At 62.1% G+C, this 56,224-nt stretch carries 53 protein-coding genes, 3 tRNA genes and 1 pseudogene (1 of these 57 cut by a window edge); 45 read left to right on the top strand and 12 right to left on the bottom strand.

Annotated features, from left to right (window positions below):
- Nucleotides 1–542: the 5' portion of an enoyl-CoA hydratase gene (locus tag JQ597_RS07425; RefSeq protein ID WP_212263571.1), read on the bottom strand. Its footprint begins 283 nt before the window's first position; only the first 542 of its 825 coding nucleotides appear in the window; the start codon lies at nt 540–542; its stop codon lies beyond the left edge, outside the window.
- Between the two features lie 96 nt (nt 543–638).
- Between JQ597_RS07425 and JQ597_RS07420 the strand changes: the two genes are divergently transcribed.
- The 6 genes from JQ597_RS07420 to JQ597_RS07395 all read left to right on the top strand — a co-directional run bounded on the left by JQ597_RS07420 (nt 639) and on the right by JQ597_RS07395 (nt 4,539).
- On the top strand, nt 639–1,067 hold the full coding sequence (locus JQ597_RS07420; protein WP_212263570.1) for a PaaI family thioesterase: 429 nt from the start codon (nt 639–641) through the stop codon (nt 1,065–1,067).
- 154 nt (nt 1,068–1,221) lie between these two features.
- On the top strand, nt 1,222–1,686 hold the full coding sequence (rplM, locus tag JQ597_RS07415; protein WP_212263569.1) for a 50S ribosomal protein L13: 465 nt from the start codon (nt 1,222–1,224) through the stop codon (nt 1,684–1,686).
- A gap of 1 nt (nt 1,687) precedes the next feature.
- Nucleotides 1,688–2,164, top strand: coding sequence for a 30S ribosomal protein S9 (gene rpsI / locus JQ597_RS07410; RefSeq protein WP_212263568.1), 477 nt, complete (start codon nt 1,688–1,690; stop codon nt 2,162–2,164).
- A gap of 237 nt (nt 2,165–2,401) precedes the next feature.
- The gene (locus JQ597_RS07405) at nt 2,402–3,619 is read left to right on the top strand and encodes a GGDEF domain-containing protein (protein ID WP_212263567.1); all 1,218 of its coding nucleotides are present in this window, start codon (nt 2,402–2,404) and stop codon (nt 3,617–3,619) included.
- A gap of 178 nt (nt 3,620–3,797) precedes the next feature.
- The gene (locus tag JQ597_RS07400; RefSeq protein ID WP_192733479.1) at nt 3,798–4,034 is read left to right on the top strand and encodes a hypothetical protein; all 237 of its coding nucleotides are present in this window, start codon (nt 3,798–3,800) and stop codon (nt 4,032–4,034) included.
- Between the two features lie 202 nt (nt 4,035–4,236).
- The gene (locus JQ597_RS07395; RefSeq protein ID WP_192733478.1) at nt 4,237–4,539 is read left to right on the top strand and encodes an antibiotic biosynthesis monooxygenase family protein; all 303 of its coding nucleotides are present in this window, start codon (nt 4,237–4,239) and stop codon (nt 4,537–4,539) included.
- Between the two features lie 132 nt (nt 4,540–4,671).
- Here the strand turns inward: JQ597_RS07395 and JQ597_RS07390 are convergent, their stop codons facing one another.
- Nucleotides 4,672–5,778 (bottom strand): AI-2E family transporter, encoded by a 1,107-nt coding sequence (locus JQ597_RS07390; RefSeq protein WP_212263566.1) that lies wholly within the window; start codon nt 5,776–5,778, stop codon nt 4,672–4,674.
- A gap of 253 nt (nt 5,779–6,031) precedes the next feature.
- On the opposite strand from JQ597_RS07390, the gene JQ597_RS07385 reads away from it, so the two are divergent.
- The 5 genes from JQ597_RS07385 (at nt 6,032) to JQ597_RS07365 (ending at nt 13,343) form a co-directional block, all read left to right on the top strand.
- Complete coding sequence (locus JQ597_RS07385; protein ID WP_212263565.1) at nt 6,032–6,733, top strand: hypothetical protein; 702 nt, start codon at nt 6,032–6,034, stop codon at nt 6,731–6,733.
- Nucleotides 6,734–6,971: 238 nt separating this feature from the next.
- Nucleotides 6,972–7,742 carry a gamma-glutamyl-gamma-aminobutyrate hydrolase family protein gene (locus JQ597_RS07380; RefSeq protein ID WP_212263564.1) on the top strand — a complete coding sequence of 257 codons (771 nt, stop codon included), beginning with the start codon at nt 6,972–6,974 and terminating at the stop codon, nt 7,740–7,742.
- Between the two features lie 61 nt (nt 7,743–7,803).
- A complete protein-coding gene (locus JQ597_RS07375; protein WP_212263563.1) occupies nt 7,804–8,871 on the top strand; it encodes an extracellular solute-binding protein in 1,068 nt (355 codons plus the stop codon).
- Between the two features lie 225 nt (nt 8,872–9,096).
- Nucleotides 9,097–11,403: a hybrid sensor histidine kinase/response regulator gene (locus JQ597_RS07370; RefSeq protein WP_249135843.1), complete on the top strand. Its 2,307-nt coding sequence runs from the start codon at nt 9,097–9,099 to the stop codon at nt 11,401–11,403.
- A gap of 176 nt (nt 11,404–11,579) precedes the next feature.
- Nucleotides 11,580–13,343, top strand: coding sequence for a caspase family protein (locus tag JQ597_RS07365; RefSeq protein WP_212263562.1), 1,764 nt, complete (start codon nt 11,580–11,582; stop codon nt 13,341–13,343).
- Between the two features lie 114 nt (nt 13,344–13,457).
- Here JQ597_RS07365 and glnA read toward each other — a convergent pair whose 3' ends face one another.
- Nucleotides 13,458–14,867 (bottom strand): type I glutamate--ammonia ligase, encoded by a 1,410-nt coding sequence (gene glnA / locus JQ597_RS07360; protein ID WP_212263561.1) that lies wholly within the window; start codon nt 14,865–14,867, stop codon nt 13,458–13,460.
- A gap of 156 nt (nt 14,868–15,023) precedes the next feature.
- Nucleotides 15,024–15,362, bottom strand: a complete 339-nt coding sequence (locus tag JQ597_RS07355) for a P-II family nitrogen regulator (protein WP_027537227.1) — start codon at nt 15,360–15,362, stop codon at nt 15,024–15,026.
- A 365-nt stretch (nt 15,363–15,727) separates the two neighbouring features.
- On the opposite strand from JQ597_RS07355, the gene JQ597_RS07350 reads away from it, so the two are divergent.
- Entirely contained in the window at nt 15,728–17,227 is a 1,500-nt protein-coding gene (locus tag JQ597_RS07350) for an NAD(P)H-hydrate dehydratase (protein WP_212263560.1), read from the top strand.
- Between the two features lie 517 nt (nt 17,228–17,744).
- On the opposite strand, the gene JQ597_RS07345 is transcribed toward JQ597_RS07350, so the two are convergent.
- Both JQ597_RS07345 and JQ597_RS07340 read right to left on the bottom strand, forming a co-directional pair.
- Entirely contained in the window at nt 17,745–18,830 is a 1,086-nt protein-coding gene (locus JQ597_RS07345) for an enolase C-terminal domain-like protein (RefSeq protein ID WP_212263559.1), read from the bottom strand.
- Nucleotides 18,831–18,840: 10 nt separating this feature from the next.
- Nucleotides 18,841–20,169 carry a multicopper oxidase family protein gene (locus JQ597_RS07340; RefSeq protein WP_212263558.1) on the bottom strand — a complete coding sequence of 443 codons (1,329 nt, stop codon included), beginning with the start codon at nt 20,167–20,169 and terminating at the stop codon, nt 18,841–18,843.
- 137 nt (nt 20,170–20,306) lie between these two features.
- Here JQ597_RS07340 and JQ597_RS07335 point away from each other — a divergent pair.
- The 7 genes from JQ597_RS07335 (at nt 20,307) to JQ597_RS07305 (ending at nt 28,429) form a co-directional block, all read left to right on the top strand.
- Nucleotides 20,307–20,391, top strand: a tRNA-Leu gene (locus JQ597_RS07335).
- Between the two features lie 164 nt (nt 20,392–20,555).
- Nucleotides 20,556–21,917, top strand: a complete 1,362-nt coding sequence (tig, locus tag JQ597_RS07330; RefSeq protein ID WP_212263557.1) for a trigger factor — start codon at nt 20,556–20,558, stop codon at nt 21,915–21,917.
- A 248-nt stretch (nt 21,918–22,165) separates the two neighbouring features.
- The gene (locus JQ597_RS07325) at nt 22,166–22,801 is read left to right on the top strand and encodes an ATP-dependent Clp protease proteolytic subunit (RefSeq protein WP_192733466.1); all 636 of its coding nucleotides are present in this window, start codon (nt 22,166–22,168) and stop codon (nt 22,799–22,801) included.
- Nucleotides 22,802–23,230: 429 nt separating this feature from the next.
- Nucleotides 23,231–24,505: an ATP-dependent Clp protease ATP-binding subunit ClpX gene (gene clpX / locus JQ597_RS07320; RefSeq protein WP_027537232.1), complete on the top strand. Its 1,275-nt coding sequence runs from the start codon at nt 23,231–23,233 to the stop codon at nt 24,503–24,505.
- A 323-nt stretch (nt 24,506–24,828) separates the two neighbouring features.
- On the top strand, nt 24,829–27,255 hold the full coding sequence (lon, locus tag JQ597_RS07315) for an endopeptidase La (protein ID WP_212263556.1): 2,427 nt from the start codon (nt 24,829–24,831) through the stop codon (nt 27,253–27,255).
- 107 nt (nt 27,256–27,362) lie between these two features.
- Nucleotides 27,363–27,438 (top strand) — tRNA-Val (locus JQ597_RS07310).
- A 130-nt stretch (nt 27,439–27,568) separates the two neighbouring features.
- Complete coding sequence (locus tag JQ597_RS07305) at nt 27,569–28,429, top strand: class I SAM-dependent methyltransferase (protein ID WP_212263555.1); 861 nt, start codon at nt 27,569–27,571, stop codon at nt 28,427–28,429.
- 98 nt (nt 28,430–28,527) lie between these two features.
- On the opposite strand, the gene JQ597_RS07300 is transcribed toward JQ597_RS07305, so the two are convergent.
- The 4 genes from JQ597_RS07300 to JQ597_RS07285 form a co-directional block, all read right to left on the bottom strand.
- On the bottom strand, nt 28,528–29,313 hold the full coding sequence (locus JQ597_RS07300; RefSeq protein WP_212263554.1) for a cobaltochelatase CobT-related protein: 786 nt from the start codon (nt 29,311–29,313) through the stop codon (nt 28,528–28,530).
- A gap of 183 nt (nt 29,314–29,496) precedes the next feature.
- A complete protein-coding gene (locus tag JQ597_RS07295) occupies nt 29,497–29,664 on the bottom strand; it encodes a hypothetical protein (RefSeq protein ID WP_212263553.1) in 168 nt (55 codons plus the stop codon).
- Between the two features lie 111 nt (nt 29,665–29,775).
- Nucleotides 29,776–31,032 (bottom strand): peptidase T, encoded by a 1,257-nt coding sequence (pepT, locus tag JQ597_RS07290; protein ID WP_212263552.1) that lies wholly within the window; start codon nt 31,030–31,032, stop codon nt 29,776–29,778.
- Between the two features lie 104 nt (nt 31,033–31,136).
- On the bottom strand, nt 31,137–31,436 hold the full coding sequence (locus JQ597_RS07285; RefSeq protein ID WP_212263551.1) for an HU family DNA-binding protein: 300 nt from the start codon (nt 31,434–31,436) through the stop codon (nt 31,137–31,139).
- A 227-nt stretch (nt 31,437–31,663) separates the two neighbouring features.
- Here JQ597_RS07285 and JQ597_RS07280 point away from each other — a divergent pair.
- Nucleotides 31,664–31,740 (top strand) — tRNA-Asp (locus JQ597_RS07280).
- Nucleotides 31,741–31,900: 160 nt separating this feature from the next.
- Here the strand turns inward: JQ597_RS07280 and JQ597_RS07275 are convergent.
- On the bottom strand, nt 31,901–32,101 hold the full coding sequence (locus JQ597_RS07275) for a hypothetical protein (protein WP_212263550.1): 201 nt from the start codon (nt 32,099–32,101) through the stop codon (nt 31,901–31,903).
- A gap of 272 nt (nt 32,102–32,373) precedes the next feature.
- Between JQ597_RS07275 and JQ597_RS07270 the strand changes: the two genes are divergently transcribed.
- The 25 genes from JQ597_RS07270 to JQ597_RS07150 all read left to right on the top strand — a co-directional run bounded on the left by JQ597_RS07270 (nt 32,374) and on the right by JQ597_RS07150 (nt 56,030).
- Nucleotides 32,374–32,769 carry a hypothetical protein gene (locus tag JQ597_RS07270; protein WP_212263549.1) on the top strand — a complete coding sequence of 132 codons (396 nt, stop codon included), beginning with the start codon at nt 32,374–32,376 and terminating at the stop codon, nt 32,767–32,769.
- 138 nt (nt 32,770–32,907) lie between these two features.
- Entirely contained in the window at nt 32,908–33,273 is a 366-nt protein-coding gene (locus JQ597_RS07265; RefSeq protein WP_212263548.1) for an NADH-quinone oxidoreductase subunit A, read from the top strand.
- Nucleotides 33,264–33,860, top strand: coding sequence for a NuoB/complex I 20 kDa subunit family protein (locus JQ597_RS07260; protein ID WP_192733457.1), 597 nt, complete (start codon nt 33,264–33,266; stop codon nt 33,858–33,860). Before JQ597_RS07265 ends, JQ597_RS07260 begins: the two co-directional genes overlap by 10 nt.
- Before the next feature lie 12 nt (nt 33,861–33,872).
- Nucleotides 33,873–34,484, top strand: a complete 612-nt coding sequence (locus JQ597_RS07255) for an NADH-quinone oxidoreductase subunit C (protein ID WP_212263547.1) — start codon at nt 33,873–33,875, stop codon at nt 34,482–34,484.
- 2 nt (nt 34,485–34,486) lie between these two features.
- The gene (locus tag JQ597_RS07250; protein ID WP_212263546.1) at nt 34,487–35,677 is read left to right on the top strand and encodes an NADH-quinone oxidoreductase subunit D; all 1,191 of its coding nucleotides are present in this window, start codon (nt 34,487–34,489) and stop codon (nt 35,675–35,677) included.
- Nucleotides 35,677–36,645: an FkbM family methyltransferase gene (locus tag JQ597_RS07245; protein ID WP_212263545.1), complete on the top strand. Its 969-nt coding sequence runs from the start codon at nt 35,677–35,679 to the stop codon at nt 36,643–36,645. Before JQ597_RS07250 ends, JQ597_RS07245 begins: the two co-directional genes overlap by 1 nt.
- A 3-nt stretch (nt 36,646–36,648) precedes the next feature.
- The gene (gene nuoE, locus JQ597_RS07240; protein ID WP_212263544.1) at nt 36,649–37,260 is read left to right on the top strand and encodes an NADH-quinone oxidoreductase subunit NuoE; all 612 of its coding nucleotides are present in this window, start codon (nt 36,649–36,651) and stop codon (nt 37,258–37,260) included.
- Nucleotides 37,257–37,472, top strand: a complete 216-nt coding sequence (locus JQ597_RS07235; RefSeq protein WP_212263543.1) for a hypothetical protein — start codon at nt 37,257–37,259, stop codon at nt 37,470–37,472. Before nuoE ends, JQ597_RS07235 begins: the two co-directional genes overlap by 4 nt.
- Before the next feature lie 18 nt (nt 37,473–37,490).
- Entirely contained in the window at nt 37,491–38,816 is a 1,326-nt protein-coding gene (gene nuoF, locus JQ597_RS07230; protein ID WP_212032190.1) for an NADH-quinone oxidoreductase subunit NuoF, read from the top strand.
- Nucleotides 38,817–38,821: 5 nt separating this feature from the next.
- Nucleotides 38,822–39,310, top strand: a complete 489-nt coding sequence (locus tag JQ597_RS07225; protein WP_212263542.1) for a hypothetical protein — start codon at nt 38,822–38,824, stop codon at nt 39,308–39,310.
- A 7-nt stretch (nt 39,311–39,317) separates the two neighbouring features.
- Nucleotides 39,318–41,393: an NADH-quinone oxidoreductase subunit NuoG gene (gene nuoG / locus JQ597_RS07220; protein ID WP_212263541.1), complete on the top strand. Its 2,076-nt coding sequence runs from the start codon at nt 39,318–39,320 to the stop codon at nt 41,391–41,393.
- A gap of 10 nt (nt 41,394–41,403) precedes the next feature.
- Nucleotides 41,404–42,444: an NADH-quinone oxidoreductase subunit NuoH gene (gene nuoH, locus JQ597_RS07215; RefSeq protein ID WP_192733448.1), complete on the top strand. Its 1,041-nt coding sequence runs from the start codon at nt 41,404–41,406 to the stop codon at nt 42,442–42,444.
- Nucleotides 42,445–42,457: 13 nt separating this feature from the next.
- A complete protein-coding gene (gene nuoI, locus JQ597_RS07210; protein ID WP_212263767.1) occupies nt 42,458–42,946 on the top strand; it encodes an NADH-quinone oxidoreductase subunit NuoI in 489 nt (162 codons plus the stop codon).
- Nucleotides 42,947–42,955: 9 nt separating this feature from the next.
- On the top strand, nt 42,956–43,594 hold the full coding sequence (locus tag JQ597_RS07205) for an NADH-quinone oxidoreductase subunit J (RefSeq protein WP_212263540.1): 639 nt from the start codon (nt 42,956–42,958) through the stop codon (nt 43,592–43,594).
- Complete coding sequence (nuoK, locus tag JQ597_RS07200) at nt 43,591–43,899, top strand: NADH-quinone oxidoreductase subunit NuoK (protein ID WP_028162793.1); 309 nt, start codon at nt 43,591–43,593, stop codon at nt 43,897–43,899. Before JQ597_RS07205 ends, nuoK begins: the two co-directional genes overlap by 4 nt.
- 65 nt (nt 43,900–43,964) lie before the next feature.
- A complete protein-coding gene (nuoL, locus tag JQ597_RS07195; RefSeq protein ID WP_212263539.1) occupies nt 43,965–46,046 on the top strand; it encodes an NADH-quinone oxidoreductase subunit L in 2,082 nt (693 codons plus the stop codon).
- Nucleotides 46,046–47,554 (top strand): NADH-quinone oxidoreductase subunit M, encoded by a 1,509-nt coding sequence (locus JQ597_RS07190; protein WP_212263538.1) that lies wholly within the window; start codon nt 46,046–46,048, stop codon nt 47,552–47,554. Before nuoL ends, JQ597_RS07190 begins: the two co-directional genes overlap by 1 nt.
- 10 nt (nt 47,555–47,564) lie before the next feature.
- Nucleotides 47,565–49,004: an NADH-quinone oxidoreductase subunit NuoN gene (gene nuoN / locus JQ597_RS07185; RefSeq protein ID WP_212263537.1), complete on the top strand. Its 1,440-nt coding sequence runs from the start codon at nt 47,565–47,567 to the stop codon at nt 49,002–49,004.
- On the top strand, nt 49,005–49,817 hold the full coding sequence (locus tag JQ597_RS07180) for a biotin--[acetyl-CoA-carboxylase] ligase (RefSeq protein ID WP_212263536.1): 813 nt from the start codon (nt 49,005–49,007) through the stop codon (nt 49,815–49,817).
- Nucleotides 49,817–51,487 carry a ribonuclease J gene (locus JQ597_RS07175; RefSeq protein WP_212263535.1) on the top strand — a complete coding sequence of 557 codons (1,671 nt, stop codon included), beginning with the start codon at nt 49,817–49,819 and terminating at the stop codon, nt 51,485–51,487. The genes JQ597_RS07180 and JQ597_RS07175 overlap by 1 nt, the downstream gene beginning before the upstream one ends.
- A 40-nt stretch (nt 51,488–51,527) precedes the next feature.
- Nucleotides 51,528–51,932: a methylmalonyl-CoA epimerase gene (gene mce / locus JQ597_RS07170; RefSeq protein WP_212263534.1), complete on the top strand. Its 405-nt coding sequence runs from the start codon at nt 51,528–51,530 to the stop codon at nt 51,930–51,932.
- 6 nt (nt 51,933–51,938) lie between these two features.
- Nucleotides 51,939–52,214 carry a DUF1467 family protein gene (locus tag JQ597_RS07165; protein ID WP_212263533.1) on the top strand — a complete coding sequence of 92 codons (276 nt, stop codon included), beginning with the start codon at nt 51,939–51,941 and terminating at the stop codon, nt 52,212–52,214.
- Between the two features lie 168 nt (nt 52,215–52,382).
- Nucleotides 52,383–52,730, top strand: coding sequence for a hypothetical protein (locus tag JQ597_RS07160; RefSeq protein WP_212263532.1), 348 nt, complete (start codon nt 52,383–52,385; stop codon nt 52,728–52,730).
- A 39-nt stretch (nt 52,731–52,769) separates the two neighbouring features.
- Nucleotides 52,770–54,080, top strand: a complete 1,311-nt coding sequence (mtnK, locus tag JQ597_RS07155) for an S-methyl-5-thioribose kinase (protein ID WP_212263531.1) — start codon at nt 52,770–52,772, stop codon at nt 54,078–54,080.
- 198 nt (nt 54,081–54,278) lie between these two features.
- Entirely contained in the window at nt 54,279–56,030 is a 1,752-nt protein-coding gene (locus JQ597_RS07150) for an adenylate/guanylate cyclase domain-containing protein (RefSeq protein WP_212263530.1), read from the top strand.
- A gap of 90 nt (nt 56,031–56,120) precedes the next feature.
- Here the strand turns inward: JQ597_RS07150 and JQ597_RS37570 are convergent.
- Nucleotides 56,121–56,224: pseudogene (locus JQ597_RS37570) on the bottom strand (ABC transporter permease); the annotation flags it as partial.

Here is a 56,224-nt window from a genome sequence, read left to right as displayed (position 1 = left end):
GGCTCGCCGGTGAGCAGCATTTCCATCGCCTGCTTGCGCGGCACGTTGCGCGACAGCGCCACCATCGGCGTCGAACAGAACAGCCCGATGTCGACGCCGGGCGTGGCGAAGCTTGCGGCTTCGGAGGCGACCGCCAGATCGCAGCTCGCGACCAGCTGGCAACCGGCGGCGGTGGCGACGCCCTGAACCGCGGCGACCACCGGCTTCGGCAATTGCACGATCGCCTGCATCATCGCGCTGCAGGCATTCATGATCTCTGCGAAATAGGCGCGGCCGCTATCGGCGTCGCTTCGGCGCGCGGTCAGTTCCTTCATGTCGTGGCCGGCCGAAAACGCCGGGCCGTTGGCGGCGATGACGAGTGCGCGCACATTCTTGTCGCCGTGAATGTCCTTCAGCGCCGCATGCAGTTCGGCGATCAAGCCCTCCGACAGGCTGTTGCGCGCCGCGGGCCGGTTCAAGGTAAGCACGGCGACGCTGCCGACCCGCTCGCGCAGCAGGATCGGCGATTGAGGGGCGGGCGCGCGGGCGGTCTGGGGCGACATCTCAAAAATTTCCGCTCAATGGTTTTCTTGGGTTTTGTTTGGGCTTTGATGACAACTTAATGTAACAGGCGATCTGAAGCGAGGGCAGGGGTCAGCATGGCGGCAGCGAAAATGAGCGTGGCTGAACTGGAGAAGTTCCTCCACGAGGAATTCCCGCAGGCGTTCAAAGGCGGCGATATCACCATCGAAAGCGCGGATGGCGAAACCTGCCTGCTGCGCCAGCGCTACAACGAGAACATGCTCCGCCCGGGCGGCACGGTGTCGGGCCCGACGCTGATGGCGATGGCCGATTTCGCAATGTATGTGGTGCTGCTGTCGGCGATCGGACCGGTTGGGCTCGCGGTGACCACCAATCTCAACATCAATTTCCTGCGCAAGGGCCAGCCTGGACAGGACGTGCTGGCCGCAGCGCGGCTGTTGAAGCTCGGCAAGCGGCTGGCGGTGGGGGAGGTCAATCTGCTGTCGGGCACGTCACCCGATCCGATCGCGCACGTGACGTCGACCTATTCCATTCCAAACAAATAGTCTTTTATACGGTAATATAACACCATATTTATAAGTGATTGTTTTTGCTATTATAATTCTTATCGTTTGGCATTGACGCACCGCGCGCGGTTCTCTAGAAACCGCGCAGTTCGGCGCAGCCTGCGCCGCAGTCCCCTTTCACGGATTTCCTCACATGAAAACCTTTTCGGCTAAGCCCGCCGAGGTGACGAAGAAGTGGGTGCTGATCGACGCCAAAGGTCTGGTGGTCGGACGGCTCGCTACCCTGGTCGCCATGCGTCTGCGCGGCAAACACCTGCCTACCTACACGCCCCACGTCGATTGCGGCGATTACGTCGTCATCATCAATGCGGCGCATGTCGTTCTGACCGGTCGCAAGCGCGACCAGAAGGTCTACTACAAGCACACCGGCTTCATCGGTGGCATCAAGGAACGCACCGCGAAGTCGATCCTCGAGGGTCGCTTCCCCGAGCGCGTCGTCGAGAAGGCCATCGAGCGCATGATCCCCCGCGGACCGCTCGGCCGCGTGCAGATGGGCAATCTGCGCGTTTACGCCGGCGCCGAACATCCGCATGAAGCCCAGCAGCCCGAGACGGTTGATATCGCTTCGATGAACCGCAAGAACATGAGGGCCGCATAAGATGTCCGATACCATGCAGTCGCTCGACCAGTTGTCGTCCCTGAAGACGGCTTCGCCCGACGCGCCGAAATACGTCAAGAAGGTCGACAAGTTCGGCCGAGCCTACGCCACCGGCAAGCGCAAGGACGCGGTCGCCCGCGTCTGGATCAAGCCGGGCGCCGGCAAGATCGTGGTCAATACCCGCGAAGTCGAAGTCTATTTCGCGCGTCCCGTTCTGCGCATGCTGATCCAGCAGCCGCTGGTCGCAGCTGCCCGTGCCGGCCAGTACGATGTCATCTGCACGGTCGCCGGCGGCGGTCTGTCGGGCCAGGCGGGTGCCGTGCGTCACGGCATCTCCAAGGCGCTGACCTGCTTCGAGCCGGATCTGCGCGGCGTGTTGAAGAAGGGCGGCTTCCTGACCCGCGACTCCCGTACCGTGGAGCGCAAGAAGTACGGCCGCGCCAAGGCGCGCAAGTCGTTCCAGTTCTCGAAGCGCTAATTGCTTCGCTAAAATTTGCAGCGATTGCTGCATTCAAAAACGAAGAAAAAGGGCGCTTTTCAGCGCCCTTTTTGTTGTGAGTTTAGAGATGAATTAACGCAGATTTTCACGAAAACTTTCGTGCGCGTACACACGAAATTGGAACCCGAGCGGCCTAGCGTGCCAGGACTGCGGGGGCGCAGCATCACATTTCCAAATACGCTCCCAGCATTGCATCACACTTTTACGGTGGGGCTCATGTCGTTCGATACGTCCACGCTATATCTGTTCGCAACCATGGTTGCGGGCATGCTCGGGGCCATGCTCATTTTCTTCGGCAAGCAGGAAAATGTCCCGGCGTTGAAGTGGTGGGGCACGGCCTATCTGCTCGGTGCGGCCTCGGTCGCGATCTGGACCGTCGGCGGCGCCGCACTTGGCGGACCGCTGACGCTGGCGTTGAACGCGGTCGGCTTCATCGCCTGCGGCATGGTCTGGAATGCCGCCCGTGTATTCCTCGGCCGCAAGCCCAATCTGCCGGGACTGGTGTTCGGCGCGATCGCCTGGGTCGGTGTATCCGTGGGCTTGCCGTGGCTGGATCCGGCGATGCGCCTGACCGCCGGTGCGGCCATCGTTGCGATCTACGCGGCGCTGACGGCCTCCGAATTGTGGAGCGAGCGGCGGCGCAGCATGCAGAAGCGCTGGCCGACCATTGCGGTGCCTGTCATGCACGGCTGCGTGCTGATGCTGCCGATCCTGCTCGGCGATCTGCTGCGTCCACACGACGAAACCTTCTACAGCAGCATCTGGGTGACGGCGTTTTCGATCGAGCTCGTGCTTTATGCGATCGGCACCGTGTTCGTCATCTTCATGCTGGTGTCGGATCGTGCCGTGACCGTGCACAAGACGGCAGCGTCGATCGATCCCTTGAGCGGCATGTTCAACCGCCGTGGCTTTGCCGAGGCCTGTGCGCGGGTGATCGAACGCGAGGCCAACGCCGGCCGGCCGGTGACGGTGATGATCTTCGACATCGACCATTTCAAGGGCATCAACGACCGTTTCGGTCATCCGGCGGGTGATGAAATCCTCAAACTGTTTGCCACCGTCGTGGTCAATAATCTGCGCATCAGCGATCTGTCAGGCCGCATCGGCGGCGAGGAGTTCGCCGCGCTGTTGCCGTGTGCGCTGGAAGAGGGCGTGCTGGTGGCCGAGCGCGTGCGTGAAGCGTTCGAGGCGTCCGGAATCGTGTGCGAGGAAGGGCCGGTCGATACCACCGTCAGCATCGGCGTGGCCGGCGGGCCGGCGGGCACCGAACTCGAGGTGCTGCTGGCGGCGGCCGACACCGCGCTCTATCAGGCCAAACGCAGCGGCCGCAATCGCGTCGAGGCCGCGGAAGAGCTGCCGCTGTCGCTCGAACACTGGCGGCGCAAGACTGCAGGCCTTCCGGCGCCGGCTCGTGCGCAGGTTGCTGCGACCTAGAGCAGATCGGTTTTGATTTGATCAGAACCGAAGCTCCAGACTCTTGTTTGACGCGTTTTCTTGACGCGAACCGGTAGCCATCCCGCATCAAGTGCGGGACAGGCTTTCGCTTGAAAACGCGCTGCAGGAAAACGCGGCGGTAACCTCGCGTTTACCATTCTGTCCATATTATTTACTTATGGAGTCGATACGCTCGCGAAACCCCCAAGCTGCCCTGATGTCGCTCGAAGCGGCCGCAGTCTCCGCCCGTGGCGGCTTCGCCTGCATGTTCTCCAGCTCGGAAGAATTCGAGACGGCGCTCATAACCGAGCGCCGGGCGCAGGGCCGTTACGATCAGCGCAGAACGCGCTGGCCCGCCATCCTGTTCATCGGTTGCGCGATGATGGTTGTGGGCGCAGTGTTGCTGTTCAACTGAGGCTGACCTTCGGGATGCTGATGCCGGGCGCCGCGAGGCGCCTTTTTCTTTGCGCCGGGCTGGGTTAGAGCGTTTTCCAGCGAAGTGGATACCGGTTCGCGGCAAGAAAACGCGTCAAAACAAGAATCTAGAGCCCCGTTCCGATTCCATCGGAACGGAAAAGGCTCTAGAGACGATTGTTCCCAGCAGAAGGCCTTCATCAATGATCACCGAAATCGCACAGATCGACGTCAAACCCGGCACCGAGAAGGATTTTGAGGCCGCGGTGGCCAAGGCGCGTCCGCTGTTCCTGCGCGCCAAGGGCGGCAAGGGGTTTGAGCTGCACAAGTCGATTGAGAAGCCGCAGCGCTATCGCCTGATGGCGCAATGGGAAACGCTGGAAAATCACACCGTCGACTTCCGCGGCTCGGAAGATTTTACGGCATGGCGCGGCCTGGTCGGGCAGTACTTTGCGGCGCCGCCCGAGGTCGAGCACACCGAGACGGTGTTGACCTCGGCGGGCTAAAGCGTTTTCCAGCGAAAGCCTGTCCCGCACTTGATGCGGGATGAAAACCGGTTCGGGTCAAGAAAACGCGTCAAATCAAGAATCCAGAGCCCCGTTCCGGTTCAATCGGGGCCGGAAAAGCTCCAGCCCGGCTTACGCGATCGTCCTTTCGGCCTTGAAATGGTCGATCATGACCTTGGCGATCGCCATCAGGGGGAGCGCCAGCGCCAGCCCCCAGATGCCGAACACGACGCCGAGCAGGATCTGGAACGCGAACAGCGTGGCGGGCGGAATATCCAGCGCCTGACGCTGGATGATCGGCGTCAGCACGTAGCTTTCCAGCGCGTGCACGCCGAGGAACAGGATGAACGCGCTCAACGCCGCGACCCATCCCGAAGCGAGGCTCGCGAGCACCACGATCAGCCCACCGAGGATCGCACCCACGGTTGGAATGAAGGCGAGCAGGCCGGCCTGGATGCCCAGGATGAACGAGCTGGGGATGCCGATGATGGCAAGTCCGACCCAGGTGACAAAGAACACCGCGGCCATGGTGATGATCTGCGCGATCAGCCAGCGCTCCAGCGTCCAGCCGATGCGGTCGATAATGATGGTGGCGCGGGCGCGGTGCTTGGCCGGCGCCATGAACAGCAGCCCGTTGCGGTAAACGCTCGGCTGCACGGCAAAGGCGAGGCCCAGAAACAGCACGATAAAGAAGTTTCCGACCGCGCTCACGGTGCCCAGGATCAGCTTCAGGCTCTGGCTGAAAATGGCGCCGCCGCTGGACGCGATGGTGCTGGCGCTGGGAAGGCTATGCGGCGTTGTTGGCGCCGCCGGCGCAGACGCATCCGAAGCCGCATTGAGGCTGCCGAAGTCGAAAAAGCTGGTATCGACCCCATTCCTGTCCAGGAAGGCTTTGAGGTCAACCAACTGCGACTTGATCGTGTCGCTCAACACCTTGGTCTGTTGCGCGATGGTGGCGCCGCCGAGAAAAAGAATACCCGACAGGAGCCCGGCCAACACCAGGCCCACGACGGTTAGCCGTAGCGAATGGGGAAGTTTGACCACACGGCCGAGCATATTGGCCATCGCGGTGAGGGCGACGCCGAGCAGCACGCCGGCAAAGATCAGGAACAGGGTCGCGGCGAAATACCAGGTGAACAGCAAGAGTGCCGTGAACAGCACGACGCCGATGCCTCCGACCGAGATCGCCCACGCCAGATCGTTGCGCGCCAAAAGACGATCGTCAGCCGGACCTGTCACGTTGATTCCTTCCTGCAGAATATCCTGCGCCAGTCTTTCGCGAAAATTCGCCCGGGATCAAGCGGCGAGGCACGCGCCGGTTTGACGCTGCCACGCCCGGTGTGCCAAGCGGTGCAGGCTAACTAAAGCGTTTTCCAGCGAAGTGGACGCCGGTTCGCGTCAAGAAAACGCGTCAAATTAAGAATCTGGAGCTCCGTTCCGATTCCATCGGAACGGAAAAGGCTCCAGCGACAGGCGCGTCGGCGAGGATGAGATGAATTTCAAATGGTTGGGGCCGGTTGCGCTGCTGGCGGCGATCTATATCGGCGACCAGATCAGGATCAACCGTCCCAGCCACAAATATCGCTTGACCGTCGAAGTCGAGACCGCCGATGGACGCAAATCGGCGAGCGGAATCGTGGCGGTCCACCCGTATCGCGGCTACAGCGGTATCGGCCCAACCCGCACCGTGGGAGATGCCGTCTACGTCGACCTCGGCGGCGGCAAAAATCTGGTCGCGCTGCTGGCGCATATCGACAAGAAACTCGAACTCGAGGGCATCAATTACGTAGCCTTGCGCGCCTATACGGCCGCCGCCGGCGACGGCAAGCGCGTGTCGTTCAACGACATGAACCGCCAGACCGGCGTCGTGCCGGTAACGGGCGCGCTGATCCCGGTGCTTGTGACATTTGCCGATCCGGCCAACCCTGGGACCGCGCGCAACGTACAGCCTGACGAAGCGGAGGCGACGCTGGGGAAGGGATATCGCCTCCACGGGATATCGGCCGAGGCCGTGCCTAACGGGTTCTGGCCGCTCGATTTCGGCGGCGCGCTGGGCGAGCCGGTGACCCGCGCCATCCAGGCGAAACTGCCGTGGCTGAATGGCGCCGACAATTCCGCCGCGACCGCGCTTCGGGCGGCCGGTCTGCCCGGCGTCGAGGCTGTTGATGCCAAGGAAGCCTTTACCCGGAAGTAGCTGCACCCGGAAGTAGCTGCCTTTGCCGCGCGTCCGGCGGCTTCACGAGCCAAAACGCGTGCCTTGCGCCTATTCTGACGCCGGCTTGCCGGCACGGCCTGGGATTCGCGCGGAGCTGCAAAGCAGAAGTGGGCAGCATATCATGTTGATCCGGCACGTTCTCGCAGGCATGATCGGTCAACATCATGGCTCAACCTAGAAGATCCTTGCGCAGGACGATGAAAGCAGAAATTTGGCGATGAGACGGCCCGTGGTCGGTGTGATCGGGAACGCCCATCGCATCGAAAATCGTTTCACAACCCAGATGGTCGGAGAGCGCAATCTCCGCGCTGTAGCCGACGTGTCGGGCGCACTGCCGCTGATGTTTGCGGGATCGCCGGAGATTACCGATATCGGCGCCTTGCTTGACGCCGTCGACGGGGTGGTGCTGACAGGCGCCCGTGCCAATGTTCATCCGACCCGTTTCAAGACCGAGCCGCATGAGAGGCACGAGCCCTACGATATTCACCGCGACGACGTCGCCCTTGCGCTGGCGGAAGCCTGCGTCGCCCGCGGCGTGCCGATCTTCGGTATCTGCCGCGGCTTGCAGGAAATGAACGTCGCCTTTGGCGGCTCGCTGCACCCGGAGATTCGCGAAATCCCCGGCCGCATGAATCACCGCATGCCGCGGCTGGAGAACGGCGAAATCCACCCCGATCCGTTGGTGATCTTTGCCGACCGGCATGACGTCCATCTCACCCCGGACGGCGCTTTCGCAAAGCTGCTCGGCTGCGAAACCATTCGCGTGAACTCGCTGCATGGGCAAGGCATTCTCGATCCCGGCGAGCGCGTCGTCATCGAGGGCGTGGCGGAAGACGGCACCATCGAAGCGATCCGGATTGCTGACGCACCGAGCTTTGCGCTCGGCGTGCAATGGCATGCGGAGTACGACCCGCAGCGCAATCCGATCAACCGTGCGCTGTTTGAGGCGTTCGGCGAGGCGCTGAAGGCGCATCAGCGGGCGAGCTAGCAGGCGGTTTCGAACGAACAGGCGGCCGATAAACGGTCGGGCGACAAAGGGGGAGGGTGCGATGCGGGACCGCCGATGGTCGAGACGCGACCTGCTCAAGGCGTCGACGGCTTCCGTTGCCGGCCTTTTATTCGCCGAGCCGGTCAAAGCCGCGGCGCCGCCGCCTTCCGAAGTGACGCCCGCGCTGATCGAGGCTGCCAAGAAAGAGGGCAAGGTGTCGTTCTATACGGCGCTTGAGCTCAACACCGCCGAGCGGATGGCGCGGACGTTCGAAGCCAAATATCCGGGCATCAGCGTCCGGGTGGAGCGTTCCGGCGCGGAGCGGATCTTCCAGCGCATCGCGCAGGAGCAGGGCAGCGGCATCAACGCCGTTGACGTCGCCAACTCGACGGACCCGGCGCATTATCTCGACTGGAAGAAGAACAACTGGCTCGCGGCCTACCTGCCGGCGGAGGTCGCCAAACATTTCCCGGCCGACCAGATCGACCCCGATGGCATGCACGCGACGTCCTGCGCCTGGCTGGAGGCGATCGGCTACAACACCAATCTCGTCAAGCGCGACGAAGCGCCAAAGAGCTATGCCGATTTGCTCGACCCGAAATGGCAAGGCAAGATCGTCAAGGGCCATCCCGGCTACAGCGGCGCCATCTTGACCGCGACCTTCGTGCTGACGCGCGATCTCGGCTGGGTCTATCTGGAGAAACTGGCGCAGCAGAAGGTCATGCAGGTGCAGTCGGCCGCCGATCCACCGAAGAAGATCCTGCTCGGCGAGCGTGCCATCATGGCCGACGGCAACGACTACAATCTGGTGCTGGCCAAGGACCAGGGCAAACCGGTCGAGGTGGTCTATCCGACCGAGGGGGCGCCGTTGATCATCGTTCCCTCCGGAATCTTCCGCGGCGCGCCCAATCCCAACGCGGCAAGATTATTTCAGAACTTCTTTTTCAGCGCCGAAACCCAGCAGATGCTGGTCGACGTGTTCGCACACCGCTCGTTTCATGCGCTGGTGAAGGAGAAGGGCGAGCACATCCCGCTGGCGAATCTGAAATTGCTCAAGGCCGATCCCGCCGCCGTGCAAGCGCAAAGCGAGGAGATCAAGGCGCGCTACGCCAGGATATTCGGGGTATAATTTGATTCGAAATATCCATTTCTCCGGGGTGCTGTCCGTAATTCTACGGAACCGAAAACGCGGGAGCGCGGCGCAGAACTCGGCTATGCATTGGGGTAGCTGAGGGCGCCGAACAACCGGCGCAAGGCGCCGGACCCGCATTCATACTCACACCATTGTCGTTATCATTTCCTGGGCGGTTTCTCTGGCGGTTTTCTTAGCGATTTTATTGGGCAGTTGGTCGTCATGACTTTGAGGAGCCGCCTTGCGTTCGCGATGGTGTTCCTGGTCGTGGGCACCATTTGCGCCCTTGCTGTGTTCGGTGATGGTTTCGGCCGCGCGGCATTCATCGTCGGGGTGATCGCGATCTTGGTCGCGCTGGTGCTTGCGGCCGCCATCGCGGGCTCGCTGTCCCGACAGCTGACCCAAATGACCCGGGCGGTCGAAGGCCTGTCGCGCGGCAAGCCGGTTGCGATGCCTGCCGAAGGTAGCCGGGAGATGGCCCCGCTATCAGCGGCTTTCGCCGAATTGTCAGACCAGCTTGGCGCCAAGCCAAACCTGCTGGAAAACACGGTCGAAAGCATCCGCGATTGCGTTGTCGTGGCCGACGAGAATGCGGTGGTCGTCGTTGCCAACGGCGCAGCCCGCCAGCTGCTGGGTGTGGACCGCGGCTTCGACAGCCTGACGGGGGTAAGAAAATTCGCCTGTTTCCTTTCGGACGGTACCACGCCGCTGCCGATCCCGGATTCGCCGCTGGCGCGGGCGCTGCGCGGCGAACATGTCGATGATTTCGAACTCATGGTGCAGTCCGAAGGATCCAGCGCCAAAGCCTACATCGTCGCCAACGCCCGGCCGTTGCGCGACGAACGCGGCAGGCTTCGCGGGGCGGTGACCGTGCTCCGCGACGTCACCGAACAAAGGCGCGCCCTGCAGGCTCTGGTCGACAGCGAACAGATGGCGCAGACCATCGTGAGCACCGCGCTCGACGCCTTCGTCCAGACCGACGAAAACGGCTTCGTTCTCGAATGGAGTCCGCAGGCCGAAGCCTTGACCGGGTGGACGCGGGCGGAGACGGTTGGTGTGAAGCTGGTCGAGCTGGTGTTTCCCGAACACCTTCGCGCGGCGCACCGGCAGCGGATCGCCAAATTCCTGCGTGAGACCGCCGGCGGCGCCATGGGCATGCGCTATGAGGCACCGGCGCTGCACCGGGACGGTCACGAATTTTTCGTCGAAGTGTCGCTCACGGCGCTGCGCCGCGGCGACGGTTACATCATCAACTCCTTTGTCAGGGACGTCACCCAGCGGCGCCTCGCCGAGGAGCGACTGATTCAGGCGCAAAAGATGGATACGGTCGGGCAACTGACCGGTGGCATTGCCCATGACTTCAACAACATGCTCACGGTGATCACAGGCACGATCGAAATTCTGGCCGATGGCGTCAAGGACGTTCCGCACCTGGCTTCGATCACCAAACTGATCAGCGACGCCGCCGACCGCGGTGCAAACCTCACCGCCAGCCTGCTGGCGTTCGCGCGCAAGCAGCCGTTGCAGCCGGCCGAGATCGACGTCAATGATCTCATTCGCGAAGCCGTTCGATTGCTCGCGCCAAGTCTCGGCAAGAATATCGAAATCGAGGCCGCCTTGAACGACGACGCGTGGCCGGCATTCGTCGATCGTAGCCAACTCTCCTCCGCGGTCGTCAATCTCGCCATCAATGCCCGGGACGCCATGGCAAATGGCGGAAAGCTGACCATTGCGACCGGCAATATCACTTTGGGTGTGCCCGAGGCCGTGGCCTGCGGCGTCGAACGCGCCGGCGATTATGTCGCCGTCGAGGTGAGCGACACCGGCACCGGGATTCCGCAGCCCATTCTCGACAAGATATTTGAACCGTTCTTTTCCACCAAGGAGGTCGGCCAGGGAACAGGGCTCGGGCTCAGCATGGTGTTTGGCTTCGCCAAGCAGTCGGGCGGAAGCGTCGACGTGCGCAGCGAGGAGGGAAGCGGCACGACGTTCACGATCTATCTGCCCAAAGCCGACACCAGCGCGCTTCAACCGTCGACACAAGACGAGGATTCGCCGGTGCAGGGCGGCAGCGAAACGCTCCTGTGCGTCGAGGACGACCGCAAGATCCGCGACTATGTGACGATGCAGCTCGAGAGCCTCGGCTACAAGGTGATCGTGGCCTCGAATGCCGACGAGGCCCTCGCCATCGTCAATCGGGGCGCCGCGTTCGATCTGCTGTTCACCGACGTCGTGATGCCCGGCAGCATGAACGGCAGGCAACTGGCTGAAACGCTGATGGCCGGGCGTCCGTCGCTCCGGGTGCTCTTCACCTCCGGCTACAGCGACGGCGCGCTGCCGCTGAAAAACCGCGCGGGCCACGGGATTCCGCTTTTGACCAAGCCGTATCGGCGCGCGGAGCTGGCGCGAACGTTGCGCCGTTGTCTTGATATTGCGGTCGATCCGGCCGGCGATCCGATACCGACGCCTTATTCCGTGCAGCCGGAGCTCGAGCGTTTCCTGCGCAAGTATCCGCCGAAGGAGGGGTAGAATTTATTCGAGGTGTCGCGGAGAGGCGTCGCGCGCAAACAAGTTTCACTTCGGACAACGAAGGCTTTCACATCAAACTGTGAGTTAGATCACACAAGATGTGCAATTTCTAGTTTTCCTGTTGTCGGGGTACCCGGATGATAGCTTCGAATTTAATGCTGGTTAGGACCGTACCGATGCGCACCGTTAGAGCAGCCACCTTCGTCGTCACTTCAATTTGGCTTCTCATTCAGCCGGCACTTGCTGAGAATCGGATCGCGCTCGTCATCGGGAACGGCTCCTACGAAAAGGTACCGGAGCTACCTAACCCGCCTCGTGACGCAGCCGACATTGCGCGTGCCCTTGAGCGATTGAATTTCAAGGTCACGCAAACAAAAAACGCGACCGCGCACGAAATGCGTAAAGCCATCGTCGATTTCGGCCGCGCTGCCGAAGGGGCGGAAATGGCCGTCGTATTCTATGCCGGACACGGCATGGAGGTGGGTGGCGAAAATTGGCTGATTCCGGTCAATGCCGAACTGCGTAGCGACGCCGACATCGAGAGCGAGGCCGTCAGTCTGCGCTCGATTAGTCTCCAGGTTTCAAAGGCGCGGCAGCTGGGTCTCGTCATTCTTGATGCATGTCGAAATAATCCCTTTGCTGCAAAGATGAAGCGCTCGCTCAGCACCCGGGCGGTGGCTCGCGGGTTGGCTCCGACAGAACCCTCCGACAACGTGCTGATTGCATATGCCGCTCGGGATGGCACCACAGCAAGCGACGGCGAAGGCCGCAACAGTCCGTTTACGATAGCCCTTCTTCGACACATTGAGACACCTGGGCTCGAAATCTCATTCCTGTTTCGGAGAGTCCGGGATGACGTCATGGCGGCAACCAAGCGCGAACAGCAGCCGTTTGTGTACGGATCGCTGTCGAAGGAGGAGATTTATCTTAGAGCTCCCGGTGCCAGCGCTCCAGCACGGCCTGCTGCTGGTCAAGTTGCGGCAGTTCCGTCGGAAGATGAGCAATTTTGGCAAGCTATGCGAACGTCAACGGCAGCCGGCTTATACGAGGAATTTCTCTCCAGATATCCAAAGAGCAGTCACGCCGCTGAAGCTCGTCAACGGATCAAGGACTTCAGATCCAAAGAGGTTGCTGCAGCATCTCCCACGACTGTCTCTCCTCGACTAGAGGACAATGCGGGCACGATCAAAGGAGGCGAAAATTCAGGTGCGAGACCGTCCGACCGAAACCTGTTTTTGGCCGAAGACAGTCAAAAAGTGGCAGCGATTGGGGTGGCTCAGCGATTCGATATGCCGAAGTTCACTATCTCGCCCGCTCAGGACGATCCTCTCGGCGCTAATTCCAGGTTTGTCGGAGTGTGGTCTAGCAAGCGCGGCTGGGGAGGTGGCAAGGGTCGCAACGCCATGTTGATCGTTACAGAAGTTTCCGCGACCGGCCTCGCACGTGGATATTACGTTTGGGGCCCACCCACGAAGCATTCCTGGACGCGGGATGCGGCGGGGTACAAATGGTTCGCCGAATACATTGTGAACGACAAGTTTTCCATCAAGACGGTTCCGGGGATCAATGTAAAACTGGACGACAAGAACGTTCTCACATTGCTCACAGCTAAATCAGACAAGCCCGTTGATAGGGGCAGCATCGAGCTTCGCCCAATCTGGCAACTCGTAAAATGGCGTGGGGATGCCGAACCATCGGCCAAGCGTGATCAGGCTCCGCAAAATGGTCGAGTGCCCAAACAGGAGCCGTCAGAGCGGCGATCCACGATATCAGGGCCCACGATCAAGCCGAAACCCCCGGGCCCGAAGGTTGCGCAAGAGAGCGATCTGCGACAGGGCAAGGTCGCCGGCCAGTCTATGGAAGATCGCTATCGGGCATGTCGAAAGCTGGTTAAGGGTTTCGCCCAGCGGGACGCGTGTGCGCGCAACGGAGGCATATGAGTTTCAGCCAGTGGGGCAGATGAGTTAACCCGTCTACAAAACAAAAGGCGCCCCGTTCGGAGCGCCTTTCGCATTTGTGGACCGTGACATCAGCGGCGCGAGCGCCGCGAAAAATCACAGCGAATAGTACATGTCGAATTCGACCGGATGCGGGGTCATCTCGAAGCGCTCGACTTCGGTCATCTTCAGCTCGATGTAGCTGTCGATGAAGTCGTCGTCGAACACGCCGCCGTTCTTGAGGAACGCGCGGTCCTTGTCGAGGTTTTCCAGGGCCTCGCGCAAGCTGCCGCACACCGTCGGGATCTGCTTCAGTTCTTCCTTCGGCAGATCGTAGAGGTCCTTGTCCATCGCCGGACCCGGATCGATCTTGTTCTTGATGCCGTCGAGGCCGGCCATCAGCATCGCAGCGAAGCCGAGATACGGGTTGGCCATCGGGTCGGGGAAGCGGACCTCGACGCGCTTGGCCTTCGGGTTGGCGGTGTAGGGGATACGGCAGGAGGCCGAACGGTTGCGCGCGGAATAGGCGAGCAGCACGGGGGCTTCATAGCCCGGGACCAGACGCTTGTAGGAGTTGGTCGACGGGTTGGTGAAGGCGTTGATCGCCTTGGCGTGCTTGATGATGCCGCCGATGTAGTGAAGGCAGGTCTCGGAGAGGTCGGCGTATTTGTTGCCGGCGAACACCGGCTTGCCGTCCTTCCAGATCGACTGGTGGACATGCATGCCCGAGCCGTTGTCGCCATAGATAGGCTTCGGCATGAAGGTGGCGGTCTTGCCGTAGATGTGCGCGACCTGATGGATGCAATATTTGTAGATCTGCATGTGGTCGGCCATCAGCGTCAGCGTGTCGAACTTCATGCCGAGCTCGTGCTGGGCGGAAGCGACTTCATGGTGATGCTTTTCGACCTTGACGCCCATCTTGGCCATCGCGCCGAGCATTTCCGAGCGCATGTCCTGCACCGAGTCCTGCGGCGGCACCGGGAAGTAGCCGCCCTTGGTGCGGATGCGGTGACCGAGATTGCCGCCTTCATATTCGGTGTCCGAATTGGTCGGAAATTCCGAGGAGTCGAGCTTGAAGCCGGTGTTGTAGGGCAGGGACGAAAAGCGCACGTCGTCGAATACGAAGAACTCGGCTTCCGGTCCGACGAACACGGTGTCGCCGATGCCCATCGACTTGACCATCGCCTCGGCCTTCTTGGCCATGCCGCGCGGGTCGCGGTTGTAGGGCTCGCCGGTGGTCGGCTCGAGCACGTCGCAGGTGATGACCATGGTGGTTTCGGCGAAGAACGGGTCGATCGTCGCGGTGACCGGATCGGGCATCAGGCACATGTCGGATTCGTTGATCGCCTTCCAGCCGGCAATCGACGAGCCGTCGAACATGGTGCCTTCGGCAAAGATTTCCTCGTCGATCATGCCGATGTCGAAAGTCACGTGCTGCCACTTGCCGCGCGGGTCGGTGAAGCGCAGGTCGACGTATTTTACGTCGTTGTCCTTGATCGATTTCAGGACGTCTTTGGCGGTCTTCATGAATACCCCTTTTGGTTTCCAGGACTCTGCGACAACGACATTTTCGCAAACAACACGCACACACAGACAGAGTGGTGAGATATCGCAAACGAAATCAGGCCGCCGAAGCAGCCCTTTTCTTGTTTTTCAGTCGCAAAATGCGGGATAGCACCCGGCTTAGATAGCGTCCAGCCCGGATTCTCCGGTTCTGATCCGGATCGCTTCTTCGATGTTGGAGACGAAGATTTTGCCGTCGCCGATGCGGCCGGTCTGGGCGGCGCGGCGGATCGCGTCGATGGCTTTCTCGACCAGTTCGTCTGATATCACGATCTCGATTTTGACCTTGGGCAGGAAGTCCACGATGTATTCCGCACCGCGATACAGTTCGGCGTGGCCCTTTTGCCGGCCGAAACCCTTGGCCTCGGTCACGGTGATGCCCTGCAGTCCGACCTCCTGAAGCGCCTCCTTCACCTCGTCGAGCTTGAACGGCTTGATGATGGCTTCGATTTTTTTCACTGAGCGCCTCCCGGGCATTACAAATTGCAGAGCAGATAGTTTCGATGTCGCGCGTGGCGCCGTCTGGTCGTTGATCCCTGATCAGGCCTCTAAACGCTCGCAATTGCCGCGAACGACGAAGGTCCTGAACCGGCTTCCTTACCGGCTTCCCCAAAAGCAGGGTCTATGCCAAGTTGTTAACGGGCCTGATTTTGGAATGTTATCAGACTTTTAACAGGCAATCGGCAGAGGTCGAACCGGACGCTGCATGATACCCAAGCCTAGCAAATAGGCAAACCGATCAATTGGTATGCAGCTATTGGAAAATTGGCTACGGCCGATATCGGAAATGCCTCCGGAAAAGGCTGATAGATCGAGGATTCGGCATGGAAGTTCTGACCACCACTGAGATGGAGCGCGCCGACCGAATGACCATTGCCGCCGGCACGCCCGGCTTCGCGCTGATGATGAGCGCGGGCCAGGCCGTTGCCGAAGCCGCGATGGAACTGGTCGAGGAGGGCGCGATCGTGGTGGTTGCCGGCCGTGGCAACAATGGCGGCGACGGGTTTGTCGCTGCGGCCGAACTGGCCGCGCGCGGCCGCGAGGTTTCGGTGATCCTGCTCTGCGAGCGGGACAGTCTGACGGGCGACGCGGCAATCGCGGCGAAGGGCTGGAAATACCCGGTGCTGCCGTTCAATCCGCAGGCGATCGGAAAGCCGGCGCTGATCATCGACGCGCTGCTCGGCGCCGGTCTCAATCGTCCCGTGAAGGGCGATCCGCTTGACATGATCGAGGCGATCAACGCCAACGGCGCGCCGGTCCTCGCCGTCGATCTGCCGAGCGGCATCAACGGCACCACCGGCGCCGTGATGGATGTCGCGATCAACGCCGTCGAGACCGTGACGTTCTTCCGCAAGAAGCCGGCGCATCTGTTGCTGCCGGGACGGATGCATTGCGGCCGCGTCCGCGTCGCCGACATCGGCATCGATGCGCAAGTGCTGGACGAGATCCGCCCGCAGACAACGGAAAACGTTCCGCAGGCCTGGCGGAGATGCTTTCCGGTGCCGCGTATCGATGGCCACAAATATGCGCGCGGTCACGCTGTCGTCGTGTCCGGCGACATGGCCTCAACCGGCGCGGCGCGGCTGGCGGCGCGCGCCGCGCTGCGGGCCGGCGCCGGACTGGTCACGCTGGCCTCGCCGCGCGAGGCGCTCGCGGTCAATGCTTCGGCCCTGACCGCGGTGATGATCCGCGCGGTCGATAGTGCGATCGAATTCGCTGACATGCTGAACGACAAGCGGCTCAATGCCTGCGTGATCGGACCGGGCGCCGGAATCAGCGCGCGCACGCGCGATCTCGTCCACACCGCATTGTCGGCGAAACGTCACCTCGTGCTCGATGCCGACGCGCTGACGAGCTTTGCGCAAGAACCGGAGCGCCTGTTTGAATCGATCAAGGCGTCCAGCGATCCGCAGGTGGTGCTGACCCCGCACGAGGGCGAGTTTCCGCGGTTGTTCAGCGACATCAGCAACAAGCATCCGGGCCGCTCCAAACTCGAACGGGTGCGTGACGCCGCCTTGCGCTCTGGCGCCGTGGTGCTGCTGAAGGGGCCGGATACGGTGGTGGCGTCACCCGACGGGCGCGCCAGCATCGCCGCCAACGCGCCGCCCTGGCTCGCCACCGCCGGCGCCGGCGACGTGCTGGCGGGGATCATCGCAGGGTTATTGGCCCAGGGCGTGCCGGCCTTCGAGGCTGCCTGTATCGGCGCCTGGATGCACGGCGAGGGCGCCCGCGAGGCGGGGCCGGGCCTGATCGCGGAAGATTTGACCGAAGTGCTGCCCGCGGTGTTCCGGCGGCTGTATGACGAGTTCGGGATTGAGTATTAGCAAAGAGCCAGATCATGACGCTCGATCTACGCCTACGCTCGATCAGTCCAAATCTGCGCGGCACGCGCGCGACGGATGGCGATATACATTTCTTGAGATCTCGATTGCCCGCCAGTTTGACACCTGATTGGCTCATGGCCCTTTTGGGAGGGCACGCGCTGGCGGGCGTTGGCTTCAGCTTGAACACGGATCACGACGAGTCTGGGATCGGAGCAGAAGTTATCTGGCTAACGCCGGAACAGATTGTGTCCGAGAGCGTCGAATGTGAGCCCGGGAAATCAGTGCTGTCCTATGGATTTCTCGCAGTAGGGGCGTGTGCGGAGGGATCAGGAGATCCATATTTTGTGGATCTCAGGAATTCTTCTAACGATCCGCCCCTTGTAAGGATTCCACATGACTACGCAGTTTCGGTCCCATATCCACGCGATAAAATTGAAATTGTGACTTCGAGCATGTCCGAGTTCTTTCGGAATTCCCATCTATGGGACGCCTAATCCGCCGACTGCCGAACTGTCCACTACGTCACCTGATATTTCGCCACCGCTGTCTCGTTCCATTCCAGCCCAAGGCCCGGACCTCGCGCGGTAACCGTGCCGTCGATGATCTCGGCAGGGTGGGCGAGGATGACGCGGGCGAAATCGAGGAATTCGAGCCAGTGCGCGGATGGCGTCACCGCCAGCATGTGGGCGCTGGCCTCAGCGAACAGATGGCTCGACACCGGAATGTTGGCGGCTTCGGCTTGCGCTGCGACTTGCAGCCAGCCGGTGACGCCGCCGCATTTCATCAGGTCGGGCATGATGAAGTCGCTGGCGCCGGCTGCGATCGCCTCGGCAAAGCCGCGCGGGAACCACCAGTTCTCGCCGGCCTGGATCGGCGTCGGCGAGGTCTCGCGCACCTTGGCGTGGCCTAGCAGGTTCTCCTGTGGCACCGGCTCTTCGATCCAGTGCAGATCATAGGGCTCAAGGCGAGCGATGCGCCGGCTGGCTTCCGCGGGATCGAGCGACTGGTTGAAGTCGATCATCAGCGCGATATCGGGGCCGAGCAAAGCGCGCACGGCCTTGACCACCCGCTCGTCATTGGCAGCGTCGCCGTCGCCGCCCTTGATCTTGATGCCGCGAAAACCCTGCTCCAGCGAGCGGCGCAGCGCCTTCTCGTCGGCGATCGGATCGACCACGCCATAACTGTCATAGGCCTTGATCGGCCGCGGCGCGCCACCGAGCAGCTCGGCCAATGGCCGACCGGCAATCTGGCCGAGCGCGTCCCAATAGGCCATGTCGAGGCCGGACACTGCCATGCCAACCAGGCCCTGCCAGCCGAGCAGGCGGAATTTTGCATCCATCGCCTTCATCAGATCAAACGGTGCAACCGGCTTGCCGACGAGTTCGCGCCCGATCTCCTCGATCAGGTGCACCAGCGGCTTCAGCGTCAGCTGGGCGTAGGCAAAGATGTAAGCGCGTCCGGTAACGCCTTGATCGGTCGCGACATCGATCAACACCATCGGTGCGGCATCGATCGTTGAGAAGGCTGTCTTCACCGGCCGTGCGATCGGCACCACGAGGCTTCGGGCGGTGACGCTGCGAATGGCGGGAACGGATACGCTCATGCTGGTCTCCTCATTCCACACTGTACCATCGCACCAGCCGGGGGGAGGCCCAATCGGTCGCGACGGATTCGATCAGCCAGCGTCCGGCATATTCGGCGGCAAAGGCGATGCGTTGCGTTTGGCCGGGTTCGATGGCCAGCGTATCCAGCCAGAACGGCTTCCAGCCGTCATCGAGCCGGTCGAGCAGCCGGAAATGATGGCCGTGAAGGTGAAACACCGTTGGGGTGGCGCCGCGGTTGTTCAGGGCCAGCACAACGGTGCGTCCCGCTTTGGTGCGGACCGCGGGCGCGGCGGTCGCAGTGAAGTTTGCCGGCGGCACCCAGTCGCCTTGCGGCCCGCCAAGGGTCAAGTCGGCCCGGGTTGCGCCCTTGAGGTCGAGTCGCTCCGGCAGACCGTTGGAAGGTAACGGCGGCGCCGGGGAAAGCGGGGCGGCGCGAACCGGCGGTTCACCCGAGACGATCAGCCTGCCGATAGGGCGGGCCTCCTTGCCGTCGTGGACCAGAATCGCTGCGGTGGTCCCGGCCGGCGCCGTCACATCGACAAAGGCATCGACGCGGCCGCCGGGGGGCAGCACCAGCGCGCCGTTGCGGGCCTGGAACGGCTCGGAGGGCTGGCCGTCGATAGCCATGACGCGGACGTCGAAATTCTCGATTTTCGCGGCGATAACAGACCGCTGGCAGCCGTTGATGAAGCGAATCCTGATCCGTTCATTGGTTCGCGCTGTAATATCGAGCGAAAGCCGGCCGTTGGCCGTCAAAACCGTTGTGGCGTCCTTGGGGTCTAACCCGGGCGCGATCGCGGTTCCGTCCGGGCGCAGCCGCCAGTCCTCGACCAGAAACACCTCGTCGCGATCGACGGCGACGGTCTCGCTTTCCCGGACCACCAATGCGCGAGCCCGCGATGGCCGTGCCTGGCCGTCGGCGAGAAGGGTCAGGTCACACAGCAGCGTTCCGGCATGTCGCAGCGGCAGTTGCAGGGTTTCCTTCACCCCGGCCACGAGCGGCGGGCGGGCCGTCAGCGATTCGACGCTCGCGGCCCCGTCGAGCCCCCGCCAATTGAGGGCAACGGGCTGCGGCAGCTCATTGGCGAGCGTGACTTCAACGGTATCGCCGCGTTTGAATCGCATTTCCGAACCGGCAAGTGACCAAACCGGCGTCTCCGGCGCCCCTGGCCGAAGCGCAACGACATCGGCTTTGGCTTGCAGCGCCAGCGCGGCGCGGCCTTGAGCAGAGCCAGTGGCGGGCCATATCGGGAGCAGGGCGGCAGCGCCCAGTCCGGCCATCAGCTCGCGTCGGTGCAGCAGGGATTTGGGGCTTGCCATGAGACCGATGCGGACCATTTTCTGGCGGCCCTGTCCAGCTGTGACGCCTTGCCTCGGGCGAGGGGGCGGAATGGCCATTTTTTTGCTGCGGACACGTGGGCGCATGTTATAAGCCCGCCGCTCGCGGCATCGCGGCCGGACTGGATGCTTTTTACGCGGGCGTGGCGGAACTGGTAGACGCGCTGGATTTAGGTTCCAGTGACGAAAGTTGTGGGGGTTCGAGTCCCTCCGCCCGCACCAAGCGCTCTATTCAAGCGTTTGCATGATGAATACTGGAGGGCCTGTTTCCCCGGTTGGGGAGTTGGGTCAGCCGAACCACCGGCGCAGGCTTTAAGGGCCCCGCGTCGACCCAATTGACAATGTCGGGGCCACGCGCCCTGCCGAAACGGAAGAAGATTGACGCCATGCAGGTCACCGAAACCCTCGTCGAGGGATTGAAGCACGAGTTCAAGATCAGCGTTCCCGCATCGGATCTCGATGCCAAGGCCGGCGCCAAGCTGATCGACCTCAAGGACAAGGTGAAGCTCAACGGCTTCCGTCCCGGCAAGGTGCCGGTGAGCCATCTGAAGAAGGTCTATGGCCGCTCTGTCATGGCCGAGACCATCGACCAGACCATCCGCGACACCAACACGCAGATCTTCACCGATCGCGGCTTCCGCCTTGCGACCGAACCGAAGATCACGATGCCGACCGAGGAAAAAGAGGTCGAGGAACTGCTCGCCGGCAAGAGCGATCTCACCTACACGGTGGCGATCGAGGTGGTGCCGACGATCCAGCTCGCCGACTTCAAGAGCTTTACCGTCGAGAAGCCGGTCGTCGACGTGTCCGACAGCGATGTCGATGACGCCATCAAGCGGATCGCGGACCAGAGCCGCCCCTATAACGCCAAGAGCGAAGGCGCGAAGGCCGAGAACGGCGATCGCGTCACCATCAACTTCACCGGCCGTATCGACGGTACGCCGTTCGAGGGTGGTACCGGCGAGGGCATCCAGGTCGTGATCGGCACCGGCCAGTTCATTCCGGGCTTTGAAGAGCAGTTGATCGGCATCGGCGCGGGCGAGACCCGCACGCTGAAGGTTGCCTTCCCGAAGAACTACGCGAGCGAAAAGCTCGCCGGCCAGCCCGCCGAGTTCGAAACCACCGCCACCGCCATTGAAGCCCCGGGCGAGACCACCGTCGATGACGAGTTCGCCAAGACGCTTGGCCTCGAATCGCTCGACAAGCTGAAGGAAGCCGCACGCGAGCGCCTGGTCTCTGAATTTGCCGGTGCGACGCGCCAGCGCGTCAAGCGCGCGCTGCTCGACCGTCTCGACGAAAGCCACAAATTCGAGGCACCGCCGTCACTGATCGCTGAAGAGTTCAATCTGATGTGGAACTCGATCAAGGCCGAAATGGAATCCAGCGGCAAAACCTTTGCCGACGAGAACACCACCGAGGACGCCGCCAAGGAAGAGTACCAGAAGATCGCCGACCGCCGGGTCCGGCTCGGCCTCGTGCTGTCGGAGATCGGCGAGAAGAACAAGATCACCGTCACCGACGACGAAGTCAGCCGCGCCGTGATCGAGCGGGCGCGGTCGATGCCGGGCCGCGAGAAGGAAGTCTGGGACTACTATCGCAACAATGCCAATGCGCTGGCCCAGCTTCGTGCGCCGATTTATGAAGACAAGGTGGTCGATTTCATTCTCGAACTCGCCAACGTGACCGAAAAGAAGGTTTCGCGCGAAGACCTGTTCAAGGACGAGGACGCTGAGAAAACTGCCGCTTAATCCCGGCACCTGATGTTAATGATGAACGGCGAAAGCGGCGGGGCTTCGGCATCCGTCGCTATGAGTTCGCCTGCGAATCAGTTTGAACTCGTCTAATCCAGCTCGCAATTGCTCGGCCTTGTGGCCGGGAAATTGGCTCATATCTGTGAGTTGTCTTTGAAGTTCTGCATCACGGGACGTTCGTCCACTTTTGGCAAATCAGCCGGCTTGCCGATGGATGTTCGCCCCAGCCAACCTTTGGGTGACTAATGCGCGATCCCGTTGAAACCTACATGAACCTTGTGCCGATGGTGGTCGAACAGACCAACCGCGGTGAACGCGCCTACGACATTTTCTCGCGCCTTCTGAAGGAACGCATCATCTTCCTGACCGGTCCGGTCGAAGACGGTATGTCGACGCTGATCGTCGCTCAGCTGCTGTTCCTGGAAGCCGAGAATCCGAAAAAGGAAATCTCGATGTACATCAACTCGCCGGGCGGCGTGGTGACATCGGGCCTGGCGATCTACGACACCATGCAGTTCATCCGCCCGCCGGTGACGACGTTGTGCACCGGGCAGGCAGCGTCGATGGGATCGCTGTTGTTGGCGGCGGGCCACAAGGACATGCGTTTCTCGCTGCCGAATTCGCGCATCATGGTGCATCAACCCTCCGGCGGCTTCCAGGGCCAGGCCACCGACATCATGCTGCACGCGCAGGAGATCCTGAATCTCAAGAAGCGGCTCAACGAAATCTACGTGAAGCACACCGGCCAGACCTACAAGGCGATCGAGGAAGCGCTGGAGCGCGACAAGTTCCTGACCGCCGACATGGCCAGGGACTTCGGTATTGTCGACAAGGTGATGGATAAGCGTCCGGAAGAGCCGGCGATGACCAAGACCCCGTAAGGTAACGGGTGGAGGTACCCACGCGTTGACCTTGACAGGTGGGCCCAATCGGCAAATTACGCTCTAAGCGGCTGCTTATGCCCGAACGTAGGCAGAAAGTTCCGCTTTCGTGCTGGTTTGGCGGCGTGGTAATCGCGCAACGCTTGGGTGATTTCGGTAACTTCTCCCCGTGCGAAGGCCGAAAATCACGGTATTGTCACGGTGTCCGCGCCGAGCCCGGTTAGCGAATTCTTGATAGTCGGGTGTCAGCATGGTTGGCTGTGAGGGATCGGGTAGGATCGCGGGGATTCGAGTAAACCGTGATTCGAACGGCGCGTACTGAGTTAAGGTCTTTTTTGGTACGGAATTTGCTCTATCTACTTTCAGGTCCGGTTTGGTACCGGAATGGGTCGATCGAGTGACGGGATCGAACGGCGGACGGAGAATAGAATGAGTAAGGTCGGCACGAGCGACTCCAAGAACACGCTGTATTGCTCGTTCTGTGGCAAGAGCCAGCATGAGGTCCGCAAACTGATCGCGGGACCCACCGTCTTCATCTGCGACGAATGCGTTGAGCTCTGCATGGACATCATCCGTGAGGAGAACAAATCCTCGCTGGTGAAGTCGCGCGACGGCATTCCGACGCCGAAGGAAATCTGCAAGGTGCTGGACGACTACGTGATCGGCCAGAGCCACGCCAAGAAGGTGCTGTCGGTCGCCGTCCACAATCACTACAAGCGGCTCAATCACCAGACCAAGCACAACGACGTCGAACTCGCGAAGTCGAACATACTGCTGATCGGTCCGACCGGTTCGGGCAAGACGTTGCTGGCCCAGACGCTGGCGCGGATTCTCGACGTGCCGTTCACGATGGCGGATGCGACCACGCTGACCGAAGCCGGCTATGTCGGTGAGGACGTCGAGAACATCATCCTGAAGCTGCTGCAGTCGGCCGACTACAATGTCGAGCGCGCGCAGCGCGGCATCGTCTATATCGACGAAATCGACAAGATCAGCCGCAAGTCCGACAATCCGTCGATCACCCGCGATGTCTCGGGCGAGGGCGTGCAGCAGGCGCTGTTGAAGATCATGGAAGGCACCGTTGCCTCCGTGCCTCCGCAGGGCGGCCGCAAGCATCCGCAGCAGGAATTCCTGCAGGTCGACACCACAAACATCCTGTTCATCTGCGGCGGCGCCTTCTCGGGCCTCGAGAAGATCATCTCCGCACGCGGCCGTTCGACGTCGATCGGTTTCGCGGCGCAGGTCCTGGCGCCGGAAGACCGCCGCACCGGCGAAATCTTCCGCCATGTCGAGCCGGAAGACCTCTTGAAGTACGGCCTGATCCCGGAATTCGTCGGCCGCTTGCCGGTCGTCGCGACGCTGGAAGATCTGGATGAGGCTTCGCTGAAGAAGATCCTGACCGATCCGAAGAACGCGCTGGTCAAGCAGTACCAGCGGCTGTTCGAAATGGAGAATATCGAACTCACCTTCGCCGACGAGGCGCTTGGCGCTGTCGCCCGCAAGGCGATCGAGCGCAAGACCGGCGCGCGGGGCTTGCGTTCGATCCTCGAAAGCATCCTGCTCGAGACCATGTTCGATCTTCCGGGTCTGGAAGGCGTCGAAGAGGTGGTGATCTCGCGCGAAGTGGTCGAGGGAACTGCCCGTCCGCTCTACATCTACGCGGACCGTTCCGACCGCGCCGTCGAGAGCAGCGCCAGCGCCTGATAGGCCCTGGTCCGGGATGGATTTCTGTCCCAAACAGGACGGCTGCCGGGACATTCCGGCGGCCACAGCGGCGTAGTTATTTCGCAGCAATCCTTTTGCGTTTAGCCCCATTTGGCGGGCATTTTTCGTGACTTGACACCCCCGTACCCGATAGCCACCTAATGCTGTCGGTGGCGAAGCTCATGCTTGAGATTCGTCGCCAAACGATCCGGAAAAACAGGCTGCGAAGGTGGCTTGCAGCCCCGGAACCTCCCGGCACCTTGTGGCGGTTGCGCACAACAGGCGGACTGCGTGCAAGGGGGCACAACAAAAGGAATTAGGCCATGACGACCGCCAAACCCCGGCCATCTATCGTCCACGGCGAAAGCCACTCTTATCCGGTGCTGCCGCTCCGCGACATCGTCGTATTCCCGCACATGATCGTGCCTCTGTTCGTCGGCCGCGAGAAGTCGATCCGCGCGCTCGAAGAGGTGATGAAGAACGATGCGTTGATCCTGCTCGCGACGCAGAAGAACGCGTCCGACGATGATCCGAGCCCGGATTCGATCTACGAAGTCGGCACGCTCGCCAGCGTCCTGCAGCTGCTCAAATTGCCCGACGGCACCGTGAAGGTGCTGGTCGAAGGCTTGGAGCGCGCACGCGTCCAGAAATATTCCGACCGCAGCGAATATTACGAAGCCACCGCGGTTGCGCTCGCCGATACCGATGCGACCTCCGTCGAGGCCGAGGCGCTCTCGCGTTCGGTGGTGTCCGACTTCGAAAGCTATGTGAAGCTGAACAAGAAAATCTCCGCCGAAGTCGTCGGCGTGGTTCAGGCGATCACTGATTTCGCCAAGCTGAGCGATCAGGTCGCCCAGCATCTCGCCGTCAAGATCGCCGATCGCCAGGGCATCCTGGAGACGTTGTCCGTGACGCAGCGCCTGGAGAAGGTGCTGGGCCTGATGGAGAGCGAGATCTCGGTGCTGCAGGTCGAGAAGCGCATCCGCTCGCGCGTCAAGCGCCAGATGGAGAAGACCCAGCGCGAGTATTACCTGAACGAGCAGATGAAGGCGATCCAGAAGGAACTCGGCGACGACGAAGGTCGCGACGAGCTCGCCGATCTGGAAGAGAAGATTGCCAAGACCAAGCTCTCCAAGGAAGCGCGGGAGAAGGCGCAGCACGAGCTGAAGAAGCTGCGCCAGATGTCGCCGATGTCCGCGGAAGCCACCGTCGTGCGCAACTATCTCGACTGGCTGCTGTCGATCCCGTGGAACAAGAAGTCCAAGGTCAAGAAGGACCTGGTGGCCGCGCAGGAGGTCCTGGACAGCGACCATTACGGGCTTGAGAAGGTCAAGGACCGGATCGTCGAGTATCTGGCGGTGCAGTCGCGCGCCAACAAGCTGACCGGACCGATCCTGTGTCTGGTCGGACCTCCCGGCGTCGGCAAGACCTCGCTGGGCAAGTCGATCGCGAAGGCGACGGGCCGCGAGTTCGTGCGCGTGTCGCTTGGCGGCGTGCGCGACGAGGCCGAGATCCGCGGTCATCGCCGCACCTATATCGGCTCGATGCCCGGCAAGATCATTCAGTCGATGCGGAAGGCGAAGACCTCGAATCCGCTGTTCCTGCTCGACGAGATCGACAAGATGGGCGCCGATTTCCGCGGTGATCCGTCGTCGGCGCTGCTTGAGGTGCTGGATCCGGAGCAGAACGGCACGTTCGCCGACCACTATCTGGAGGTCGATTACGATCTGTCGAACGTCATGTTCATCACGACCGCGAATACGTTGAATATTCCGGGGCCGCTGATGGACCGCATGGAGATCATCCGGATCGCCGGCTATACCGAGAACGAGAAGGTCGAGATCGCGCGCAAGCATCTGATCCCGAACGCCATCTCCAAGCATGGCCTCGATTCCAAGGAATGGTCGATCGACGACGATGCGCTGCTCTTGATGATCCGCCGCTACACCCGCGAAGCGGGCGTGCGTAACCTGGAGCGTGAGCTCTCCACACTCGCCCGCAAGGCGGTGAAGGAGCTGATGATCTCCAAGAAGAAGTCGGTCAAGGTCACCGAGAAGTCCCTCGAGGAATTCCTCGGTGTGCCGAAGTACCGCTACGGCGAGATCGAGAGCGAGCCTCAGGTCGGCATCGTAACGGGCCTGGCCTGGACCGATGTCGGTGGCGAGCTGCTCACGATCGAAGGCGTCATGATGCCCGGCAAGGGCAAGATGACGGTGACGGGCAATCTGCGCGACGTCATGAAGGAGTCGATCTCGGCGGCGGCGTCGTATGTCCGCTCGCGGGCGATCAACTACGGCATCGAGCCGCCATTGTTCGACCGGCGTGACATCCACGTCCACGTTCCCGAGGGCGCAACCCCGAAGGATGGACCGTCGGCGGGTGTCGCGATGGCGACCGCCATCATCTCGGTCATGACCGGCATTCCGGTCCGGCACGATGTCGCCATGACCGGCGAGATCACGCTGCGCGGCAGGGTGCTGCCGATCGGCGGCCTGAAGGAGAAGCTGCTGGCGGCGGCCCGTGGCGGCATCAAGACGGTGTTTATCCCCGAGGACAACGCCAAGGATCTCACGGAGATTTCCGATGCGATCAAGGGCGGCATGGACATCATCCCGGTTGCCCGGCTTGATGACGTCGTCGCCAAGGCGCTGGTGCGCCCGCCGGTGGCGATCGTCTGGGAAGAGGACAGCAAGGTGCCGGTCAAATCCGACGCTGCGGATGACGCCGGTGGCGGCCTGACGGCCCACTGAGACCAGACAATGTGACAAAGCGGCGTCCCGTCCCCGGGGCGCCGCTTTTTTGTTAGGGCATCCCCGCTTGCGCCAAGGGGCAGGGCGGCGCTAAACAGGCGACTTAAGGGCGATTAGCTCAGTTGGTAGAGCGCTTCCTTTACACGGAAGATGTCGGCGGTTCGAGTCCGTCATCGCCTACCAGCCTTCGCGCTTCGCGCTACGGCTGGGCAAGCCAGCCAGGGTGCGAAGCGCGAAGGCTGTCTCGCCGTAGCTCGAAGAGCGAAGGCGGACTGTTCGTTGGACCACGCCTTTCATACGCGCGAGACACCACATGGACGCCCCCACAGGCCACGAGCAGAACGCCGATCAGATAGCCTACTGGAACGGCCCGGCCGGGCAACGCTGGGCTGATCGGCAGGCGGAGCAGGACGTCGTGCTCGGGCCGGTCGCCGACCTTCTGATCGATCGCGCGAAGCCCAAACCGGGCGAGCGGGTCATCGATATCGGCTGCGGCAGCGGCGTCACCACGATTGCGTTTGCGAAAGAGGTTGCGCCGTCAGGACACGCGTTCGGCGTCGACATATCAGGCCCGATGCTGGAACGGGCGCGGGCGAGCGCGCCGAAGGATTTGCCTGTCGACTTCGCGCTGGCCGATGCCACCGTCTATCCGTTCGACCCCGCGAGCTTTGATCTATTGGCGTCGCGGTTCGGCGTGATGTTCTTTGCCGACCCGGTGGCGTCGTTTGCCAACATGCGCAAGGCGCTGCGACCCACGGGCCGGCTGGCATTCGCCTGCTGGCGCGAGCCGCGCGAAAACCCGTTCTTCATGGCGCCATTGCAGGCTGCCTATAAACACGTGCCAAAGCTGCCGCAGCAGGGGCCGGAAGATCCCGGGCCGTTTGCGTTTGCCTCGGAAGCGCGCGTGCGCCGCATCCTGAGCGAAGCCGGCTTTGCCGCGGTGGAAATGGAAGCCTGTCCGCTGTTGCTGGACGCCGCGATCGGCCGCGGCGTCGATGGGGCGGTGCAGGGTTCGCTCGAAATCGGCCCGGTGAGCCGCGCGCTGGACGGCCAGCCGGAGGAGCTTCGCGTTGCCGCGGCCAATTCGATCCGTGACGCGCTCACGCCGTACGCCAAGGGCGACGCCGTGCTGCTCCCGGCCTCGGTCTGGATCGTGACCGCGCGCGCTACCTAATTACCGGTTGCTCAACCCTGGCTATCTTTGCATGGGGTTGTTTTCGCGATTTTGAGTCCGGGCCCCGCGGTTCGCCCGGCTACTCGACCGAGCGAAGGCTACGGCGACCGAGCGCCCAACATCGCGTGCTCGCCTGCGAGGATGCGCTCCAGCAGAGAAACAAGGGCTCCACCAAGCTCGTCGGGCGCATCGACTATGCTTGTGACGGGGTAATACTCACTGGCGTCGTGGCCCAGTCCGAGGGCTGCCAAATTGATCCTGCCCGCCTCCTTGATTTGACCCACCACCTCATGGAGGTGGTCAGAGAGATAGGAGAGGCCGTTTTCCTGTAGGGTTGAATCATCAACTGGCGCGCCATCTGACAGGACAATCAGATGCTTTTTTTCTTGAGGTAACGCCAGCAGGCGCCGTGCAGCCCACAGCACGGCCTCGCCATCTATATTTTCCTTCGGCAGGTCCGGACGTAGCATCTGCCGGAAGTCGGCCCTTCCGGTGCTTGCGCGCAGGTCATCCGCGCTCTTGTAGACTATGTGTAGAATATCGTTCAGTCGGCCCGGGTTATTTCGGCTGAAACGCCACTTCCATCGGTTGCGAGAACGTCCGCCAGTCCACTCCGAGGTAGTAAAGCCCAAAACCTCACAGGCAAAACCAAGGCTGACCAGTAGCTCTTGGGCTACATCGAGTGTTGCCGCCGCGAACAGCATTTTTTGTCCGCGCATGGAGCCCGACTGATCCACCAAGAGCGTCACAGCGGTATTGCTACGATCTGAATTGGTCAAATTTGCTCTGATGCGCGCGCTCACGTCCGCCGCCACGACAAGCAATCGGGTTCTCCAGGGGAGCAGGTCGGATTGGAAGGCATGCCACGCTTCATCGAGTGCCATCCTGTCCCGGGGTAAAGGACGGCCAAGAACCGAGTCAATTTGGTTGGCGTGAACCTCCCTGTCATACTTGGTTGTATAGACTCGGTAGTTTCGTCGCATTGCTGAACTTTCGGCTAGCGGAAAAGCCCATGGCGCGTCGTCAGCTCCCCCAGGTCACCGCCAAATACAGGATGGTTCGCCCGGCTACTCGACCGGCTTGCAATACTCGGTCGAAACCGTTGCCGATTGCCGGGTCTCGGAAACGAAGCAGAAATAGAGTTTTGGACCCTTGCGCAGAAACAGTCCGGCGCCGCCGCTCGCCGGCGCCGAGGTCCCGGCGATTGCGTAGTCCTGCGCGAGCAGGGAGCTCACGGTGACTTTCTCGGCTGAGGTTTGCGCCAGGGAAGGCGCCGTTCCAAATGCCAACAACCACACGAGACAAATCGAATTTCTGATTTTCACACTATCGCTCCCGCTCGTCAGCTAGGCCTTTTCTTCCCAGATCATCGCCAGATGCACGATGGTCTGCACGGCTTTTTCCATGTCCTGTACGCTGACCCATTCCAGCCGCGAGTGGAATGCGTGTTCGCCGGCAAAGATGTTGGGGCAGGGCAGCCCCATGAACGACAGCCGTGAGCCGTCGGTGCCGCCGCGGATCGATGAGCGCACCGGCGTCAAGCCGGCGCGGCGGATCGCCTCGATCGCGTAGTCGACGATTTCGGGGTGGCGGTCGATCACCTGCTTCATGTTGCGGTACTGGTGCTTGACCTCCATCCGGTAGGTCGAGCGCGGATAGTCCTTCATCACGTCCTTGACGATGCCCTCCAGCAGCGCCTCTTTTTCCTTCAGGCCCTCGTCGGTGAAATCGCGCACGATGAAGCCGATCGTCGCTTTTTCCAGTGCACCGGAAATGCCGATCGGATGCAGGAACCCTTGCTTGCCTTCGGTGGTCTCCGGCGAGCAGGTGTCTTTCGGCAGGCGGTCGACGATGGCGGCGGCGATCTTGATCGCGTGCTCCATCTTGCCCTTGGCAAAACCCGGATGGGTGCTGACGCCCTCGATGGTGATGGTGGCGCCATCGGCCGAAAACGTCTCGTCCTCGATATTCCCCGCGGTCTCGCCATCCATTGTGTAGGCGAAATCGGCGCCGAGTTTTTTCAGATCGACCTTGTCGACGCCGCGGCCGATCTCTTCGTCCGGCGTGAACAGGATCTTGATGGCGCCGTGCTTCACTTGCGGATTGTCGATCAGGAACTGCGCGGCATCCATGATCTCGGCAAGACCGGCTTTGTTGTCGGCGCCCAATAGCGTGGTGCCGTCTGTCGTGACGATGTCGTTGCCGATCTGGTCGGCAAGCGCCGGATGATCGGCGAATCGAATCACCTGCGTCGTATCAGCCGGCAGCACGATGTCGCCGCCACGATAATTGCGCACGATCTGCGGCTTGACGTCCTTGCCGCTGCAATCCGGCGAGGTGTCCATGTGCGAACAGAAGCAGATCACCGGCACCTTCTTGTCTGAATTGGCCGGGATCGTCGCGTAGACATAGCCGTGCTCGTCGAGATGGGCATCGGAGAGGCCCATCGCCTTGAGTTCGGCCGCCAGCACGCGGCCGAGGTCTTTTTGCTTCTCGGTGGAAGGGCAGGTCGGCGACGCCGGATCCGACTGGGTATCGATCACGACATAGCGCAGGAAGCGCTCGGTAACACCGTGGGTAAAGGCGAGGGGCGAAGCCAGCATGACAACCGCAACAGGTTTTGAGAAACGACGGCGCTCTATAACAGAAAAGCGCCATTCCGGGCCCCCGGAACGGCGCTTGAATGTCGGACCGTAAAGCTTGTCGCTTAAACGGCTTCCTTGAGTTCCTTGGCCGCACGGAAGGCGACCTTCTTGCTGGCCTTGATCTGGATGGCTTCACCGGTGGCGGGGTTGCGGCCCATGCGGGCGGCGCGCTTGCGGACCTGGAGGATGCCGAGACCGACGATGCGGATGCGCTCGCCCTTCTTCAGGTGCTTGGTGATCAGGCTGACCGTGTCGGTCAGGATCGACTCAGCCTGCTTTTTGGACAATTCCTGATCCTCGGCGATTGCCGCTGCCAGATGCTTCAGCGTGATCGTCGCCGGAGTCGCTGCTTTCTTCGCCATATTCGGCCCTCCTTGGTGATGAATGGCTTTACGGAAACTTAGGCGTATCAGGCCTTAAACGATTCGGGTGGCGGGTGCCTACGCTGTTTTGCCTGCAAATAGGCCGTTATTTGCATCGGCATCGCAAAAAGGCCCATTTGACAAGGGGATTCGCAACGTCCTTGACTAAAACAAGGAGGCCCTTTAAGTCCTCGCTTCTGCGCGGATCAAGACGTGATTACGCATCCGCGGGAGTAGCTCAGTTGGTTAGAGCGCCGCCCTGTCACGGCGGAGGCCGCGGGTTCGAGTCCCGTCTCTCGCGCCATTTTTCAATGGCTTAAAGAAAAATCCCCCGATCGTCGGACTGGAACTCGGTTGCGCTCAAACGCGGCCCGATGGTTCCAGCGTGCGGCAGAAGTGGCTGCGCAGCCAACAAAAAAGCCGCCCGAAGGCGGCCGTCTTGCCGGTGCTGAGAACGAAACCCCTTAGCGGACCGCCGAGGTCTGCGAGCTGGTGATGACAACCGGCTTGCCTGCCTTCACGACCTGGGTCTGGGCTGTCTGGGTGTATTCCGAATTGGTGCGCGCCGAGATGCCGAAAGCTGCCACCGCGATACCAGCCACGAGCGCGACAACCACGATCTTCAGGTGGGTCGAACGGTCTGCCGAGTGAATTGAGTGGTTCATGTGATGCCTCCGAGGCGTCTATGCGCCATCTGATGGCAAGAGATGTACGCCCCGTCTGTTTCGGGACGGTTTCGTGGATTCCGTGAAATGGTTTCGTCCGGTGGGCTTTCGGGGCGATTTTGCGCCTTTTCGGCGTCGTTAGGTGGTTCGCCCGTTGTCGCGGCGAAGGCATAGGCCGGCGACATGGCTTGAAATATAAGCAATAACAATGGGATATGCCGAGATCGGTTCTGTCACCCGTTCGTTTGGTGTCCACAGCAGTGCGCCGAGTCGTGACCTCGGCCGACAGAAGGGAATGGCGCTGCGCCTGCGCCATAGTCGTTCTTCAGTTCGTCCCGTTGATCGTGCCGACCGCGAGCGCGCCGACGCCCCTGGCCAAAGCAGGTTGCGGTCATCAGGATGATCGCGGACGCCAGCGCTCGCATGCTCGGCTTCGACGGTGTGTGCGATCGCAAAAGTCGCCCGAGGCGGAAGCCGCCACCATGGTTTTGCAATCCTGCGTCAGCATGCACATCGCGAAAACCGGAGCGGCGGGCCCGGACATTCTGTTGGCTGATCGGTACACCAATTACGCGCCGCGCGAGCAGGGTTCGCATGAATGGATTGCGCGAGAAGCACGGCGCGAAACGCTGGCCAGGGTGGCGACGGGAACGCCCTTGCTTTCCTGAGTTGTCCACGGCGTGGTAGCCCCGGTTAGACCACAAAATAGCTTGTCTTGCGCCCTCTGTTGCGCTGCGCTAAGCCTCAAGAATAATTCCAATCAGCGAATCTGCGGCTGTCCGAAACCGCAGGAAAAGGTCCCGCCGATGAACGGCATCCTGCAGAATTACCTTCCACTTATGGTGTTTATCGGGGTGGCAAGCCTGATCGGTCTGGCGCTGTTGATTGCCCCGTTCCTCGTCGCGTTCCAGCAGCCCGATCCGGAAAAGCTTTCCGCCTATGAATGCGGATTCAACGCTTTCGATGACGCCCGCATGAAATTCGACGTCCGCTTCTATCTGGTGGCGATCCTTTTCATCATCTTCGACCTCGAAGTGGCGTTCCTGTTTCCGTGGGCGGTGGCTTTCGGCAAGCTCGGCGCCACCGGCTTCTGGTCGATGATGGTGTTCCTCGCCGTCCTCACGGTCGGCTTTGCCTACGAATGGAAGAAAGGCGCGCTCGAATGGGATTGAGCCCCACCGCCGTATCGCATGGGTCTTCGCCGGTGATCGCACCGGCCGCGACCGGCATTATCGATCCCTCGACCGGCAAGCCGGTCGGCGCCAATGACCCGTACTTCCTCGAGGTCAATCACGAGCTTTCCGACAAGGGCTTCTTCGTCGCCGCGACCGACGATCTCATCACCTGGGCGCGCACCGGCTCGCTGATGTGGATGACGTTCGGTCTGGCCTGCTGCGCCGTCGAGATGATGCAGGTGTCGATGCCGCGTTACGACGTCGAGCGCTTCGGCTTTGCGCCGCGCGCTTCGCCGCGGCAGTCCGACGTCATGATCGTTGCGGGGACGCTGACCAACAAAATGGCGCCGGCGTTGCGCAAGGTCTACGACCAGATGCCGGAGCCGCGCTACGTGATCTCGATGGGGTCGTGCGCCAATGGCGGCGGCTATTATCACTATTCCTATTCGGTCGTGCGCGGCTGCGACCGGATCGTGCCGATCGACATCTACGTGCCCGGCTGCCCTCCGACGGCGGAAGCGCTGCTCTACGGCGTGTTGCTGTTGCAGAAGAAGATCCGGCGCATCGGCACCATCGAACGCTAAGGTTTCAGGTCAATGGACGACGGCAAGCTCGACGCCTTGGGGCAGACGATTGTTAGCGCGCTTCCGGGTGCGGCCAGCGCCCACGCGGTCGCGTACAACGAGCTCACGATCACGGTCGACGCGACCAAAATCGTCGAGGTCGTTAAATTCCTGCGCGACGATCCCTCCTGCCGTTTCGTCAGCATCATCGACGTCACGGCGGTGGATTATCCCGGCCGCGAAAAACGCTTCGACGTGATCTATCACTTCCTGTCCCCGACGCTGAACGGTCGCCTCCGCGTGCGCGCCGAGGCCGACGAGACCACGCAGGTGCCCTCGATCATCGACGTGTTTCCCGGCGCCGACTGGTTCGAACGCGAATGCTACGACCTCTATGGCGTGATCTTCACCGGCCATCCCGACATGCGCCGCCTGCTGACCGATTACGGCTTCGACGGCCATCCGCTGCGCAAGGATTTCCCGCTCACCGGCTTCGTCGAGGTGCGTTACGACGACCAGGAGAAGCGGGTGTTGTACGAACCCGTCCGTCTCAACCAGGAATTCCGCAAGTTCGATTTCCTCTCGCCATGGGAAGGCGCTGACTATCCGCTGCCCGGCGATGAGAAGGCGGAGCCGAAGGCCTGACCATGAACGAACAGAATCTTCGAAATTTCACGATCAACTTTGGACCGCAGCATCCGGCAGCCCATGGCGTTCTGCGTCTCGTGCTCGAATTGGACGGCGAGGTCGTCGCGCGCGTCGATCCGCACATCGGCCTCTTGCATCGCGGCACCGAAAAGCTGATCGAGCAGAAAACTTATCTGCAGGCGATCCCGTATTTCGACCGGCTCGATTACGTCGCGCCGATGAACCAGGAACATGCGTTCTGCCTCGCGGCGGAAAAGTTGCTGGGCATCACGGTGCCGCGCCGCGGGCAATTGATCCGGGTGCTCTATAGCGAGATCGGCCGCATCCTGTCGCATCTGCTCAACGTCACCACGCAGGCGATGGACGTCGGCGCGCTGACCCCGCCGCTGTGGGGTTTTGAAGAACGCGAAAAGCTGATGGTGTTCTATGAGCGCGCTTCCGGCTCGCGCATGCATGCGGCGTACTTCCGCCTCGGCGGCGTGCATCAGGATTTGCCGCCAAAACTGATCGACGACATCGACGCCTGGTGCGATCCGTTCCTGCAGGTCGTCGCCGACCTCGAAACGCTGCTCACCGGCAACCGCATCTTCAAGCAGCGCAACGTCGATATCGGCGTGGTGCCGCTGAAGGAAGCCTGGGAGTGGGGTTTCTCCGGCGTGATGGTGCGCGGCTCCGGTGCCGCCTGGGATCTGCGCAAGTCGCAGCCTTATGAATGCTATGCCGAGATGGATTTCGACATTCCGATCGGCAAGAACGGCGACTGCTACGACCGCTACTGCATCCGCATGGAAGAGATGCGCCAGTCGGTGCGCATCATGAAGCAGTGCATCGCCAAGCTGCGGGCGCCGGACGGGCAGGGGCCTGTCGTCGTCGAGGACAACAAGATCGCGCCGCCGCGCCGTGGCGAGATGAAGCGCTCGATGGAAGCGCTGATCCATCACTTCAAGCTCTATACCGAGGGCGTCCGCGTGCCGGCCGGCGAAGTCTACGCCGCGGTCGAGGCGCCGAAGGGCGAGTTCGGCGTCTACCTGGTCGCCGACGGGAGCAACAAGCCCTACAAGTGCAAGATCCGCGCGCCGGGCTTTGCCCATCTGCAGGCGATGGACCACATCTGCAAGGGCCATCTGCTCGCCGACGTCTCGGCCATCCTCGGCTCGCTCGACATCGTGTTCGGAGAGGTCGATCGGTGATGGCGCAGCCGCCAATCCAGTTTGACCGGGCTTCGGGTGCGCTTGAAGGCGCCAACCCGTGGGAGCGGCTGGCTGCGGTGGCGCTGACGCTGGGATCGAAAATATCGTCGAACTTTTCGCATCGCGGCTACAACATGTGCGCCAACCTGCTGCGCAGGACGTTGCCCGAGCGCGACATCGACGTCAGGCTGAATGCGGACGCGACATTCGCATTCCCCTATGGCGACGGCTACTGGAGCAAGCTGCTCAACCGCTCGTTCGCCTATGAGAACGAACTCGAATTGCTGTTCCGGGAATCGGTCGACGTCGACTACACGCTGCTCGATTGCGGCGCCAATTACGGCTACTGGTCGGTGCTGGTCTCAAGCAAGCCGTTCGGCTCGCACAAGGCGATCGCGATCGAGCCGTCGGGGCAGAATTTCCCGAAGCTGGCCAACAACGCGAGACTCAACGGCAACCGCTTCGAAGCGATGAAATGCGCGATCGGCGCGGCGCGCGGCACTGCGCGATTGAGCGGCACCAAGCATGAAGCCTTCAGCATCGCCGGCGACCAGACCGCTGGCGAGGAAGTGCCTGTGATCGCGCTCGACAATCTGATCGACGACGGCAAGGTCGCGGCCGGCGGAAAATTCCTGATCAAGCTCGACGTCGAAGGCGTCGAGATCGAGGCCATGAAGGGCGGCAAGCGGCTGCTGGAGGCCGACAGCGTGATCCTGTGCGAGGAGCACGGCAACGATCCCCAGCATACCGTGTCGCGCTACATCCTCGACCAGACCCCGCTGAAGCTGATCGTCTACGATCCGCGCAGCAATCGCCTTGAAACCGTGACCGACCTTTCCATCCTCGATCGCATCAAGGTTTCAACCCACGTCGGCTACAACGTGTTCGGCACCGCAAGCGCATTCTGGCTCGACCGGATCAATGCGCTCAATGCGAAAGCCGCAGCCCCGCGCGCAATGAGAGACTGAACGATGTCCGTCCGCCGCCTTGCACCAAAGGAACTGCAGCCCGCGAGCTTTGCGTTCTCCGACGAGAACCTCGCCTGGGCGAAGAAGCAGATCGAGAAGTATCCGCCCGGACGCCAGGCGTCGGCGGTGATTGCGATCCTGTGGCGCGTGCAGGAGCAGCATGAGGGATGGGTTTCGGAAGCCGCGATCCGCGCGGTCGCGGATCTCCTGGATATGCCCTACATCCGCGTGCTCGAGGTCGCGACCTTCTACACCATGTTCCAGCTGCAGCCGGTCGGCAAGAAAGCCCATGTCCAGGTCTGTGGTACCACGCCGTGCCGCCTGCGCGGCGCGGAAGACATCATCAAAGTGTGCCAGAGCCGCATCCATCACGATCCCTTCCACCTGTCGAAGGACGGCAATTTCAGCTGGGAAGAGGTCGAGTGCCTGGGCGCCTGCGTCAACGCGCCGATGGTGCTGATCTGGAAGGACACCTACGAGGACCTGAACAAGGAAAACTTCGGCAAGGTGCTGGACGGCTTTGCCTCCGGCAATCCGCCAAAGCCTGGACCGCAGATCGACCGTCAGTTCTCGGCGCCGGTGGGCGGCCCGACAACGCTGAAGGAAACCACATGACGCGCGATCGCTTGTTGCGAGCGGGCGGGCCGGGGAGGGCCGCTGCGATGAAGACCTGGCAGTTGATGACCCTTCACGCCCTGGCCGCGGCGACGTTCATTTTTCTGCTGCAGCGCTACGCGCTGAGCGCCTCGCTTGATTCCGCTTTGTTGTGGGCGCTGACCTTCGGCGGATGCGCCGCGGGGCTCGCTTACTCTCAGTCCAAACGTTGATCCCGGGAAGTTCTGGTCATGCTCGACGACAAGGATCGCATCTTCAAGAATCTCTACGGCCTGCACGATTGGGGCCTTGAGGGTGCACGCCGCCGCGGCGCCTGGGATGGCACCAAATCGATCATCGACAAGGGCCGCGACTGGATCATCAACGAGATGAAGGCCTCCGGCCTGCGCGGGCGCGGCGGCGCGGGTTTTCCGACCGGGCTGAAATGGTCGTTCATGCCGAAGGAATCCACCGACGGCCGGCCAAGCTATCTCGTCGTCAATGCCGACGAGTCCGAGCCCGGCACCTGCAAGGACCGCGAGATCATGCGGCACGATCCGCATCTTCTGGTCGAGGGCTGTTTGCTCGCGAGCTTCGCGATGAACGCGCATGCCTGCTACATCTATGTGCGCGGCGAATTCATCAGGGAGCGCGAACATCTGCAGGCCGCGATCGACCAGGCCTATGACGCCAAGCTGGTCGGCAAGGACAACCTCAATGGCTGGCCGTTCGACATTTATGTCGCGCACGGCGCCGGCGCCTATATCTGCGGCGAAGAGACCGCGCTCTTGGAAAGCCTCGAAGGCAAGAAGGGCCAGCCGCGGCTGAAGCCGCCATTCCCGGCCAATGTCGGTCTCTATGGCTGCCCGACCACCGTCAACAACGTCGAGTCGATTGCGGTGGCTCCCGATATCCTGCGGCGTGGCGCGGCATGGTTCGCCGCGATCGGCCGGCCCAACAATGTCGGCACAAAACTGTTTTGCATTTCCGGCCATGTCGAGCGGCCCTGCAACGTCGAAGAGGCGATGGGGATTCCGTTCCGCGAATTGATCGAGCGCCATTGCGGCGGCATTCGCGGCGGCTGGGACAATCTAAAGGCGGTCATCCCCGGCGGCTCGTCGGTGCGCATGGTGCCGGCCGAACAGATCATCGATACGCCGATGGATTTCGACAGCCTTGGCAAACTGCGCTCCGGCCTCGGCACCGCGGCTGTCATCGTGATGGACAAATCGACCGATTTGATCCGGGCAATCGCGCGCATTTCCTATTTCTACAAGCACGAGAGCTGCGGCCAGTGCACGCCGTGCCGCGAGGGTACTGGCTGGATGTGGCGGGTGCTCACCCGCATGGCCGACGGCCGCGCCCACAAGCGCGAGATCGATATGCTGCTGGAGGTGACCAAACAGGTCGAAGGCCACACCATCTGCGCGCTGGGCGATGCCGCGGCGTGGCCGATCCAGGGCCTGATCGCGCATTTTCGCCACGAGATCGAAGAGCGTATCGATCAGTATTCGCATAAGGCCGATATCGACGATATCGGCGTGCGCGACCCCGTAAACATGGTCGCGGCGGAGTAATGTCCATGTCGCAACCGAGCTTTTGGTGGCAGAAATACGGAACGCTGGCGCAGATGGCGCAGGCGACCGTGGCGCTGCTCGGCTTTGTTGCGATCCTGCTCCAGATCAACGAGATCCGCACAGGCAACCGCGCGACCAGCGCGCGGCAGGCGTTTCTGGGCTACACCGACCTGGCGTTCAAGAATCCGAAGTTCGCGCAGCCGGACTACGACAAGATCAAGGCTTCCGGCCGCGACGAGCAGGTTCAGTACGAGAGCTTCGTCACCTACTTCCTCTACGCCTGCGAGGAAGCGATCGGCGCGTTCGCGGGAAAGCGCGAATGGCAGGCCTCCTGCGATTACGATTTGAAGCCGCATCTGCCGTTCCTGTGCGAGAAGAACGCGGCGCAGCCGGCCTATCTGGCCACCTATGGCGCCGAGACCCAGCAATGGATCAAGGCGTCGCTGAAGACATCAAGCGTTACACCACCCGACTGCAAGCTCGGAAAGACTTGAGAGCGCAATGACCAAACTCATCGTCGATGGCAAAGAGATCGATGTCCCCCCGGAGTACACGCTGCTGCAGGCGTGCGAGGCCGCGGGCGCCGAAATTCCGCGCTTCTGCTACCACGAGCGGCTGTCGATCGCCGGCAATTGCCGGATGTGCCTCGTCGAGGTGAAGGGCGGCCCGAAGCCGGTCGCAAGCTGCGCCTGGGGCGTGCGCGATTGCCGTCCGGGTCCGAAGGGCGAGCCGCCGGAAATCTCGACGCGTTCGCCGATGGTGAAGAAGGCGCGCGAGGGAGTGATGGAATTCCTGCTGATCAACCATCCCTTGGATTGCCCGATCTGCGACCAGGGCGGCGAGTGCGACCTGCAGGACCAGGCGATGGGCTACGGCGTCGATACCTCGCGCTTTGCCGAAAACAAGCGCGCGGTCGAGGACAAATATCTGGGCGCGCTGGTCAAGACTTCGATGAACCGCTGCATCCAGTGCACGCGCTGCGTCCGTTTCTCCGCCGAAGTCTGCGGCGCGCCGGAAATGGGCGCGACCGGCCGCGGCGAGGACATGGAAATCACGACCTACCTGGAATCGGCGCTGACTTCGGAACTGCAGGGCAATCTCGTCGACATCTGCCCGGTCGGCGCGCTGACCTCGAAGCCCTATGCCTTTGCGGCGCGGCCCTGGGAGCTCGGCAAGACCCAGTCGGTCGACGTGATGGACGGCGTAGGCTCCGCGATCCGGGTCGATACCCGCGGCCGCGAGGTGATGCGAATCCTGCCGCGCATCAACGAGGCCGTGAACGAGGAATGGATTTCCGACAAGACCCGTCACATCGTCGACGGCCTGCGGACCCAGCGGCTTGACCGGCCCTATATCCGCCAGAACGGCCAGCTCCGCGCCGCGTCGTGGTCTGAAGCGTTTGCGGCGATTGCTGCCAAGACCGGCCGTATCGACGGCAAGCGGATCGGCGCGATCGCCGGCGACCTTGCCGCGGTCGAAGAGATGTTCGCGCTGAAGGAACTGCTGGCGAAGTGCGGCTCAAGCAATCTCGCGGTGCAGGGCAGCGACGCCTTCGACCCCAGCGCAGGCCGCGCGTCCTATATCTTCAATCCGACTATTGCCGGGATCGAGCAGGCCGACGCGCTGCTGATCGTGGGATCGAACCCGCGCAAGGAAGCCGCCGTCCTCAACGCCCGCATCCGCAAGCGCTGGCGCACGGGAAGGCTCAAGATCGGCGTCATCGGCGCCAAGGCCGACCTGACCTATGATTACGACTATCTCGGTGCCGGTACCGACTCGCTCGGCGATCTCGCGGCCGGCAAGCATTCCTTCGCCGAGGTGCTCAAGGGCGCCAAGAACCCGATCGTGCTGGTCGGCGCCGGATCACTGGCGCGCCATGACGGCGCGGCGGTGCTGGCGCTCGCTGCCAAACTCGCGGTCGACGTCGGCGCACTCAAGGACGGCTGGAACGGTTTTGGCGTGCTGCAGGATACGGCGTCGCGCGCGGGCGCGCTCGATATCGGCTTTGCGGCCGGCAAGGGCAGCCTGAATCTCGCGCAAATGACGACCTTCGGCACGCTCGACGTGCTATTCCTGCTAGGGGCTGACGACGTCAAGGTGCCGGACGGGACCTTCGTGGTCTATATCGGCACCCATGGCGACCGCGGCGCGCATCGCGCCGACGTCATTTTGCCGGGCGCGGCCTATACCGAAAAATCCGGCATCTACGTCAACACCGAGGGCAGGGCGCAGATCGCCAACCGTGCCGCGTTCCCGCCGGGCGAGGCGCGCGAGGACTGGGCGATCGTCCGTGCGCTGTCGGATGTGCTCGGCAAGAAGCTGCCTTATGACTCGCTTCAGGCGTTGCGGCAGGAGCTATTCAAGGCCGTGCCGCATCTGATGCGGATCGACCAGATCGAGCCCGGTAAGCCGGAAGAGGTGAAGGCGCTGGCCGGCAAGGGCGGCAGCGTTGACAAGACGCCGTTCAAGACGCCCGTCGCGGATTTCTACCTCACCAACCCGATCGCGCGCGCGTCGGCGGTGATGGCGGAGTGTTCCCGCCTGGCGTCCGGGCAAATGCTGACGGCAGCGGAGTGAGCGTGACCTGATGGCTGAATTCTTCGCAAGCTCGTTCTGGACCGGTTTCCTGTGGCCGCTGATCATCATGGTCGCGCAGAGCCTGCTGCTGCTGGTCGTGCTGCTGATCGCGATCGCCTACATCCTGCTTGCCGACCGCAAGATCTGGGCGGCGGTGCAGATCCGCCGCGGTCCCAACGTCGTCGGCCCCTGGGGCCTGCTGCAATCCTTCGCCGACCTTTTGAAGTTCGTGCTGAAGGAGCCGGTTATTCCCTCCGGCTCCAACAAGGGCGTGTTCCTGCTCGCGCCGCTGGTCTCTTGCGTGCTGGCGCTGGCGGCCTGGGCCGTGATCCCGATGGATTTCGGCTGGGTGATCGCCAACATCAATGTTGGCGTGCTCTACATCTTCGCGATCTCGTCGCTGTCGATCTACGGCATCATCATGGCCGGCTGGTCGTCGAACTCGAAATATCCGTTCCTCGCCGCGCTGCGTTCGGCGGCGCAGATGGTGTCGTACGAAGTCTCGATCGGCTTCGTGATCATCACGGTGCTCTTGTGCGTGGGCTCGCTGAACTTGACCGACGTGGTGCAGGCCCAGAACACCAGATTCGGGTTGCTCGGCTGGTACTGGCTGCCGCTGTTTCCGATGTTCGTGATCTTCTACGTCTCGGCGCTGGCCGAAACCAACCGGCCGCCGTTCGACCTGGTTGAAGCGGAATCCGAACTGGTCGCGGGCTTCATGACCGAATACGGCTCGACGCCGTATCTGCTATTCATGCTCGGCGAATACGTCGCGATCACCACGATGTGCGCGCTGGCGACGATCCTGTTCCTGGGTGGCTGGCTGCCGCCGGTTCCCTACGCCCCGTTCACCTGGGTGCCCGGGATCATCTGGTTCGCGCTGAAAGTGTTCTTCATGTTCTTCATGTTCGCGATGGCGAAGGCGATCGTGCCGCGCTACCGCTACGATCAACTGATGCGGCTCGGCTGGAAGGTGTTCCTACCGCTGTCGCTGGCGATGGTGGTGATCGTCGCCGGGGTCCTGCAATTCGCGGGGCTCGCGCCGAAATGAGGTCGCTATGAGCATCAATATCAACGCAACAGCCCGCTCGCTTCTCCTGACCGAGTTCGTATCGGCGTTCTTCCTCGCCATGCGCTACTTCTTCAAGCCGAAGCCGACGCTGAACTATCCGTTCGAGAAGGGCCCGATTTCGCCGCGCTTCCGCGGCGAGCATGCGCTGCGCCGCTATCCGAACGGCGAAGAGCGCTGCATCGCCTGCAAGCTGTGCGAGGCGATCTGTCCGGCGCAGGCGATCACCATCGAGGCCGGCCCGCGCCGCAACGACGGCACCCGCCGCACTGTGCGCTACGACATCGACATGGTGAAATGCATCTATTGCGGCCTGTGCCAGGAAGCCTGCCCGGTCGATGCCATCGTCGAGGGACCGAATTTCGAATTCGCGACCGAGACCCGCGAGGAACTCTATTATGACAAGGCGAAATTGCTCGCCAATGGCGACCGTTGGGAGCGAGAGATTGCAAAATCGATCGAACTCGACGCGCCGTACCGGTGAGGTGAGGGCATGATCCTTCCCGCGCTGTTCTTCTATCTGTTTGCCGGCATCTGCGTGGCGTCGGCGGTGATGGTGATTGTCTCGCGCAATCCCGTGCACTCCGTGCTGTATCTGATCCTGGCCTTCGTCAACGCCTCGGGCCTGTTCATCCTGATGGGCGCCGAGTTCCTCGGCATGATGCTGATCGTGGTCTATGTCGGCGCGGTGGCGGTGCTGTTCCTGTTCGTGATCATGATGCTCGACGTCGACTTCGTCGAGCTGCGCGAGGGCTTCATGCAATATCTGCCGATCGGGCTCGTGATCGGCGGCATCTTCGTGTTCGAGCTTCTGCTTGTCGTCGGCGGCTGGGCGATCAATCCGTCCGTGACCAAGAACATCACGGCGGCAATCCCGACGAATATCAGCAACACCGAGGCGCTCGGCCTCGTGCTCTATACGAAGTACATCCACTACTTCCAGCTCGCCGGCATGGTGCTGCTGGTCGCGATGATCGGCGCCATCGTGCTGACGCTGCGCCACAAGGTCAACGTCAAGCGGCAGGACATCAACGTGCAGAACGCGCGGACGCCGGAGCTCGCGATGAGCGTGCGCAAGGTGGCCGCGGGCCAGGGCCTGCAGGACGCGGACGCGGCGGAGTGGGTGAAATGACGATCGGGCTCGGACATTACCTCTCGGTCGGCGCCATCCTGTTCACGCTCGGGATCCTCGGCATCTTCCTCAACCGCAAGAACATCATCGTCATCCTGATGTCGATCGAGCTGATCCTGCTTTCGGTCAACATCAACCTGGTGGCGTTCTCGACCTTCCTCGGCGACATCGTCGGCCAGGTGTTTGCGCTGCTGGTGCTGACGGTTGCCGCAGCCGAGGCCGCGATCGGCTTGGCGGTGCTGGTTGTGTACTTCCGCAACCGCGGTTCGATCGCGGTTGAAGACGTTAATTTGATGAAGGGCTGACGGCGCATGATCCGGAAAAGTGGACGCCGGTTTTCCGGCAAGATCATGCGCAAGGGAAAACGTTGATGGTTCAGGCAATCGTCTTTCTGCCGCTGCTGGGCGCCATACTGGCCGGCCTGATCGCCATTTTTGGCGCGCACGCGCGCAACCCGAGCGGCGACACCGTCGAGCATCACGATGACGGGCATCATGGGCACGATGCGCACGCGCATGCTGCGGCCGCCCATGACGACCATGGCCACGATGACCACGGCCATGACGACCACCACGTGTCCGAGCCGCCGGCGGCAGGTTCGCGCGCAGCGGAACTGATCACGACCGGCCTCTTGATGATTTCGGCTGCCCTTTCCTGGGTCACGCTGGTCGATGTCGGCTTCATGCACCATGACGCCCGCATTGCCCTGTTCCCCTGGATCAATTCCGGCGATCTGCAGGTCGCATGGTCGCTGCGCGTGGATACGCTGACCGCGGTGATGCTGGTTGTGGTCAACACGGTCTCGGCGCTCGTGCATCTTTATTCCATCGGCTACATGGACGAGGATCCGCACCGGCCGCGCTTCTTTGCCTATCTGTCGCTGTTCACCTTCGCGATGCTGATGCTGGTGACCTCGGACAACCTGGTGCAGATGTTCTTCGGCTGGGAGGGCGTCGGTCTCGCCAGCTATCTCCTGATCGGTTTCTGGTACCAGAAGCCGTCGGCCAATGCGGCGGCGATCAAGGCCTTCGTGGTCAACCGCGTCGGCGATTTCGGCTTCGCGCTCGGCATCTTCGCCGTGTTCATGCTGCTCAAGTCCACCGATTTCGAGACCATCTTTGCGGGTGCGCCGGGGCTCGCAGGCAAGACCATCGACGTGTTCGGCTGGCATGCCGACGCGCTGACGCTGACCTGCCTGCTGCTGTTCATGGGCGCGATGGGCAAGTCCGCCCAGTTCCTGCTGCACACCTGGTTGCCGGACGCCATGGAAGGCCCGACGCCGGTCTCGGCGCTGATCCATGCCGCAACCATGGTCACCGCCGGCGTGTTCATGGTGGCGCGCCTGTCGCCGCTGTTCGAGCTGGCGCCGAATGCGCAGGCCGTCGTGATGTTCTTCGGCGCCACCACCGCGTTCTTTGCGGCGACGATTGGCCTCGTGCAGAACGACATCAAGCGCATCGTCGCCTACTCGACCTGTTCGCAGCTCGGCTACATGTTCGTGGCGATGGGGGCAGGGGCCTATTCGGTCGGCATCTTCCATCTGTTCACGCACGCCTTCTTCAAGGCACTGCTGTTCCTGGGCTCCGGCTCGGTGATCTACGCGATGCATCATGAGCAGGACATCCGCAACATGGGCGGGCTGAAGGACAGGATTCCCTTCACCTATATCGTGATGGTGATCGGCACGCTGGCATTGACTGGATTCCCGCTCACTGCCGGCTATTTCTCCAAGGATGCGATCATCGAATCTGCGTTCGTCTCGCATAATCCGTTCGCGATGTACGGCTTCCTGATGACGGTGGTCGCAGCCGGCCTGACCTCGTTCTATTCCTGGCGTCTGATCTTCAAGACCTTCCACGGCGAACCGCACGATCAGGAGCACTATGAAGCCGCCCACGAGGCTCCGCTGTGGATGCTGGTCCCGATCGGCGTCCTCGCCGCAGGCTCGATCCTGGCCGGCTTTCCGTTCAAGGAATTGTTCGCAGGCCACGGCGTGGCCGAGTTCTTCCGTGAATCCCTGAAGATGCACCCGAACATCATCGAAGAGATGCACCACATCCCGGCGTGGATCGCGTACCTGCCGACAGTGATGATGGTGGTGGGCGCCTACATCTCCTACGTCTTCTATATTCGCCGGCCCTATCTGCCGGTCGAACTCGCCAATCAGCACCCGATGCTGTACCAGTTCCTGCTCAACAAATGGTATTTCGACGAGCTGTATGACCTGATCTTCGTTCGTCCGGCCAAATGGATCGGCCACTTCCTGTGGAAGAAGGGCGATGGCTATGTCATCGACGGCTTCGGCCCCGACGGCATTTCCGCGCGGGTGCTCGATGTCACCCGCAACGTCGTGAAGATCCAAACCGGCTATCTCTATCACTACGCGTTTGCGATGCTGATCGGGGTCGCCGGACTAATCACCTGGTTCATGTTCGGCTTGGGAGGCCAGTGATGACAACCTGGCCCATTCTCTCGGTCGTCACCTTCCTGCCGCTGTTCGGCGCGCTGGTGATCTACATCAGCCGCGGCGACGACGACGCGGCGAGAAGCAACTCGCGCTGGATCGCGCTGTGGACCACGCTGGTGACCTTTGCGGTCTCGCTGATCCTGGTCTGGCGCTTCGATGCGACCAATCCGGACTTCCAGTTCATTGAAAAGGCGTCGTGGCTGGCGAGCGGCATCACCTACCACATGGGTGTCGACGGCATTTCACTGCCGTTCGTGATCCTGACCACCGCCCTGATGCCGTTCTGCATCATCGCGAGCTGGAAATCGGTGACGATGCGGGTGCGCGAATACATGATGGCGTTCCTGCTGTTGGAAACGCTGATGATCGGCACCTTCTCGGCGCTCGACCTCGTGCTGTTCTACCTGTTCTTCGAGGGCGGCCTGATCCCGATGTTCCTGATCATCGGCGTCTGGGGCGGCCCGCGCCGGGTCTACGCGTCCTTCAAGTTCTTCCTCTATACGCTGCTCGGCTCGGTCTTGATGCTGCTGGCGATCATGGCGCTGTACTGGAACGCCGGAACTACCGATATCCCGACGCTGATGCACACCGCCGTGCCGCGTTCCCTGCAGACTTGGGCATGGCTGGCGTTCTTTGCATCGTTCGCGGTGAAGATGCCGATGTGGCCGGTGCACACCTGGTTGCCGGACGCCCACGTCGAGGCGCCGACCGCGGGCTCGGTGATCCTGGCGGCGATCCTGTTGAAGATGGGCGGCTACGGCTTCCTGCGCTTCTCGCTGCCGATGTTCCCGCTGGCGTCGCATGATTTCGCCTGGATCATCTTCTCGCTGTCGGCGATCGCGATCATCTACACCTCGCTGGTGGCCTTGATGCAGGAAGACATCAAGAAGCTGATCGCCTATTCGTCGGTGGCGCATATGGGTTTCGTCACCATGGGCATTTTCGCCGGCACCACGCAGGGCGTGGCCGGCGGCGTGTTCCAGATGATCTCGCACGGCATCGTCTCGGGCGCGCTGTTCCTTTGCGTCGGCATCGTCTACGACCGCATGCACACCCGCGAGATCGCCGCTTACGGCGGCCTCGTGAACCGGATGCCGCTCTACGCGCTGGTGTTCATGGTGTTCACCATGGCCAATGTCGGGTTGCCCGGCACTAGCGGCTTCGTCGGCGAATTCATGACGCTGATCGGCACCTTCAAGGTCTCGATCCCGACCGCGACCTTCGCCACGTTCGGCGTGATCCTCTCGGCGGGCTATGCGCTCTGGCTCTATCGCAAGGTGGTGTTCGGCACCCTGACCAAGCCGGCGCTCGCCAGCATCAAGGACCTCACGTTCCGCGAAGGCCTGATGCTGTTCCCGCTGGTGTTCCTCACCATCCTGTTCGGCGTCTATCCGAAACCGGTGCTCGACATGTCGGCGGCCTCGGTTCAGCAACTCGTCAACAATTACAACACCGCCGTGACTGCCGTGAAGGCAGCCGCGTTGATCCAGTAAGGCCGCCTCCATGAGCTTCCAAAGTGCAGGTTATCAGTTGCTGCCGGTGTTGCCGGAGCTGGTGCTGGCTGCGGGTGCCATGGCACTGCTGATGCTCGGCGCCTATCGCGGCGGCGAGGGGACGACGAAGCTCGTTACAAGCCTTGCGGTATGCCTGCTGATCCTGACCGGCGCGCTGGAGCTGATGCTGCCGGCCGGCAAGCTCACGACCTTCGGCGGCAGCTTCATCGTCGACGATTTTGCGCGTTTCCTAAAGATCCTGGCGCTGATCGGCTCTGGCGCGACGCTGATCCTGTCGGCGGAATTCCTGTCCGATCCGTCGCGGCGGATCTTTGAGTATTCGATCCTGGTGCTGCTCTCGACGCTCGGCATGATGGTGCTGATCTCGGCCGGCGACCTGATCATGCTCTATCTCGGGCTGGAACTGATGAGTCTAGCGCTCTACGTGGTCGCCGCCAGCAACCGCGACAACGCCAAATCCACCGAAGCCGGCCTGAAGTATTTTGTGCTCGGCGCGCTGTCTTCGGGCATGCTGCTCTACGGCGCGTCGCTGATCTACGGCTTTACCGGCACCGTCAGCTTCGCCGGCATCGCGGCGGCTGCGAAAACCGGCAACATCGGGCTCGTGTTTGGCCTGGTGTTCCTGCTCGCGGGCCTCTGCTTCAAGGTCTCCGCGGTGCCGTTCCACATGTGGACGCCCGACGTCTATGAGGGCGCGCCGACGCCGGTGACCGCGTTCTTTGCCTCCGCGCCCAAGGTCGCGGCATTGGCGGTGTTTACGCGCGTGGCGCTGACGGCATTCCCGGGCATCGTCTCGCAGTGGCAGCAGATCATCGTGTTCGTGGCGATCGCCTCGATGGTGCTGGGCTCGTTTGCCGCCATCGGGCAGAAGAACATCAAGCGCCTGATGGCCTATTCCTCGATCGGCCATATGGGTTTTGCGCTGGTCGGGCTCGCGTCCGGCACCGTCGAAGGCGCGCAGGGCGTGCTGGTCTATATCGCGATCTATGTCGCGATGACGCTCGGCACTTTCTCGGTCATCCTGACCATGAAGCGCAACGGCCAGCCGATGGAGCAGATCAGCGACTTTGCCGGTCTGTCGCGCACCAATCCGCTGCTCGCCTTCGTCTTTGCGATGCTGCTGTTCTCGCTGGCCGGCATTCCGCCGCTCGCGGGCTTCTTCGCCAAATGGTACGTCTTCGTCGCCGCGATCAAGGCAGGCCTGTTCACGCTCGCCGTGGTCGGCGTGCTCGCCAGCGTCGTGGGCGCGTTCTACTATCTCAGCATCATCAAGGTGATGTATTTCGACGAGCCGGCAGGCGAGCTCGACCCGATGCGCACCGAATTGCGCGTGGTACTGGCGATCACGGGCATCTTCACGATCTTCTTTTTCGTCTATCCGGGGCTGCTGGTCAGCGTGGCCGCGGCCGCGGCGAAGTCGCTTTTCTAGATGGCCTTCGCGCTCGGTTCCCGGGCCTTATCGGCGGGTTACCGTCTCGCCGCCTTTGACCAGGTCGGTTCGACCAATACCGAGGCCATGGCGCTCGCCCGCAGTGGTGAGCCCGGATCGACTTGGTTCGTCACGACAGAGCAGACGGCAGGAAAGGGACGGCGCCAGCGCGCCTGGATCGCGCCGCGCGGCAACCTTGCCAGCAGCGTTCTCGAGATCATCGACGTCCCGCCCGCGACCGCCGCGACATTGGGCTTTGCCGCCGGGCTCGCGATCGCGACCGCCCTGCAGCAGGTGAGCATCGAAGCCAATCTGCGAAGGGCCGGCTCTGACCCATTGAAATTTCAGCTGAAATGGCCGAACGACGTGCTGGTCGAGAAGCAAAAGCTGGTCGGTATTTCACTCGAAGCCGAAGCTGTCGCCGGCAACCGGCTGGCTGTCGTGGTCGGGATCGGTACCAATGTGGTCGCAGCCCCCACCGGCACGCCGACGCCAGCCATTTCGCTGGCGGCGCTAGGTGTCCATGTCGGCGCCGAGGAGCTGTTCGCCGTGCTATCGGACGCCTGGGTCGAGTTCCGCGGCATCTGGGACAATGGTCGCGGCTTTGCCGAAATCCGCCGGCTGTGGCTTGCGCGCGCCGCCGGCCTCGGTGAGCCGGTCGCAATCCAGACCGGAACTGCGACTATCGCAGGCACGTTCGACACGATAGATGAAAGCGGCTGCCTGATCGTGCGGACCGCAGAAGGCAAACACCTCCCGATCGCCGCGGGCGAGGTTTATTTTGGCTCGGCGGCCTCCGTGGGAGCTGCCTGATGGCTAGACCAGATGAACTGACCTTTGCGCCGCTCGGCGGCGTCGGCGAGATCGGCATGAACCTGTCGATCTACGGGCTCGGCAACCGCCACGAGCGATCCTGGCTTGCGGTCGATCTCGGCGTCTCCTTTGGCGACGAGGAGCATTTGCCGGGCATCGACCTGATCATGCCCGACATCCGCTTCCTGGAGAAGGAACGCAAGAACCTGATGGGCCTGGTGCTGACGCACGCCCATGAGGACCATTTCGGCGCCATCATCGATCTCTGGCCGAAGCTGCAGTGCAAGATCTACGCGACCAAGTTCAGCGCGGCTCTGTTCGAGGCCAAACTGGCGGCCGAGCGTAATCCGCCGAAAATCCCCGTCACGGTGGTTCCATCAGGAGGGCGTGTCCATCTCGGCCCGTTCAACGTCGAGTTCATCCCGGTCGCGCATTCGATTCCGGAATCGCACGCGCTGGCGATCCACACCTCGGTCGGCACCGTGCTGCACACCGGCGACTGGAAGATCGATCCGACGCCCATCATAGGCCTGCCGACCGACGAGCGCCGTCTGCGCGAACTGGGCGACGAGGGCGTGCTGGCGCTGGTCGGCGATTCCACCAATGCGGTGCGGGACGGGCGCTCGCCCTCGGAGACCGAGGTCGCCGCCACCATTACGAAATTGGTAAAGGCCGCCAAGGGCCGGGTCGCCGTCACCACCTTCGCCTCCAACGTCGCGCGCCTGAAGGCGGTCGCGGACGCCGCCAAGGCCGCCGACCGCGAAGTGGTCGTGGTCGGCCGCGCCATGGAACGGGTGGTGCAGGTCGCGCGCGAAACCGGCTATCTCGACGGTGTGCAGAATTTCCGCGGCGCCGATCTTTACGGCCATTTCCCGCCGGACAAGGTGCTGGCGCTGTGCACGGGAAGCCAGGGCGAGCCGCGCGCGGCACTGGCGCGCATTGCCAATGACGACCATCCGCAGGTGACCCTGAACAAGGGCGACTGCGTGATCTTTTCCTCGCGCACCATTCCCGGCAACGAGAAGGCGGTCGGCAGCATCATCAACGGCCTGGTTACGCAGGGCATCGAGGTCATCACCGACCGCACCGATCTGGTCCATGTCTCCGGCCATCCTCGCCGCGACGAACTGCGCGACATGATCTCCTGGGTGCGTCCGCAGCTGCTGATCCCCGTGCATGGCGAAGCCCTGCATCTGTCCGAGCACGCCAAGCTGGCGCGCACCGCGGGTGTGCCGAAGGTCCTGATTTGCAAAAACGGCGACCTGGTCAAGCTCGGCCCCGGCGACCCCGGCATCATCGACCAACTACCTTCGGGCCGGATTTACAAGGATGGCACGATCCTGGAGGATTCCAAGTCGCGCGCCGTGGTGGAGCGGCGCCGGATGGGATTTGCCGGCTGTGCCTTCGTGGCGATCGCGATGACCGACAAGGGCGAGCTGGCCGACGATCCCGAGGTCGATCTGGTCGGCATCCCCGAGAAGAATACGGCCGGCGAACCCCTCGACGACATCGTGTTCGATGTGGTGGTATCGACCGTGGAAGGCTTGCCGCGGGCGCGGCGGCGCGATGCCGATGCCACCGCGGAATCGGTGCGCCGTGCGGTACGCGCGGTGCTGAACGAACATTGGGGCAAGAAGCCGATCTGCCTCGTGCATGTGCTGACGATCTAGCGCGTGTTCCGCGGAATTGGGTACTAGGGGAGGAGCAACGATGCTGGGCCGGCTCAATCATGTCGCGATTGCGGTCAAGGACGCCGAGAAGGCGGCCAGGATTTATGGCGGCGCGTTCGGCGCTGAGATCTCCGGCGCGGTGCCGTTGCCGGAGCACGGCGTCATCACCGTGTTCGTGACGCTGCCCAATACCAAGATCGAGTTCATCCAGCCGCTCGGCGACGCCTCGCCGATCGCCAAATTCGTCGAGCGCAACGCCGACGGCGGCATCCATCACATCTGCTACGACGTACCCGACATCATCGTGGCGCGCGACAAGCTGATCAGCGAGGGCGCGCGCGTGCTCGGCGACGGCGTGCCCAAGATCGGCGCCCACGGCAAGCCGGTGCTGTTTTTCCATCCGAAGGATTTTTCCGGCGCGCTCGTCGAAATAGAACAGGCCTGAACTCTTATGGCCTACAACATCTCGACGATGTTCGCGATCTACTTCGTGTTGTGGTGGGTCGTGCTGTTCGTGACGCTGCCGTTCGGCGTGCGCAGCCAGCACGAGGACGGCGAGGGCGCCCCCGGCACCGATCCCGGCGCGCCGGTCCTGGCGCGGATGGGCCGCAAGCTGATCTGGACCACGATCATATCGGCGGTCATTTTCGCCATCGCGATGTGGGCCTATTATCAGGGATTCTTTAATATCGAGCGGCTGGCCAAGCTGATGGGGACGCCGTTCTAGAGCATGATCCGGAAAAGTGGGTACCGGTTTTCCGAAAAGATCATGCTCAAACAAGGAGCTAGAGTGGGATGACGAATCGAAGAGAAGTCATCACGCTCTAGAGCACAGGGGTCAATGCACATTTTGCGGCGCGGCGAGGCCAGGCACTAGCTTGCCGGGAGAACAGAAATGACTTTTCAACGCATCATGATTGCTCTGGTGATCCTGCTCGCCGCCGGCCTTGGCGGGTCGTTCTACATGAATTGGAAGACGCAGACGCAGCTTCGAACGGTGAAAGCCTTCGTCGAGCAGGCGGTCTTTCCCGACGCGGTCGTAGCCTGCGAGAAAGCGCAGAGCTCGACGCCGTTCAAATGGAACGGCGGCAAACAGACCGCGGCGATCGGCCTGAATTCGGTCAAGCTCAACAAGGATACGATCATCGCGAGCTACACACTGGTCGCCGACAGCGTCTATTGCGACTACGATCCGATCAAGAAAAAAGCCGACATCGGTTCCAACTTCCTCGAGCGGGATTGAGACCGAAGCTCAGGCGTCAACAACCGGAGGCGACGACCGATGACCGCACGCGAGCGAGTGTTGGATACCCCCCGGCCGAACCAATACCGAATTCTGCGCGAAGCCGATCTGCGCGACTATCTCGCGCAGCTTCCCGCGATCGCAAGCCAGCTTGGCGGTGCGCCGGCCACCTGGTCGATCAGCGAGGTCGGCGACGGCAATCTCAACCTCGTCTTCATCGTGCGCGGCGGGGCTGGCAGCATCGCCGTCAAGCAGGCGCTGCCCTATGTGCGCCTGGTCGGCGAGAGCTGGCCGCTGCCGCTGTCGCGCTCGCACTACGAACATCTGGCGCTCACCCATCAGGCCCGGCTGGCGCCCGGGCTGGTGCCGGTGGTCCTCCACCACGATGAAGCGCTTGCGCTGATCGCGATGGAGTTTCTTGAGCCGCATATCATCATGCGCAAGGGATTGGTGGCCGGAACCACTTATCCGCGCTTCGTCGACGACATCACGAATTTTCTGGCGCGAACGCTGTTCTTCAGCTCCGATCTCGCGGTCCCCGCCGCGGAGAAGAAGGAAGGCATTGCCGCCTTTGCCGGCAATCATGCGCTGTGCAAGATTACCGAGGACCTGATCTTCACCGATCCATACCGCGTCGCCGAACAGAACCGCTGGACACAGCCCTGGCTGGATGCGACCGCGGCGCGCTTTCGCGGGGATCTCGACCTGCACGTCGCGATCTCCAGGCTCAAGCTGAAGTTCATGGCTTCGCCGGAAGCACTGATCCACGGCGACCTTCATACCGGCTCGATCATGGTGACGGATCGCGAGACGCAGGTGATCGATCCCGAATTCGCGTTCTATGGGCCGATGGGGTTCGATATCGGCGCCGTCATCGCAAATCTCCTCATGGCCTATCTCGCCTCCAGCGGTCACGAAACCTCGCCCGGCGACCGGCGCGCCTTCGAGGCGTGGCTGCTGCAGACGGTCGAGGGCGTGTGGACGGAATTCGCGCGAAAATTCGTCGAGTTGTGGCGCACCGAAGCGAAGGGCGATGCCTATCCGGCATCGCTGTTTGCCGGCACTGATGGTGCGGCGCGCCTCGGGGCCGAGCGGCAGGCCTATATGGCGCAGCTGTTTGGCGACACCGTCGGGTTTGCCGCGGCCAAGATCATCCGCCGGATACTCGGTCTCGCACACAATATCGACTTCGAACTGATCGAGGATCCGAAGCGCCGCGCCGTCTGTGAGGCGCGGAGCCTGCGTCTGGCGCGGGCGATGCTGGTGGAATCGTCCTCATTCCCCACGATCGGCGATGTGACGAAAGCGGCACGAGAAATGCGCGACTGGCGGCCGGATTTCGCTGGGTAAGGACGAGCGGCTGGCTAGGGCGTGGTCCACTTCCGCTTTCGGCGGATTGCGGACTTGCTGCTGGTTCGACCCGGTTGCGAATGACCCATAACAGACATACCTCCATAATGGCGGCGGCAGAACCAGATATCGCCCCGTGGTGATAGCCGTGCGCTCATTGTGATACAGTGCCGCAAGCCGTAGCCTGGAGAGCAGTCCATGGCACAGCAGCGGGTCGAACGCAGGCTTGCAGCGATCCTTGCCGCCGATGTGGCTGGTTACAGCCGACTCATGGGCTTGGACGAGGCAGGGACAGCGCGCCGCTTGCGTGACCATCTAGCGGCAATGCGGCCGATCGTCGGAAAGCACGACGGACGGATTTTCAAGACCATGGGCGACGGCGTGCTCATTGAGTTCCCATCGGTGGTGGCAGCGGTCGAATGCGCGATCAAAGTGCAGAAGCTAATGGCCCGACGCAACGCCAAGCTGATCGCGGAACAGCGCGTGCTATACCGCATCGGCATCAATCTCGGCGAGGTGCTGGTCGAGGGCGATGACATTCTGGGCGATGGTGTCAATATCGCAGCGCGACTCGAAGGAATTGCTGAACCCGGCGGAATCTGCTTGTCGCGTTCCGCATACGAACAGGTCAAGGGTAAGATCGCCGCCCAGTACGCTGATATGGGTGAGCAGCGTTTGAAAAACATCGCTGACCCGTTGCAGGTATTTCGGGTCAACGTCGGCTTGGCCGCTGCCGCGTCGGCTCCGCCAGCTCTGCCATTGCCGGACAGGCCGTCCATCGTGGTCCTGCCGTTCACGAACCTCAGTGACGATCCGGAGCGCGCGTACTTCGCGGACGGCGTCACCGAGGATCTCACCACGGCGCTGTCCCGGCTTCGCTGGCTCTTCGTCATCGCCCGCAACTCGGCCTTTGTCTACAAAGACAAAGCCGTCGATGTGAGGACAATCGCCCGCGATCTGGGCGTGCGCTACGTCCTGGAGGGCAGCGTACGCACGGCTGGCCAGCGCATCCGCATCACGGGCCAGCTCATCGATGGGGAGACGGCCAAGCACATCTGGGCGGAGAAATACGATCGTGAACTGCACGACATCTTCACGGTCCAGGACGAGATTACGGAAAACATCGTTGCCGCGATCGAGCCGCACCTCTACGCCCAGGAGGGCTATCGTGCCACCCGACAGCCGCCTGAAAGCGTCGATGTCTGGGGACTCGTGGTCCGCGCCATCGACCTCATTAACAAGTTTGGCCGCAAGCACAATGAAGAGGCGCAACGCTTGCTGCGCCGCGCCATAGAGATCGACCCGAACTATGCGCGAGCGCACGCCACGCTCAGCTGGGCGATCTGGTGGGCCACGCTCTACTATTACGTTGAAGACCGCTCCGAGGGCTACAGGCAGAGCGCCTTGCACGCCCAGGAGGCGCTGCGCCTCGACCAGGGCGAGCCGTGGGCCCACATGACCGTCGGCCTCAACTTGAGCACCTCCTGCCAACACCAGCGCGCGCTGGCCGAGCACCAGGCCGCCCTCAACCTCAATCCCAGCTTCGCGCTCGCGCGCACGGCTTATGGCTGGGCGTTGTTGCGGGCGGGTCGCTTCGATGATGCGATCGCCGAAACTGCAAAAGCGCTTCGCATGAGCCCATTGGATTCCTTTGCCGGCCTTTACACCACGATCCACGGTTTGGCGTTGCTCGCGGCGCGGCGCTTTGCGGAGGCGCTGCCATATGTCCGGGCATCGGTCGCCGCCGATGCCGAATTCGCCGGGCACTACAATGCGCTCATCAGCTGCTGCGGGCATCTCGGCCTGATCGAAGAGGCGGAGGAATTCACCGCCCGCCGCAACAAGGTCGGGCCACCGCTGAGGGTGGGCGTGCTGCGCAACAATCTGCGCGGCTTCGCCCATTGCGAGGTGTTCGCGGAGGGCTTGATCAAGGCCGGTATTCCCGAATAGGGGGCGTCCTTCAAGATATGATCGACAAAGATATCAGCTCGGCGAAAGCCCTCGGGCAGATCTATGAGTTCACGGCCTGGAATGCCGCCGTCATTCCACCGTCCGCTCCCGCAGCTTCTGCGCATAGACGTTGATCACCAGCGCCGCGAGCAGGATCAGGCCCCGGATCAGGATCTTCAGGAAGCTGTCGATGT

Origin of the sequence: Bradyrhizobium sp. AUGA SZCCT0177 (genome assembly GCF_018130125.1) — a bacterium.
Lineage (GTDB): Bacteria > Pseudomonadota > Alphaproteobacteria > Rhizobiales > Xanthobacteraceae > Bradyrhizobium.
The sequence above is the reverse complement of the archived record's forward strand: the minus strand, read 5'-3'. Positions and strand labels throughout refer to the sequence as shown.

Excerpts from the sequence above, each read along its gene's own strand:
- glnA (WP_212263561.1), bottom strand. The coding sequence starts at position 14,867 with ATGAAGACCGCCAAAGACGTCCTGAAATCGATCAAGGACAACGACGTA.
- rpsI (WP_212263568.1), top strand. The coding sequence starts at position 1,688 with ATGTCCGATACCATGCAGTCGCTCGACCAGTTGTCGTCCCTGAAGACG.
- clpX (WP_027537232.1), top strand. The coding sequence starts at position 23,231 with ATGAGTAAGGTCGGCACGAGCGACTCCAAGAACACGCTGTATTGCTCG.
- JQ597_RS07380 (WP_212263564.1), top strand. The coding sequence starts at position 6,972 with ATGAGACGGCCCGTGGTCGGTGTGATCGGGAACGCCCATCGCATCGAA.
- nuoG (WP_212263541.1), top strand. The coding sequence starts at position 39,318 with ATGACCAAACTCATCGTCGATGGCAAAGAGATCGATGTCCCCCCGGAG.
- JQ597_RS07300 (WP_212263554.1), bottom strand. The coding sequence starts at position 29,313 with ATGGCACTCGATGAAGCGTGGCATGCCTTCCAATCCGACCTGCTCCCC.
- JQ597_RS07180 (WP_212263536.1), top strand. The coding sequence starts at position 49,005 with ATGGCCTTCGCGCTCGGTTCCCGGGCCTTATCGGCGGGTTACCGTCTC.
- JQ597_RS07305 (WP_212263555.1), top strand. The coding sequence starts at position 27,569 with ATGGACGCCCCCACAGGCCACGAGCAGAACGCCGATCAGATAGCCTAC.
- JQ597_RS07340 (WP_212263558.1), bottom strand. The coding sequence starts at position 20,169 with ATGGTCCGCATCGGTCTCATGGCAAGCCCCAAATCCCTGCTGCACCGA.
- JQ597_RS07325 (WP_192733466.1), top strand. The coding sequence starts at position 22,166 with ATGCGCGATCCCGTTGAAACCTACATGAACCTTGTGCCGATGGTGGTC.
- JQ597_RS07250 (WP_212263546.1), top strand. The coding sequence starts at position 34,487 with ATGAACGAACAGAATCTTCGAAATTTCACGATCAACTTTGGACCGCAG.
- JQ597_RS07205 (WP_212263540.1), top strand. The coding sequence starts at position 42,956 with ATGATCCTTCCCGCGCTGTTCTTCTATCTGTTTGCCGGCATCTGCGTG.
- JQ597_RS07350 (WP_212263560.1), top strand. The coding sequence starts at position 15,728 with ATGGAAGTTCTGACCACCACTGAGATGGAGCGCGCCGACCGAATGACC.
- nuoE (WP_212263544.1), top strand. The coding sequence starts at position 36,649 with ATGTCCGTCCGCCGCCTTGCACCAAAGGAACTGCAGCCCGCGAGCTTT.
- JQ597_RS07285 (WP_212263551.1), bottom strand. The coding sequence starts at position 31,436 with ATGGCGAAGAAAGCAGCGACTCCGGCGACGATCACGCTGAAGCATCTG.
- JQ597_RS07255 (WP_212263547.1), top strand. The coding sequence starts at position 33,873 with ATGGACGACGGCAAGCTCGACGCCTTGGGGCAGACGATTGTTAGCGCG.
- JQ597_RS07245 (WP_212263545.1), top strand. The coding sequence starts at position 35,677 with ATGGCGCAGCCGCCAATCCAGTTTGACCGGGCTTCGGGTGCGCTTGAA.
- JQ597_RS07405 (WP_212263567.1), top strand. The coding sequence starts at position 2,402 with ATGTCGTTCGATACGTCCACGCTATATCTGTTCGCAACCATGGTTGCG.
- JQ597_RS07370 (WP_249135843.1), top strand. The coding sequence starts at position 9,097 with ATGACTTTGAGGAGCCGCCTTGCGTTCGCGATGGTGTTCCTGGTCGTG.
- JQ597_RS07365 (WP_212263562.1), top strand. The coding sequence starts at position 11,580 with ATGCGCACCGTTAGAGCAGCCACCTTCGTCGTCACTTCAATTTGGCTT.
- JQ597_RS07395 (WP_192733478.1), top strand. The coding sequence starts at position 4,237 with ATGATCACCGAAATCGCACAGATCGACGTCAAACCCGGCACCGAGAAG.
- JQ597_RS07375 (WP_212263563.1), top strand. The coding sequence starts at position 7,804 with ATGCGGGACCGCCGATGGTCGAGACGCGACCTGCTCAAGGCGTCGACG.
- pepT (WP_212263552.1), bottom strand. The coding sequence starts at position 31,032 with ATGCTGGCTTCGCCCCTCGCCTTTACCCACGGTGTTACCGAGCGCTTC.
- JQ597_RS07400 (WP_192733479.1), top strand. The coding sequence starts at position 3,798 with ATGGAGTCGATACGCTCGCGAAACCCCCAAGCTGCCCTGATGTCGCTC.
- JQ597_RS07150 (WP_212263530.1), top strand. The coding sequence starts at position 54,279 with ATGGCACAGCAGCGGGTCGAACGCAGGCTTGCAGCGATCCTTGCCGCC.
- JQ597_RS07160 (WP_212263532.1), top strand. The coding sequence starts at position 52,383 with ATGACTTTTCAACGCATCATGATTGCTCTGGTGATCCTGCTCGCCGCC.
- JQ597_RS07165 (WP_212263533.1), top strand. The coding sequence starts at position 51,939 with ATGGCCTACAACATCTCGACGATGTTCGCGATCTACTTCGTGTTGTGG.
- nuoK (WP_028162793.1), top strand. The coding sequence starts at position 43,591 with ATGACGATCGGGCTCGGACATTACCTCTCGGTCGGCGCCATCCTGTTC.
- rplM (WP_212263569.1), top strand. The coding sequence starts at position 1,222 with ATGAAAACCTTTTCGGCTAAGCCCGCCGAGGTGACGAAGAAGTGGGTG.
- mtnK (WP_212263531.1), top strand. The coding sequence starts at position 52,770 with ATGACCGCACGCGAGCGAGTGTTGGATACCCCCCGGCCGAACCAATAC.
- JQ597_RS07235 (WP_212263543.1), top strand. The coding sequence starts at position 37,257 with ATGACGCGCGATCGCTTGTTGCGAGCGGGCGGGCCGGGGAGGGCCGCT.
- mce (WP_212263534.1), top strand. The coding sequence starts at position 51,528 with ATGCTGGGCCGGCTCAATCATGTCGCGATTGCGGTCAAGGACGCCGAG.
- lon (WP_212263556.1), top strand. The coding sequence starts at position 24,829 with ATGACGACCGCCAAACCCCGGCCATCTATCGTCCACGGCGAAAGCCAC.
- JQ597_RS07260 (WP_192733457.1), top strand. The coding sequence starts at position 33,264 with ATGGGATTGAGCCCCACCGCCGTATCGCATGGGTCTTCGCCGGTGATC.
- JQ597_RS07385 (WP_212263565.1), top strand. The coding sequence starts at position 6,032 with ATGAATTTCAAATGGTTGGGGCCGGTTGCGCTGCTGGCGGCGATCTAT.
- JQ597_RS07345 (WP_212263559.1), bottom strand. The coding sequence starts at position 18,830 with ATGAGCGTATCCGTTCCCGCCATTCGCAGCGTCACCGCCCGAAGCCTC.
- JQ597_RS07175 (WP_212263535.1), top strand. The coding sequence starts at position 49,817 with ATGGCTAGACCAGATGAACTGACCTTTGCGCCGCTCGGCGGCGTCGGC.
- nuoH (WP_192733448.1), top strand. The coding sequence starts at position 41,404 with ATGGCTGAATTCTTCGCAAGCTCGTTCTGGACCGGTTTCCTGTGGCCG.
- JQ597_RS07190 (WP_212263538.1), top strand. The coding sequence starts at position 46,046 with ATGACAACCTGGCCCATTCTCTCGGTCGTCACCTTCCTGCCGCTGTTC.
- nuoL (WP_212263539.1), top strand. The coding sequence starts at position 43,965 with ATGGTTCAGGCAATCGTCTTTCTGCCGCTGCTGGGCGCCATACTGGCC.
- nuoN (WP_212263537.1), top strand. The coding sequence starts at position 47,565 with ATGAGCTTCCAAAGTGCAGGTTATCAGTTGCTGCCGGTGTTGCCGGAG.
- nuoF (WP_212032190.1), top strand. The coding sequence starts at position 37,491 with ATGCTCGACGACAAGGATCGCATCTTCAAGAATCTCTACGGCCTGCAC.
- JQ597_RS07265 (WP_212263548.1), top strand. The coding sequence starts at position 32,908 with ATGAACGGCATCCTGCAGAATTACCTTCCACTTATGGTGTTTATCGGG.
- JQ597_RS07275 (WP_212263550.1), bottom strand. The coding sequence starts at position 32,101 with ATGAACCACTCAATTCACTCGGCAGACCGTTCGACCCACCTGAAGATC.
- JQ597_RS07420 (WP_212263570.1), top strand. The coding sequence starts at position 639 with ATGGCGGCAGCGAAAATGAGCGTGGCTGAACTGGAGAAGTTCCTCCAC.
- tig (WP_212263557.1), top strand. The coding sequence starts at position 20,556 with ATGCAGGTCACCGAAACCCTCGTCGAGGGATTGAAGCACGAGTTCAAG.
- JQ597_RS07225 (WP_212263542.1), top strand. The coding sequence starts at position 38,822 with ATGTCGCAACCGAGCTTTTGGTGGCAGAAATACGGAACGCTGGCGCAG.